The 42,624-nt window shown below is 41.8% G+C and carries 35 protein-coding genes and 1 pseudogene; 8 read left to right on the forward strand and 28 right to left on the reverse strand.

From position 1 onward, the window contains the following. Positions 1–79 precede the first annotated feature (79 nt). Positions 80–1,609 (reverse strand): annotated as a pseudogene (locus M2132_RS09445) (Clp protease N-terminal domain-containing protein); the annotation flags it as partial. 393 nt (positions 1,610–2,002) lie between these two features. On the opposite strand from M2132_RS09445, the gene M2132_RS09450 reads away from it, so the two are divergent. From M2132_RS09450 to M2132_RS09460, 3 genes are all read left to right on the forward strand, one after another. Continuing rightward, the gene (locus tag M2132_RS09450; protein WP_280673118.1) at positions 2,003–2,479 is read left to right on the forward strand and encodes a hypothetical protein; all 477 of its coding nucleotides are present in this window, start codon (positions 2,003–2,005) and stop codon (positions 2,477–2,479) included. 187 nt (positions 2,480–2,666) lie between these two features. After that, entirely contained in the window at positions 2,667–3,773 is a 1,107-nt protein-coding gene (locus M2132_RS09455) for a hypothetical protein (RefSeq protein ID WP_280673119.1), read from the forward strand. A gap of 170 nt (positions 3,774–3,943) precedes the next feature. Continuing rightward, positions 3,944–4,486 carry a hypothetical protein gene (locus M2132_RS09460; RefSeq protein ID WP_280673120.1) on the forward strand — a complete coding sequence of 181 codons (543 nt, stop codon included), beginning with the start codon at positions 3,944–3,946 and terminating at the stop codon, positions 4,484–4,486. A 506-nt stretch (positions 4,487–4,992) separates the two neighbouring features. Here M2132_RS09460 and M2132_RS09465 read toward each other — a convergent pair. From M2132_RS09465 to M2132_RS09545, 18 genes are all read right to left on the reverse strand, one after another. Further along, the gene (locus M2132_RS09465; protein ID WP_280673121.1) at positions 4,993–6,258 is read right to left on the reverse strand and encodes a peroxiredoxin; all 1,266 of its coding nucleotides are present in this window, start codon (positions 6,256–6,258) and stop codon (positions 4,993–4,995) included. A 237-nt stretch (positions 6,259–6,495) separates the two neighbouring features. Next, positions 6,496–8,199, reverse strand: coding sequence for a hypothetical protein (locus M2132_RS09470; protein WP_280673122.1), 1,704 nt, complete (start codon positions 8,197–8,199; stop codon positions 6,496–6,498). Between the two features lie 42 nt (positions 8,200–8,241). Next, positions 8,242–9,873, reverse strand: a complete 1,632-nt coding sequence (locus M2132_RS09475; protein WP_280673123.1) for a hypothetical protein — start codon at positions 9,871–9,873, stop codon at positions 8,242–8,244. A 29-nt stretch (positions 9,874–9,902) separates the two neighbouring features. Beyond that, on the reverse strand, positions 9,903–11,504 hold the full coding sequence (locus M2132_RS09480; RefSeq protein WP_280673124.1) for a hypothetical protein: 1,602 nt from the start codon (positions 11,502–11,504) through the stop codon (positions 9,903–9,905). Between the two features lie 901 nt (positions 11,505–12,405). Continuing rightward, positions 12,406–12,777 carry a transposase gene (locus M2132_RS12130; RefSeq protein WP_407932420.1) on the reverse strand — a complete coding sequence of 124 codons (372 nt, stop codon included), beginning with the start codon at positions 12,775–12,777 and terminating at the stop codon, positions 12,406–12,408. A gap of 285 nt (positions 12,778–13,062) precedes the next feature. Beyond that, complete coding sequence (locus M2132_RS09485; RefSeq protein ID WP_280673125.1) at positions 13,063–14,325, reverse strand: peptidase U32 family protein; 1,263 nt, start codon at positions 14,323–14,325, stop codon at positions 13,063–13,065. A 106-nt stretch (positions 14,326–14,431) separates the two neighbouring features. Further along, positions 14,432–14,764 (reverse strand): zinc ribbon domain-containing protein YjdM, encoded by a 333-nt coding sequence (locus tag M2132_RS09490; protein ID WP_280673126.1) that lies wholly within the window; start codon positions 14,762–14,764, stop codon positions 14,432–14,434. 70 nt (positions 14,765–14,834) lie between these two features. Then, positions 14,835–17,762, reverse strand: a complete 2,928-nt coding sequence (locus M2132_RS09495) for an ankyrin repeat domain-containing protein (RefSeq protein WP_280673127.1) — start codon at positions 17,760–17,762, stop codon at positions 14,835–14,837. Positions 17,763–18,027: 265 nt separating this feature from the next. Beyond that, entirely contained in the window at positions 18,028–18,909 is an 882-nt protein-coding gene (fabD, locus tag M2132_RS09500; RefSeq protein WP_280673128.1) for an ACP S-malonyltransferase, read from the reverse strand. Between the two features lie 83 nt (positions 18,910–18,992). Beyond that, entirely contained in the window at positions 18,993–19,478 is a 486-nt protein-coding gene (locus M2132_RS09505) for a pyridoxamine 5'-phosphate oxidase family protein (protein WP_280673129.1), read from the reverse strand. A 67-nt stretch (positions 19,479–19,545) separates the two neighbouring features. After that, on the reverse strand, positions 19,546–19,737 hold the full coding sequence (locus M2132_RS09510; protein ID WP_280673130.1) for an Arc family DNA-binding protein: 192 nt from the start codon (positions 19,735–19,737) through the stop codon (positions 19,546–19,548). 7 nt (positions 19,738–19,744) lie between these two features. Beyond that, positions 19,745–20,707 carry an SPFH domain-containing protein gene (locus M2132_RS09515; protein ID WP_280673131.1) on the reverse strand — a complete coding sequence of 321 codons (963 nt, stop codon included), beginning with the start codon at positions 20,705–20,707 and terminating at the stop codon, positions 19,745–19,747. Between the two features lie 142 nt (positions 20,708–20,849). Further along, positions 20,850–22,724 (reverse strand): transcription termination factor Rho, encoded by a 1,875-nt coding sequence (gene rho, locus M2132_RS09520; protein WP_280673132.1) that lies wholly within the window; start codon positions 22,722–22,724, stop codon positions 20,850–20,852. A 195-nt stretch (positions 22,725–22,919) separates the two neighbouring features. After that, complete coding sequence (gene tilS / locus M2132_RS09525) at positions 22,920–24,248, reverse strand: tRNA lysidine(34) synthetase TilS (RefSeq protein WP_280673133.1); 1,329 nt, start codon at positions 24,246–24,248, stop codon at positions 22,920–22,922. A 19-nt stretch (positions 24,249–24,267) separates the two neighbouring features. Next, positions 24,268–24,918, reverse strand: a complete 651-nt coding sequence (locus M2132_RS09530) for a trimeric intracellular cation channel family protein (RefSeq protein ID WP_280673134.1) — start codon at positions 24,916–24,918, stop codon at positions 24,268–24,270. 40 nt (positions 24,919–24,958) lie between these two features. Continuing rightward, complete coding sequence (gene mnmA / locus M2132_RS09535) at positions 24,959–26,038, reverse strand: tRNA 2-thiouridine(34) synthase MnmA (RefSeq protein WP_280673135.1); 1,080 nt, start codon at positions 26,036–26,038, stop codon at positions 24,959–24,961. Between the two features lie 93 nt (positions 26,039–26,131). Further along, positions 26,132–26,638, reverse strand: coding sequence for a hypothetical protein (locus M2132_RS09540; RefSeq protein WP_280673136.1), 507 nt, complete (start codon positions 26,636–26,638; stop codon positions 26,132–26,134). Between the two features lie 71 nt (positions 26,639–26,709). Beyond that, a complete protein-coding gene (locus M2132_RS09545; RefSeq protein ID WP_280673137.1) occupies positions 26,710–27,084 on the reverse strand; it encodes a YccF domain-containing protein in 375 nt (124 codons plus the stop codon). A gap of 101 nt (positions 27,085–27,185) precedes the next feature. Between M2132_RS09545 and M2132_RS09550 the strand changes: the two genes are divergently transcribed. Then, positions 27,186–27,626 (forward strand): GNAT family N-acetyltransferase, encoded by a 441-nt coding sequence (locus M2132_RS09550; protein WP_280673138.1) that lies wholly within the window; start codon positions 27,186–27,188, stop codon positions 27,624–27,626. Here M2132_RS09550 and M2132_RS09555 read toward each other — a convergent pair. Further along, positions 27,613–28,857 carry an ABC transporter permease gene (locus M2132_RS09555; RefSeq protein WP_280673139.1) on the reverse strand — a complete coding sequence of 415 codons (1,245 nt, stop codon included), beginning with the start codon at positions 28,855–28,857 and terminating at the stop codon, positions 27,613–27,615. The genes M2132_RS09550 and M2132_RS09555 overlap by 14 nt on opposite strands. A 185-nt stretch (positions 28,858–29,042) precedes the next feature. On the opposite strand from M2132_RS09555, the gene porQ reads away from it, so the two are divergent. From porQ to pfkA, 4 genes are all read left to right on the forward strand, one after another. Then, positions 29,043–30,062, forward strand: coding sequence for a type IX secretion system protein PorQ (porQ, locus tag M2132_RS09560; RefSeq protein ID WP_280673140.1), 1,020 nt, complete (start codon positions 29,043–29,045; stop codon positions 30,060–30,062). Positions 30,063–30,134: 72 nt separating this feature from the next. After that, positions 30,135–30,833: a (d)CMP kinase gene (gene cmk / locus M2132_RS09565; protein ID WP_280673141.1), complete on the forward strand. Its 699-nt coding sequence runs from the start codon at positions 30,135–30,137 to the stop codon at positions 30,831–30,833. Further along, a complete protein-coding gene (locus tag M2132_RS09570) occupies positions 30,823–31,698 on the forward strand; it encodes a 4-hydroxy-3-methylbut-2-enyl diphosphate reductase (RefSeq protein WP_280673142.1) in 876 nt (291 codons plus the stop codon). Before cmk ends, M2132_RS09570 begins: the two co-directional genes overlap by 11 nt. A 32-nt stretch (positions 31,699–31,730) precedes the next feature. Continuing rightward, positions 31,731–32,708 (forward strand): 6-phosphofructokinase, encoded by a 978-nt coding sequence (gene pfkA / locus M2132_RS09575; protein ID WP_280673143.1) that lies wholly within the window; start codon positions 31,731–31,733, stop codon positions 32,706–32,708. Positions 32,709–32,789: 81 nt separating this feature from the next. On the opposite strand, the gene glmM is transcribed toward pfkA, so the two are convergent. The 8 genes from glmM to M2132_RS09615 form a co-directional block, all read right to left on the reverse strand. Continuing rightward, positions 32,790–34,175, reverse strand: a complete 1,386-nt coding sequence (glmM, locus tag M2132_RS09580) for a phosphoglucosamine mutase (RefSeq protein WP_280673144.1) — start codon at positions 34,173–34,175, stop codon at positions 32,790–32,792. Positions 34,176–34,196: 21 nt separating this feature from the next. Continuing rightward, the gene (locus M2132_RS09585) at positions 34,197–34,769 is read right to left on the reverse strand and encodes a DUF4827 family protein (protein ID WP_280673145.1); all 573 of its coding nucleotides are present in this window, start codon (positions 34,767–34,769) and stop codon (positions 34,197–34,199) included. A gap of 35 nt (positions 34,770–34,804) precedes the next feature. After that, a complete protein-coding gene (locus tag M2132_RS09590) occupies positions 34,805–35,845 on the reverse strand; it encodes a bifunctional oligoribonuclease/PAP phosphatase NrnA (RefSeq protein WP_280673146.1) in 1,041 nt (346 codons plus the stop codon). A 58-nt stretch (positions 35,846–35,903) separates the two neighbouring features. Beyond that, positions 35,904–37,847 carry a ComEC/Rec2 family competence protein gene (locus tag M2132_RS09595; RefSeq protein WP_280673147.1) on the reverse strand — a complete coding sequence of 648 codons (1,944 nt, stop codon included), beginning with the start codon at positions 37,845–37,847 and terminating at the stop codon, positions 35,904–35,906. A 9-nt stretch (positions 37,848–37,856) separates the two neighbouring features. After that, positions 37,857–38,507 (reverse strand): ribulose-phosphate 3-epimerase, encoded by a 651-nt coding sequence (rpe, locus tag M2132_RS09600; protein WP_280673148.1) that lies wholly within the window; start codon positions 38,505–38,507, stop codon positions 37,857–37,859. Between the two features lie 86 nt (positions 38,508–38,593). Then, positions 38,594–39,406, reverse strand: coding sequence for a DUF4249 domain-containing protein (locus tag M2132_RS09605; protein WP_280673149.1), 813 nt, complete (start codon positions 39,404–39,406; stop codon positions 38,594–38,596). Between the two features lie 20 nt (positions 39,407–39,426). Continuing rightward, positions 39,427–41,754 carry a TonB-dependent receptor gene (locus M2132_RS09610; RefSeq protein ID WP_280673150.1) on the reverse strand — a complete coding sequence of 776 codons (2,328 nt, stop codon included), beginning with the start codon at positions 41,752–41,754 and terminating at the stop codon, positions 39,427–39,429. An 80-nt stretch (positions 41,755–41,834) separates the two neighbouring features. Beyond that, entirely contained in the window at positions 41,835–42,431 is a 597-nt protein-coding gene (locus M2132_RS09615; protein WP_280673151.1) for an acetate uptake transporter, read from the reverse strand. Positions 42,432–42,624: the final 193 nt, after the last annotated feature.

Consider the following 42,624-nt stretch of genomic DNA (forward strand, 5'->3'; position numbering starts at 1 on the left):
GATTGAGCAAATGTTCAACGCGCTTATTTCATTGATAATAAATAATTTAACTAAACAAATCAGCGAATTGTTTCAACTACTGATTCGCATTATTTTCCAATTCCTTTATTTTTCCATAACGTAACTCTGCCACTTTACCGTAATCGCCTTCGCGCTCAGCCTTGTCGGCTTGAAATTTGGCGTCTTCTATTTCTATTTTATATTGCTGTATTTGGTTAATGACATCTTTTTCCGATTGCCATTTGGCTTTCAAGTCTTTTTCTTCTTCTTTCAGTTCACTGATTTGTTTATTCAATGAGGCCTCCTTTTCTTTATCGTTATCCCGCTTGATGGCCTCGCGTTCTATTTCGAGTTGTTTTATACGCCGGCTTTTTTCGTCCAGCTCCTCAGGAACGGAATCCACCTCCATGCGCAGTTTAGCCGCGGCTTCGTCCATCAGGTCGATAGCTTTATCGGGCAAAAAACGGTCAGTTATATACCGGCTCGAAAGCTGAACAGCGGCAACAATAGCTTCGTCTTTGATATGTACCTTGTGGTGATTTTCGTATTTTTCTTTTAATCCTCGAAGGATGGAAATAGCATCCATCTCGCAGGGTTCATCTACCATAACAATCTGAAAACGACGTTCCAAGGCTTTGTCTTTCTCAAAATATTTTTGATATTCGTTGAGGGTTGTTGCTCCGATGGCTCTCAGCTCTCCACGGGCAAGGGCGGGTTTTAGGATATTTGCGGCATCCATAGCGCCTTCGCTTTTTCCGGCTCCTACAAGGGTATGAATTTCGTCAATGAAAAGAATTATATCTCCCTCCGATTTTATAACTTCGTTCACAACCGACTTCAGACGCTCTTCAAATTCGCCTTTATATTTAGCTCCGGCAATGAGAGCCCCCATATCGAGCGAATAAATTTGCTTACTTTTCAGATTTTCGGGCACATCACCCCTGACTATACGGTATGCCAACCCCTCGGCAATAGCAGTTTTTCCTGTTCCCGGTTCGCCGATAAGTATAGGGTTATTTTTAGTACGGCGGCTTAGTATCTGGAGCACACGCCTTATTTCTTCGTCACGCCCTATAACAGGGTCGAGCTTACCATCTCTGGCTCTTTGGGTAAGGTTGATTGCATATTTTTCGAGCGACTGGTAAGTGTCTTCCGCCGACTGGCTGTTCACTTTGCTACCTTTCCGTAATTCGGCAATAGCCGCTTCAAGTTCTTTTTGCGATACTCCGGCATCTTTCATTATCTGAGCAGCTGCGCTTTTGGCCGAAAGGATACCTAACAGCAGGTGTTCTATAGAAACATATTGGTCGCCCATATCTTTCGACAGATTAATGGCTTTTTCCAAAGCGTTATTACTCTCCCTACTTAAATATGGTTCTCCACCCGAAACTTTTGGATAAGACTCTATATCCTTACCTAATAATGAAGTAACATGCGCAGGATTAACTCCCAGTTTTTGGAAGAGAAAATTTACAATATTTTCGCCTGTCAAAATTACTCCCATCAGTAAGTGGGAAGGTTCAACAGACTGCTGATTGTTTTCTTTTACAACTTCAATAGCCTTTTGTACAGCTTCTTGCGATTTGATCGTAAAATTATTGAAATTCATATATATTTATTGTTTTTATTTATTTGATTAGACTTTATATTGACACAGTGTATATTTCAAATTCTTTGCCAATAAATTATTTAGTGTCAATCTGACAGAAACAGCAGATATTTAGGAGAGAGGGTGCAAAATAGGGTAATAAGAACTTAATCAACTGATTATAACAACGGTTCTTTTTGCATTTTGGGAATAAACGCATAAAGAAATGGGATATAGTGCCTGTTTGACAGATAAATAGTATTTTTGGGGGCAGGTAAATAGTGTGTCATCAAAAGTATACACTATTTCCTTACGATAGTATGATAGGCGTAACGGAGTTACATAGATAAGTGAGTTGTGCGTCAGCTGGCGAAGTGCGTTTTTGATAAGAATATTTACGAATGAAAAGATATTATGAATGAATATTCAGTAGAATTAAGGGATAATATTGAAAAAATATGTGACCATTATGCAAAAAATGAAACCTTTGATTTTTTGCAAAGAATAATCTATTTTATGATGGAATGTCTAACTTACCACATTCCTGAAAAGTATTTTTTGATTTCTAAGAAATATATAGCAGTATTTATCAAAGACGCATTGAAAATATGGAAAGAAGGCGGTCAGGAAAAAGAATTATCCAAAATAAGGACAATTTATATTAACAGAATGACCGAGACAAAACCATTGGGAAAAATACAGAAAAATAAAAAGGAAAATGCTGTAATGAATTGTATGCAATGGGTATTATATAACGGATTGAATGATTCTCAAAATCAATTTGCTTATGATTTTCTTGAATTATTTATCAATGAATTAAAAATTGTTGAAGTTAAAGAAGAGCACATAAAAAACTCTTTATGTAAATATTTTGAAGAAATAATAAATTGAGAACTAATAATAAGCGATATAAATCCGCCGAACAGCCAACAAGTGGTTTGGCGTCAGGCGGGGTTTAGATGGGACTTGACGTTTCGGTTGGACTTCGTCCCGCCCGAACGCCAAGCCACCGACCGTTGTGCGCAAGCCGGCGACAGCTTATGTGAAAATAGAAACAATGTAAATTTATAAAAACGAAATGGCAACAGACGGAGTAAAAATTATAGATGGCGACATGGCATTTGACATTTACAGTACTTTCTTTGAAAAGTATAACAATGGCGTAACTGTAGAAGAATTGAAACATATCTATGAAACAGACAGAAAGGTGTGGATGTCTTTTCCTATTGATTACGAAATCTTTGTTACGACATATGCGCTTGCATTTTGGGAAATCGGAGAACTGACTGACGAAATATTAACCGAAGTGAAGAGCGTTATTGACCGCAAGGCAGGTGTAACGGATTGGGCGGAACAATGTGGCACAGTAGCAGGAAAAGCGCGTCAGAAAGAATTAGAAAAATTCCTGATAAAAATAAGCCAACCCAAAACGAGACCAAAAAAACGCACCCTTCCTGCAAAACCCAAAATCGGAGAGGTTGAGCAACAAATTATCGAAGAAGCCGAAAAATATAGAGTTCTTGGCGAATTTGACAAGGCTAAAACCTTATACAAAAAACTGTTGACAGAGAAACCAGATTTACATGATGTACGTTTAAAGTATATCAAGTTGCTTTGCTATATACCGCAAACTCAAATAACGGCGAATAAAAGTCGCCTTGAAGAAATATATAATACAACTATTATGAGCGATTGTTTTATCGCTATTGCTTATTCCACTTCACTAAATGCACCCCACTTTGAAATTATCAAAACACATACCGGTTGGGCTGAAATAGAAGAACAATGCCAATACATGATTGCACACAGGGATGTAGATAAAATGGAAGCCTCGACAAGGAGAAAAAATAAAATACTTGATTGTTGGTATCTCAATGTTCATTTAAGGTTGTTCAGCGCATTGATGGCACAGGGAAAATATGCTGAAGCCATAAAAGTAAAGGAAGATTTCGTACAATTCGACTATTCGCGCCACAAAGAATTTTCAATGATAAGTAGTGACTTTGAAGATATTTACCAATGCTATCTGTTATTATATAACGATGAAGAAACGCAGAAATTCCGTAAAAAATGCGAAACAGAATGGACTCGTGATAAAATTGATCTTGGCGGTTGGTATTGGGATAGGGAGTTTATTTATTGGGAAGAAAATCTTACAAAAAACGGAATATATTTGAGGCTATAATACCAGCACCCAACACGCGGTTTGGCCTAATGCGGGGTGTATTCCCGCAGAAAATCCTGTCGGATTTTCAAGCGTTCACACCCGCGCAAACATTTGTGAAACCCCGCACTACAGCAAGCCGCCGGACGTTGGGTGCAATAAGCGAAGTGCGAAAATTTAACAGAAAATAAATGAAAAATTTAAAAGGAATATTAGTTGTATTAATAGGAGTTCCTCTTCTTATATGGGGGTTGAATATTCTGATTTTTCCGAAAAATGATGGAGAAAAATATGTAGATGAATATATTAATAATTCGGTTGTAATTAATGTAGAAGATTCTGATATAGATTTTGAATTTAAAATAAAGACAGTATATACAGGAATACAAACGGCGTTTTTAAGAGGGAAAATATCAGGAAGAAAAGTCAAGACAATGTCATTTTATGACAAAAACTATAAAAAGTATTTTATGTTATTCGATATTCTTTACAAACCAACCTCAGGAACAATAATAAAAGCCAATGTGAACAAATACGACTTAGATAGCCCTGATTATGGAACAAAAGAAAATCCGATACCTATTTTCATGTTGGATATACCAAAATACGCAGATAATCCAAGTTACATGAAAGCCAAAATAACAGATGAACAATATTGTAATACAGTAAAGTTCTATCTTTCGTATATGATGTCTAAAAGAGAATTTAAAAAACGATTTGAAAAAAATAATTAAAGCTTCTTGTAGGAGAAATTTATGAATAACAATAGAGTAATAAACTTGTTCAGACAAAAAATTGCAAGAATATAATACTGCACCCAACACGCGGTTTGGCCTAATGCGGGTGTACACCCGCAGAAACTTTCGTCTAAACTTGAAAGTTTCCCACCCGCAGGTAGTGTCTTTGCCTCCGTATACCTCCAGTCCTTTGTGTTCGTCTTTGTCGAAGCTGTTGGCAGTAGCCAGAGGGTTTAAGGATTCAGCCAGGTCTCCGGCCAGCGATTGCAGATCTACCTGCGGCAAGCCGAATCCTTTGGCTGAATTAACTAATGGGTAGTTCGAATATTTTGTTCCGTCTTCGAGCTGGAGCAATGTCCCATCATGAGGGTTCAGGTTCAGCCCTATAGTTACCTGAGCCGACAATGACCGGCTTGTACAGAATAGGGCTACCAACATGGTCAGGATGAGAAAAGTGGGGACTATTTTTTATTCATCGCATGCTAAGGTTTAAATGCTTTCCCTCAATCTTTCAACAACTCTTTCAACTGTGCGTATCGCCCTCTGACAATACCATCCTTATCCGTTAGAATGAATGTAGGTGTACCAACAATACCATAGTTGCGGAAGTTATCGCCTTCAAAACCCTTGAAATCGCACAACTTATCGGCCCAAGGTAGTTTTGCGGATGTCTCAGCGTGAACCTCCTCGCCCGTATCGGCAGCAATAGAGATCACCCGGATATTGTTATCGGTCAATAGTTTATATTTGCTCTTCAACTGTTCCAACTCATAATGGCAGTTACCGCAACCTGTCTCGTAAAACATTATTAGACTGAGGTGTGGTACAAACGAACTGTCGCCCACAACAATTTCCGGAGCAGGGTGCCCATTCAGCGGCAGGGTCAGATATTCGGTGCCCAATTCGGCCAACAAGTAATCTTTGCCATACTTGCTGAACATACGGATAAACGACTGTGTAAGTTCGCGACGCAGAGGAATATCGCTTATCTTGTCGAGCATATGTTTGCTATCGTTCAACAGGAGGCTGTCGTTACCCATCGCCGATTCGTACCAGAACTGTATCGTTGGTTCCCAGAAACCACTGGTATATAGATCGTGAAAATCCAGTTTCCGTGAAATAAAACGATGCTGTTCCACAATAATACTATCGGGATGGATATCCAAAGAACTACCCAGGCTTGTCAGGCAACCAAGGATCTCCACCATACGGGCGGCATACAGAGGACTCGCTGATATATCTTTCCTGAATTTTTTATATTCATCATTTATACTTTCCAACTGTTGAAGAGGACTGGCAAAAGGGGATATTGTTGTTCCAGAATTCATTACCTCATTGTAATTCCCGAGTATGCGCCCTTGACGGGCAAACGACTCCAACAAATAGGTATTCTCGGGAGAACCGGAGAAAATACCGCTGTCGGGCGAATCACCTTCCTTGACACAAATCTCCTTTTCTCCGTTGATTATCATATTGATAGAGGTATGGGTGGTTGGCACCGATAGGTTACCCACACCACGGTACGAAGCATAACCGGCAGGCAGTGTAAACGATGCCTTGCCTACCGAATCGAGCCTGCCCACAGCCACCGTATCGCGGGCGGTGCCCTGTTTCAGGGTGAAGACATATTGCAGGTAGTTGCACGAAGGCAGGTGCATCTCGATGGTTTGGGCGGAAACATCGACTCCTGTTCTCCCACAGAGGAGAAGGAACAATCCTACCCGGAGAGGAAAACAAAAAAATATGTGCTTTATTTTACTTATTATCATATGTTTAATCAAATTATTCTAAGTATAATGTTGGTAGGCTTCACTTGAGAAATCATCCAATCTTCGAATGCGAAGGGCGAAAAAGGTAACAAACTAAACAAATGTGACGTTTTCTTTGATGTTTTCTTTTTGAAAGTTACTTTTTCTTTATCCCAAAGACAGCCTGATAATTACAAGGGGGCAGTTACCCATTCGTAACTGCCCATATATAGATAATTTTAATATCCAATTATTAAACTAATTGGCACTGTCATCCTTTATACAACGCAATGCCAATCCTCGCGAACGTTCAAAATCAGCAGCAGCATTTATCGACCCGTTAAAGAAGGCAAGATAATATGCCCTCCCGGTACTATAGACGGTGGAACTCCAATAATAGCCATTTTGATCTTGACGATGAAGACCACCCCCATGATTACGGCCACCGGAGGCAGGCAAAACGAGTGTAGGCGTTTCCCAATCAGGCTTAATTTCGTAGCCTCCACTTCCTTCAACCTTATCATTTGAAATTGTTCCTCCATACCAAATCCATTTATTTGCTGTGGCTTGAGAAGGCCCTCCTGATGGACTACTTCCCCTGTAGATGCTACACCACTCATCCCGTGTAGGAGTACGCCATCCTGTACCTGCATCACTGCAAGCCTCCGCACCCCAGATATCCAGGAAGTTACCATCTTCCTTATAATGCGCACAAGGGTCGTTTGAGACAAAGCGCCCGGTACGCCAAAGCTGATCGGCATTTGCTTGTTGTATAGACAGCCAGTTTGTATTTGGTCCCCCGGTTATAAATTTCCCATAAGCGTCTGTTTCTTTTTTCACTTGCTGCCAGGGACGAGGCGCATCCGATTCAGATGCAGAACAAAGAATACCATCTGCAATTACTACACCTGAAGAGTAACCATGTGTAGCAGAATTGGGTTTTTCGTGCCCATCGGCTATACGTCCCCACTGAAAGTAGGAGCCATATAGTTTTTCTTCACCAGTCTTATAAGTATGCGAACCTCCAGTATTTGTAAAGGGGTAAATAAGGTCATAATCAGCATCACTATAATTCTTTTGACCTTCAATGGTGCTGTTGTTTTTCGCTCCCAAATTAAAGCACATAAAGGATAACCACTCTCCGTTAACAGTCTTTGCTCCACATCCTACAGCTACCTCGGCAATGTCAGAGGTGATTGTAACTGTTTTACCTTCCACTGTTTTAGTGGCCTCACAGTAGAATTTATAGATTCCTGTATTTTTAGCATTGCGGGTAGTACCTAATCCATGATCTTTTTTTATACCAGTGGGTGTAAACGTATGAGTTTGGGATTCTGAGCCCCCCACTGTATTTACGCCAGATTCGTCAATAGCTGTGCCAATCTTCACATGCAGATTGTTGCTAACTATCTGGTACCATTGATAAGTCCATGAGTCAGGATCTTTCAGGGAAAATTCCAGGGGATCAATATCTCCAACATTTACTATATTCTCGTAGAAAGTAAAGGCTTTAGGCTGCGTAATAATGTTTGCACTTGCCGACAGGTCTACTTTCGAGGTAGCCCATGTTATACCATTCCAGGTGTAAACACCGGGCGACAGACACTTTTTGTTCGGATCGGTAATTGATTCATTGCTACTATTATCGGTCAGATTATATACAGTAAGTCCAACAAGGCGTTGTTTCAACGAATTAGTATTGTTTATAAAATCAGTATTATTCGCCTCATAAAATGGTTCCAGAATCGTGATATCTTCGAGCCTGACACGAGGCAGCAGCAATCCGCCATGGCCGGCAGCTACAGTTGCATAGTTATCATTAACATCCGGCTCCTGTGCTTTCAGGTCGAGTAGTGCTGCTCGCATGGGTACTAAGTCGGATCCGATAGTTACCTGTCCGTGCAAAGCGCCTGCTATCGTTAGCAGCAGAAAGGGAAGTATTAGGGGTTTATATAATTTCATTATCTTTTATTTTAAGTTTTTAATTCCATTAATCTATGTCTGCTAGTTCTTTGTGCAACGCAAAGCTGCGCCATACGCACGGGCTTGCCCTTTAGCAGGATTAACATGTGCTTTATCAAAATATAATTGATATGCATTCATATTTATGACAGTTGTACTCCAGTAACTACCATTGGTCCCCTGATGGTAGAGTTTGCCATCGGCCGCCCGGTAACCATTAGCAGGTAAAAACAAAGTCGTCGTCTTCCCATCCGGCTTAATCTCGTACCCACTACTACCATTTGTACCATCAGTCCACACCCAAGTGTTGGCACTGGCTTCCTCTCTTGCTCCTGCCGAAGTTCCACCTCTGTAGATACTTGCCCATTCGTCTTGTGCAGGAGTGTGCCATGCTGTGCCAGAATCGCCACAATCGTCCCAAAATCCCAGATAAGCATCAGGTGTCAGATAGTGAGCGCAAGGGTCGTTCGATACAAAATTACCGGCACGCCAGAGCTGGTCGGCATCATTTTGTATTATAGGTGTCCAATTGTAAGGGGCAACATTATTTGTTATAAACATATTTTGTTTAGCAGGTGTTTTTATTTGCTGCCAGGGGCGAGGTATATCCCATCCCACACAGATGCTACTTCCATCGCCAATATCAGAGGCTATTACTGAGCTGGCAAGCTGTGTGGCTGAGTTGCGTAATTCATGACCATCTGCTATACGGCCCCACTGGAAAAGAGAGCCCCATACATTTTCTTCGCCCGATTTGTGAGAGTGTTCGCCTGTTGCGTCATTGGAAAATGATCCAATTCCATATCCTATCTGGTCCACTATTCCCTTTTTCTGAGCCCCGAGGTTAAAGCACATAAAGGATATCCATTCTCCATCGTTATTTTTAGCACCACAGCCTACAGCCACTTCGGCTATGTCGGAGGTAAGCACTGTACCCAGTGAACTTGTAGCCACACAATAGAACTTATAGAAGCCGGTAAAGTTGGAATTGTCCGTATCGCCTTTCAGTACGCCGGAGGTAATGGTAAATTCGTTTGATTTGTCACCTGTGCCGCTTACCGTACCGCTACTGCCGATAGGAGTGCCAACACGGACATACTTATTGCGGCCTACTATCTGGTACCACTGATAAGTCCAGTTTCCCAGTCCTTCTATTTCAAATTTGAATTTCAGTTTTGATCCTTCTGTTGCTTCATCTCCTGCTTCGCAGAATGTAAAAGGCGTAGGTTGCTCAATAATGGTAGCTACAGCTTCATTGGCATATGTAGTCACCCACTTTGCGCCATCCCAAACATAGACTCCCGGATATAACGAGGCATTTGCACCATTATTGGTCATATTGTACACCATCAGTCCTGCCAGCTTTTCTTTCAACTTATCGGTATTAGCCTTAAAGTCAGCATCATCAGCTGATATAAAAGGTTCGAGGGTGGTAATACTTATCAACTTTACACGCGGCAGCAACAGCCCTCCACCTTTTTTGTTGTCGGTAGTGATACCTGTAATATTCTCATCGTCGGTAGGCGACGGGAGCGTTTCACTTGTTTGCCGTACTTTCAGGTCGAGCAGCGCTGCCGGGGTAGTAGGAATATCGGCTCCAATGGTTACCTGTCCGCGCAGGTTGCTTGTTGCAATTAACAGTGCAGCCAGAATAAGAGGTTTGTATAGTTTCATATATTTTTTGTTTTCAGGAATTTATACTTTCATCGCTTGATACAACGGATGCCAAGTCCGTTCGATCGGTTAAAATTACCATTTGCCGGTTCAACAATATTATTGTTGATATGCATATTATAAGCATTACTACTTATAATATTATAACTCCAATAGTAAGCATCTGTACCTTTGTTTTCAAAAATCTTGCCGTCAGCTTTACTCCTATAGCCATTTGCTGGCAGAAAGAGTGTGGTGGTAGCTCCATCAGGTTTCACTTCCATACCTATATTTTCTGACCAAAACCAACTATTTGCTGTAGCAGCATCAGGAGTTCCGGAGATAGTACCTCCCCGGTAAATACTACCCCATTCTGCTTGGGAGGGTAGACGCCATCTGGTAGTTGCATTTTTGCAGCCATCCGCTTCTGTTTCTCCTATGGGATCATCGGAATCTGCATGTGGACCGTCAAACCAGAATTTCTGATAAGAACCATCTGTATTATAATGAGTGCAAGGGTCGTTTTGCACAAACGATCCACTTTTCCATAGGTTGTCGATATTTGCAGCTACAGGCGTCCAGTTTTCACCTCCGTAGATAAACATACCTTCTGCGTCAACTCCTTTGGCTACTTGATACCAAGGTCGTCCTTCTTCACCTGTCCTACAGCGGAAGCCAGAACCGATTTTGGCATCAGTCATATTCGCAAAATCGTACCCATCCGAACTACGCAGTTCATGGTCATCTGCGATGCGCCCCCACTGGAACAAACTTCCATATATTGCTTGATCGTCTTTACTGGTGTTCATCTGATCTTTTATACTTATGTCGTTTTCGGCTCCCAAGTTGAAGCACATAAAGGTTATCCATTCTCCATTGTTGTTTTTAGCTCCGCAGCCTACGGCAACTTCGGCAATGTTGGAGATCAGTTCTTTTCCATCCGATGTCCTTGTTGCCACACAGTAGAATCTATAGAAACCTGTGAAGTTGGCATTGAGAGTGGTTCCATTCAGAACTGTGGGTGTGAAGCTATTCTTTGTGGCTCCGGCAATAGCCGTACCAATGTTTACATGCGCATTATTACTTGTTGCCTGGTACCACTGATATTTCCACTCTCCTAACCCATCTATAGCAAAGGTTAGCGGTATGGCTGTCTCGGTGCCTTTTTCGTAGAAGGTAAATGGTTCAGGTTGTTTAACTATCGATGGACTTACCTCATTGATGGGCTTAACGCCCCATTTTTCTCCATCCCAGATATAAACTCCCGGCGTAAAACCATTTGTTTCATCATCTTTCACATTGTAGACCATTAAGCCAGTCAGGCGATATTTCAACAAATTAGACGAATCTAGCCAATCTGCATTAGTCTTTACAATAAAAGGTTCCATAGTGTTCAAGTCTATCAGGTTTACTCTTGGCAGTAGCAGTCCGCCGTCGCCCAGAGCGGAAGTAATGTTTTCGTCGGCGTTGGCCGAAGGAATGGTTGCTGTGGTCTGCCGGGCTTTCAGATCAAGTAGTGCTGTCCGTGTAGGAGGAATACTTGAGCCTACAGTCACCTGTGCCCTAAGCGACAGACTCAAAAGTAGAACTGTAAGGAGTAAAAAAGGCAGTAGCCTTCGTTTACATAGTTTTGTGCATCTGTTTGTTTTCATAAAATTAAATGTTACATGTCTGTTATATTTAGTTGCATTTTTTAATATTTGTTCGTTTTTCAGAAAAAAGAAGTACGGGGCTCTATGCCGGGCTTAATTAATAGAGAGACTACCTGCTATTTTCGCAAACGGCAGGACAATCGAATAAATTAAAAGGCAAAATAATAATGAGGCACAGAATGCCCCGTACTTAGTCTTGAATGACCACTTCTTCTTTTTCTTTTGGTTGAAGTAATGGCATAGAAAGGGCGGATAAACTTTTCTGAAAAAATTTATCCGGATATTTTTATTGATAAAATTATTTGGTATATGACGCGTACACGCACGCTGTTTACTACACAAAGAAAAAAAGATGTGCGTCTTTATTTTTTGTATAATAAAAGATGGTAAAGAATGTAGTTGTGTTAGTTGTGTATTATGTGAGGCTCTCTCTCTCTCTCTCTCTCTCTCTCTCTCTCTAATAAAATAACAACACTATCCAAATTTTGGATAGCAAAAATACGATTATAAATCGATATGTATTGGCCTTTCATTGTTTCAATTCGATGTATTCGGATGCAAAGATATAATTAAATATCAATAAAGAAACAACAATTTTAAAAAAAAGAATTGCTTGTATCGTAAACATCCCTTCAGATATTCGCTCCAATACAGGCTGTTTCTTGCATTGGAAAAGGGGTATAAACTGTTGCGAAATTATGGAGCGATGCCAAAAAAAAGGCCTACAAATGCTGGGTAATTTGTAGGCCTTGACATTACACAAAACCGTGAATTGCATCTCGCTGCTGGGTTCACTTATGCTTTCTGCATTTTTTCAATTTTTCATGTGTTCTACAATCCACGCTTGGTTGTCTCTACACAACGGATTTGTAATCCACTATAGTTAAATCAGAATAAATAGTCATAGATGAGAACACATAAAAAGTTCCTGAACAGAGTAGCCAAACTTACGTCTGATACTTTTAGCTTGTGTCCATTTTCTTTCTATTGGATTTAAGTCGGGGCTATAAGTCGGTAGGAATTCTAAGGTATGGCCATGTTGTTGTACGGCCAATAAAGCGTCGTTTCTTTTATGAAAAGTAGCATTATCAAGTACAATAACAGAATTATGAGGAACATTGGGAAGTAGCTCTCTGGTGATACATTGATAAAAGACATCGGCATCTATATTGCAATAGAATAAACAAACGCTAAATATATACCCTCTATCTCTGGGTGCGTCTACACAGAAGCCACTCCCATCCAAATAGACAATAGAGCGCTTGTCTATCAATTCGTATCGGATGAGCTTAAACTGAAATATAAGTCTGGATAATTCATCGGCTTTTCTTCTACATCTTTAAGTAAAGCTGCCATATCTATTTTGGTTGAAGGTTTGCTGCGTTTAGTTTTGGCCTCAATGCGTTGTTGCCATCGAAATAGCGTTCGGACCGATAACGATGCCAAAATAGTTGATGTTTCTTTGGCAGGAAACTATACACCAAGATACCAGTTATCAGATCGAAACTATTTCAAATTATCGAAGATACCCGCGTCAGCTAAAAAGAGGCTAATATCTTTATTCCACAAAACGTTTTTCGGTAACCTCTACCAACTTAAAGAGTTTGTCCGATGGGCGGATTTTATCGTTCAATTTTATTGAGAATTTCTCGCCTTTTACGGTTTCGGGTACAGATTTCAGGTCTACACGTATTTCGTCAACTATCTGTGTTAGGGCTCCTGTGGTTGGCCCTGTAATCAGAATTTCATCACCTACTTTCAACGATTGAGTTTCCATCAGGAACTCCCCTACCCCTATATTCGAGAAATACTTTATGCCTTTCCCGATATATACCTTACGTTTTGTGGCTTCCGACCCATAGTTCATAGACCACTCGCCCAACCGCTGACCGAGGTAATATCCATCCCAGAATCCCCGGTTGAATACCGTGGCCAAGCGGGTATTCCACCTGTCTACCTTTTCTTGCGAATAAGTACCAGTGCAGTATGCCTCTACGGCTTCTTTGTACGATTCGACCACCGTACGTACATATTCCGCCCCGCGGGCACGCCCTTCTATCTTAAAAACCCGTACGCCTGCATCCATCATTTTATTCATAAAGTGGATGGTTTTCAAATCTTTGGGCGACATGATATATTCATTATCAATTTCGAGTTCTATTTCGCTATCCTTATCCCTGACAATATATCCCCTGCGGCATATCTGGTTGCATGCCCCACGATTGGCCGAAAGGTGTTTTTCGTGCAAACTCAGATAACACTTGCCCGAAACTGCCATACACAAAGCACCATGACAGAACATTTCTATGCGGATAAGTTCGCCACCAGGGCCTTTTATTTGCTGTTCCTGTATATCGTTATAGATTGCCGCTACCTGATCCAGATTCAACTCGCGAGCCAACACAACCACATCGGCAAATTGAGCGTAAAATTTCAGAGCTTCGGTATTTGTGATGTTCAGTTGAGTTGACAGATGTACTTCTACCCCTATGCCGCGGGCATAAGTCATGACCGATACATCGGAGGCAATAATGGCCGATACTTCGGCTTCCTTGGCTGCGTCAACAATCTGGCGCATCAAAGCTATATCATTATTATAGATAATGGTATTGACCGTCAGATAGCTTTTCATTGAGTTTTCACGACAGATTTTCGCTATATTCTTCAAATCGTCTGTCGTAAAATTATTTGACGACTTGGCACGCATATTCAGCCCTTCTATACCGAAGTAAATTGAATCTGCTCCGCCCTGAATAGCTGCCGCAAGCGACTCGTACGAGCCCACAGGCGCCATTATCTCAAAGTCTTTTATATTCTTCATTAATATCCGATTGATGATTTCAGACTGCAAAGATACAACAAAAAAGAGCCGGAATATTCAAACTCCCGACTCTTATTGTCTATATAATGATAAACACGATTTATCTTTATTTTTTCAAGAAACAGGTTTTAAGCACGATGCTCGACCCATCTATCTTGCAGTCTACTTCTTCCGGCACATCCGTCAAGCGGATACTTTTTACTTTTGTGCCACGCTTAATAACCATTGACGAGCCTTTCACTTTCAGGTCTTTTATTACAGTTACCGAATCGCCATCCATGAGTTCTGCTCCATTACTATCGCGAGGAATATTATCTACTTCCGCATCCTGGTCTGCGCCATTAACCCACTCGTGACTGCAATCGGGACATACGTTAACTGTTCCGTCAAAATACGTGTTATCCATATCACATTGTGGACAATTTGGTGTTTCTGCCATTTCTTTTTCGTTTTTTATTTGTTTATAAATACAAAAGCAAAGATAAGGCAAATGCTTATTCACTACAAATTTATTCTTTTGCCCCAGCCTGCAAAAGCAAATCAATAATACTTTGCTTTCTTCTATCCTTAGCTATTACCAAAGCCGTTGTGCCATCGGCCGCTTTTTTGTTTACATTAGCGCCCATCTGCAACAATGCTTTCACACCGTCTTCCCTGCCATAGGCAACAAAGAACATAAGTGCCGTTACACCTTTTTGCTTCAGCATCGGTACATATTCCGATACAACGGCTGGCGTTTGCAAGTTGACACCGACTCCTTCTTTCACCAACTGGCGAAGCATTGGTATGGTTTTAGGATCATAGTAACGTTCTTTAATCAAATACCACCATTCAGACTGCCTGTCTCGTTTTGCACCATGTTTAAGAAGATATCCAGTAGTTTCTTTTTTATCTTCACAGATTGCAATTGTTAAGGCCGTAAACTGAGTCCGGCTTTTATAGTTGATATTTATTTTATTCTTTATCAGAAAATCGAGGTTTACAGGGGTTTTGTCGTTACTATACCGCTCTCTTTCTTCACTTTTTTTTATCAAAAGCATAGGCAAGGTATATCCATAATGGTTTTCCGCATTCAAGTCTATACCACCATCTATAAGCGCTTGGGCTATCTCAAATTTGTTATCACCATACATACGGTCGAAGGTGTACACCAGCGCATTCATGCTATCGCCCTGATACATCTTTGTATTTACGTCGGCTCCATAAGCGATCAACCGCTTCAGTTCCTCAACATCGTACCGGCTACGAGGGCGGTAATCTGTGAAGAACTTCCGGAAAGCCGTATTCAGCCTTTCTTTAGGCATATACTTCCACAGGCCGGCATCTTTAATGATTTGAAAAGATGGCTGGTCGTCCAGAAAGCTGAATAAATCTTTGTTGCCATTGTTTTTCACTTTAAAATCGGCTTCGGCTTTGAGCAGCATTTTCAGGACATCGTGGTTGCGGCTCATTGCAGCCAATATAAGCGGTGTATTACCGTTCCTATCCTTAACGTTCAGATCGGCTCCATGCCCGATAAGCAATGCGGCAATAGAGTCGTGATACTGAAGCGGTGGCGATGCCGGATCTCCATGCGCACCATGTTCACGGTCGCGGCGGTTCCCCATAGGGATAGGCCATATACCTACACGGCACCATTGGTTGCCTGCGGCATAATGCAGAGCCGTTTTGCCATTGGCATCAACAATATTGGGGTTGGCTCCGGCATTCAGCAATATTCTTGCAATATCCGCTGATACTTGCACCTTGCTGTTCTCATCCCTGTAATTACCATAGTTGCAAGAAGAATATCCCTGTATAGCATTTCTGATAAGTGGTGTTTGCTTATACACAGGCACATTGTTCGTTTGAGATTCTTTGGCTCTTTCCTTTTCTTCACTGCTTTCTTCATCATCTTCGTCTTCGTCCGAATCGGCGTATATTTCCCGTTCAAGCTCCCTTTCCTCTTCGGATGCGGTTTTCTGACTGTACGAATCTACATCGGCTCCCCTACGGAGCATATATTCCACAGTCCACTTGTCACCCAGATGTGCCGCTGTGGCCAAAGCCCCGTTCATATCGGTTTGCGATATAGGGGGAACAACTCCGGCATCGTCCAAAGCCCGTAATAGCAGGGGATTTTTCCACGCACCCTCAAGCATTATCTTGTTCCAGGTATCAGCTCCTTTTTCTATCAACAACTTTGCAACCGCACAGCTACGCGCCAGATGCAATAGATTGCTGCCTTCGGCATTCAGATATTTTACATTGGCTCCGGCAGCAAGCAGAAGCTCTACGCTCAAAGAATCGTTGTGTAACACGCTGCTTTCCAAAGCTTCGTTGTAGTACTCTTTGTTTACCCCCTCTTTTATCAAAAAATCTATTATTGCAGCCGAATTGTACATTCCATCGGCAAAGTAAACGATAAGGGGTTGACCTCTGAATGTATAATCTGTTGTTTTTTTAATAAGGTGGTTTGCTAAGGCAAAGTTACTGTTGTCGAGAGCCGTAGCCAAGGGTGTCCATCCCCTACCCGAAAGGAGTGTGGGCATAGGTATTGCATCTTGTTCTATCAGGTATTCAATCATGGGTTCGGTACAATTCCGCATTGCCCACTCAAACATATTGCTTTCGTTGATGTCCGACAGGCGAGCGCCTTTACTTACCAGATATTTCACAACCTCAAGCGAACGGGCATTTTTCTCGAAAACATATTTATCCTCAACCGCCCTATGGATAGGATATTCTTTCCACACCTGCGATTTCTTGTTTACATCCGCACCTTTTTCCTCCACAATATATTTTACAATATCCGGGTTTCCGCCTATCAGTCCGTAGAATAAAGCTTCTTGCCAGTTGTAAGCGGCAGGTTGTTTTTGGGCAAGCAACAGAAATATATCGTAATGGGCTTTGTATGCGGCCGACCGCAAGGGAGATGCCCCCGAATCTTTGTTTGTATAGTTTACATTTGCGCCTTTTTCTATCAAATATTTTACCACCTCAATATTTCCGCTTTCGGCAGCACAACACAGAGGGGAAAGCCCCCCATTGGCATTGTAAACGATATTCAAATCGGCGCCATATTCCACAAGCAATTTTACCATCGCCAAATCGCCCCTCCAAGCAGCACGGTGCAAGGCGGTTTCGTTGTTCGAACTGTGAGCCTTGAGGTCCGCTCCCTTGCCTACAAGGTATTTTACCAAATCCGTATTTCCGCTATAAGCCGCCGCATAAACTATTGGTGTGAAATGTTTATTATCGGTATCGTAACGCTTGAGGTCTATGTTTTGGTTTTCAAAAACGTACTTTACCGAATCGAGATTACCTTGTATAGACAGGCGATACAAATAATCGTAAAACTCTTTTTCTTGTTTTGTAGGGATATCTGTGTTGGTAGCTTTAATTTGGTTTGCCAAGCAAAATACGATTGCCAAGACAATGAAGTGTAGTTTGTTCATGTTTTTGTTTTATTATCAGCAAGTAAACATAGCATCAAATACGGAAAAATCCAAATTATTCGTTAAAAGTTGTATTGTAAATACAAAACAAAGAAAGTAGCTACTTCAAAAGTATTTTTCATTTTGTCATATTGAACATCAGTGAAACATCTCTTACATAAAATAGAGATTCTTCGTTATACTCAGAATGAGAGAATGGAAGCACTTTGACTGTGCCTTTTACTTTTGAGGTAGCTACCTTCAAGTATATCTCTATGATAATTAATTATTGCTTCCCGCTGGTAGCTACTTCTTTATTGATTTTTTTGACCAAACCCTGAAGCACAGCACCCGGACCTAACTCCACGAACTCGGTTGCTCCGTCGGCAACCATATGTTCAACCGATTGCGTCCACTTAACAGGAGCTGTTAGCTGAGCTATAAGATTTGCTTTTATTTTTGCCGGATCGGTTTCGGCAACAGTAGTCACATTCTGATAAACAGGACAGATAGGTGCAGAGAAAGTTGTTTCGTTAATAGCTTTTTCAAGCTTCTCTTTTGCAGGGTTCATCAACGGAGAATGGAACGCACCGCCAACGCTCAACTTCAGAGCACGCTTTGCTCCAGCTTCTTTCAGCAGTTCGCATGCCTTATCTATACCGGCATTAGAACCCGATATAACAATCTGCCCGGGGCAGTTGTAATTGGCAGGAACAACAACTTCGTCGGTTATCGAAGCACAAACTTCTTCCACCTTATCGTCGGCCAATCCCAAAACGGCAGCCATCGTAGATGGGTTCATTTCGCAAGCCTCTTGCATAGCCAAAGCACGTTTATATACAAGTTGTAAACCATCTTCGAACGAAAGCGCATTTGCAGCCACAAGAGCCGAAAATTCGCCCAGAGAATGACCTGCCACCATATCAGGATTAAACTCCCCACCCATGGTCTTAGCCAAAACTACCGAATGCAAAAATATGGCAGGTTGGGTAACTTTTGTTTGACGAAGATCTTCGTCCGTTCCGTTAAACATTAAATCTGTGATACGAAAGCCAAGAATATCGTTCGCTTTCTCGAACAATTCTTTAGCCACCTGAGATGTTTCGTACAGGTCTTTACCCATTCCTACGAATTGGGCACCTTGACCCGGAAATACAAATGCTTTCATATTTTTTGTTATGATAATTGATTAAGGCTGGCAAAATTAGTAATTTTTTCCTTTTCGTGAACGGTATAGTTTCAAATTAAACTTTATCCGTCTTTTTTCTGCTCTTTCCTTTTGGCGGTATATTCAGTGACATCTAAGCGCAAAACCGTTGTGCGGCGCATCGACCCTTCGGGATACTCAACAGGAGCACGATGTCCGTGGTGCATCATCAGCAAATTGAGTCCCTTTATCCGCTCGGCTTCATCCTCCACCGTTTTCAGATAACCCATACCTACGACGCTTGCATAGTTCATTGTACAATAAACAATATCTTCCCTGTGATACAGTTCGTGTTCTGTATCCAGTTGGAAACACACGTAATTGTTGCGCGCCATTTGCTCCAACTTTTTACCCTCGTGGGCACAATGAAAGTAAAGGACAGGGGTTTCGCCCTCCCATTCATATCCATAGTTCAGACAAACAATATAAGGAACATTATCTACGGAGAAAGCTATGCGGCAAGCATCAGCTTTTGAGAATATTTCAACGATTTCTTCTTTGGTGGTTACTTCTCTGTCTTTTCTTCTCATAAATTTTCGCAAAACTGTTTTTAGTCCTTACACAACGCGGAATTGCATAAGGACTAAAATTAAATAATTATTCTATGTTGGGAGTATCTTCTCCTTTTTTATTTTTACCTAAGCGTTTGTTCTTTTTGAGCATTTGGTCGAGCATCCATTGTATTTGCCCGTTAACACTTCTGAACTCGTCGGCCGCCCATTTTTCGATAGCATCCATCGTTTCGGGGTCTATCCGTAGAACAAAGCTCTTATTCTGTTTTTTAGCCATTTGCTTGTTATTGGTACAACGATCCGGTATTTAATACAGGTTGTGCAGCCTCATCGGCACAGAGAACAACCAACAAATTGCTTACCATGGCTGCTTTCTTATCTTCGTCCAATTCAACGATTCCATCCTCCGATATCTTTTTCAAAGCCAGTTCAACCATACCAACGGCACCTTCCACAATCTTTTCGCGAGCCGAAATTATTGCCGCGGCCTGTTGGCGGCGCAGCATCACAGCCGCTATTTCGGGGGCATAGGCAAGGTTATTTATACGGGCTTCAACAACTTCTATACCTGCCATCCGGAGGCGTTCGTTCAGTTCTTTTTCCAGATGCTGATTTATCCGATCGCCACCCGAACGGAGAGTATCCTCCTGATTATTGCGCACTTCATTGTCATCATAAGCATACTTCCCTGCTACTTCCCTCAAAGCGGCATCGCTCTGCGTGGCAACAAACATTTCCAGCGACTTCATCATTTTACTGATACCACTGTCTATCAGAGCCGCGGATGTAGTACCTCTCATATTGACAGATGTAAGTGACGATGAATCTATCTCAAATACAGACTTATAAGTATCGGCAACTTTCCATATCAGAACCATTCCTATCATAATAGGATTCCCGGCTTTGTCATTTACCTTGATGGGTGTAATATCCAAATTACGGGCACGGAGTGTTATTTTCTTTTTCACATAAAAAGGATTTACCCAAAAGAACCCGTTCGTACTAAATGTTCCTCTATATTTTCCGAAGAAAATCATCACCCGTGCATTATTAGGCTCATTTATAAAGAAACCCAAAAACATCAGTATTTCGATACAAACAATCACGATGGTACAAATCGGCGAATAAAGACCCAATAACATTTCTGCTGAAGTATATACAGCAAAAATAAAAAGTGCAATCATAATAACCGCAACAAGCAACCCAGACATTGCCAAGCCACTAAATTTTTGTTCTTTCTTTTCCATAGTCATAAATTTAAATAATGATACTATTTTGATATCACAAATATATCATATTTTTCCTGAAAACAAAACACTAAGAGCAAAAAAAACGGAAGATTATTTAAAATCTTCCGTTCATAAAAGAGAGTAACGTTACTATATATTGTTAGTCGTTCATCGAAATCAAAAACTCTTCGTTGTTGTAGGTACGCTTCATTTTGTTTTGCAGGAAGTCCATAGCTTCCACCGAGTTCATATCTGACAAGAAGTTACGCAACACCCACATACGGTTGAGTGTATCCTTGTCGAGCAATAAATCGTCGCGACGAGTACTTGACGCAATAATATCAACAGCGGGGAATACACGCTTGTTAGACAGTTTACGATCTAACTGAAGCTCCATATTACCCGTACCTTTAAATTCTTCAAAAATCACATCGTCCATCTTAGAGCCTGTTTCGGTCAGTGCTGTTGCTATAATCGTCAGCGAACCGCCAAACTCAATATTACGTGCCGCTCCGAAAAAGCGTTTCGGCTTATGCAAGGCATTAGCATCCACACCACCCGTCAAAACCTTACCCGAAGCCGGCTGCACGGTATTGTATGCGCGAGCCAAACGGGTTATGGAGTCTAAGAGGATAACAACATCATGTCCGCATTCAACCAAGCGTTTAGCCTTATTCAAAACAATTTCGGCTATCTTCACATGGCGTTCGGCAGGCTCATCGAATGTAGAGGCTATTACCTCAGCATTTACGCTACGTTCCATATCGGTAACCTCTTCGGGACGTTCGTCTATCAGTAAAACAATCATATAAACCTCCGGATGATTGTTAGCGATGGCATTGGCTACGTCTTTCAACAAGGTGGTTTTACCGGTTTTAGGCTGTGCCACAATCAAGCCACGCTGGCCTTTACCTATCGGAGAAAACAAATCTACCACACGGCACGACAAGTTATCGTTGCGCCCGTTTGTAAGTTTGAACTTTTCGTCAGGGAAAAGAGGTTTAAGATGATCGAAAGGTACACGGTCGCGAACCTCGTCGGGCGAGCGTCCGTTTATCTTATCAACCTTTACAAGCGGAAAAAACTTTTCGCCTTCCTTGGGAGGCCTGATAGGCCCTTCCACAACATCACCGGTTTTCAGTCCGAATAAACGAATCTGGGATTGCGATATATATATATCGTCGGGCGACGACATATAATTGTAATCGGACGAGCGCAGAAAACCATATCCTTCGGACATAATTTCCAATACCCCAGAAGCCGACAAGATTCCATCGAACTCAAAAAGTTTTTCCTGAGGTTGGTTATTATTATTCTTGTTATAATTATTTCCGTTGTTCTTTTGGTTGTTTTGTTGTCTGGGTTGTTGTTGATGTTGAGCAGCAGGTTTTGCCTCCACAACGCTCTCAACCACAGGATCGACCTCCATCGCTACAAGGGGAGGAAGCGGATCTATTTTATTTTTTTCGGGTTCGGGGTGTTCTTTTTTTGAACGAAACACCAATTGTGTGGGTTTATTTGAGGCTGGAGCAGTAGTGCCTTCTTTTTGTGCTGGATTCGTTTTTTCGTGTGGAGGTTGGAATTGCTTCACCTCATTAGTACCTTGCTTTTTTGTAAAAACTTTTCCTTTAGCTTTTTCAACCGGCTCACCTGATGGCTGAGTAGGTGCTGCCTGAGTTTCTTTCGGTTTGGCATCCTTATTAGAGTCTACAACCGGATTTTGGGGTTGTGCCTCCGGATTGTCTGTTCCGGTTGGTTTTACATTTTTATTGTCGGGCTTTGCTTCAGCTTCTTTTTTTACGGGTTTCTTTTTTGCCGAGCCTTCCTTTTTATTTGCCGAAGGTTTTGGTTTAACCTCAACCTCCTCTTGGGCATCCTTGTTGCGGGCTTCTGTAATAGCCTGTTCGTCAAGAATTTTATAAATAAGGTCTTCTTTTTTATAGGCATCAGGACGTTTAATACCAAGCTCCTTGGCTAAGGTTCTCAGTTCTGTTATGAGCTTTTCATTCAGCTCAAGGATATTGTATATACGCATGTATATTTATAAATGAAATTTGTTAATATGGTTTTTCAATAGAAGATTTGAAATCTTTATGCTCTGAAAAATTTGTTTTGATTTTTGAAAAAGAGAAAGAATAGAAGTGTATCTCTCTTTGTTCGATGACACAAAGATATAAAAAAATTGACAACAGCAAATTATTATTCTACAATTTAGTGAACGCAAGAATGTTTATTGCAGCAACGATATTTTCAAAACCGTGCGGGTTTTGTCCGTCACCCGACACCTGTTGTCTGCTCTATCTCCTACAATCCACAGCACCTCATCGTTATTGCCATTACACAGCAGCCATACATTCTCTTTATCGGCCAAGCTGTATTTTTTGTCTGTGAAATAATCGCTCAGCTTTTTTCTGCCCTTCATCCCGAAAGGGACAAACCAATCGCCTTGCCTCCATCGTCTGACAACAAGAGGAAATTTTAACATATCCCTATCGAGGTAAAGTATAGATGCGTTTTTTTCCAGAAAAAAGTCTTCGTTATTCTCAATATTTTCTATTTTCAACTGTACAGGGGCATACAACCTCAAATCTGTTTCTGCTAAACAATAACGGATATCATCCTGTTTATCAATAATTTCTTCAACAATAAGGCTGTTGCGGTCTTTTATCAAACGATGGGTTTCGGAAAAAAACATTTTTCCGGACGAACCTTGCAAAGAACTCCAAATATTATCAACCGTTGCACTATTGAAGCCTAACGGAAACAACAACTCAAACAGTATGGCTTTAGGCTCTTCCTCTTTCAGCAAAAGAGGAATGGATATTTTATTCTCCGCAAATATTCTATTTTTTGAATTCTTTATATGTGTTAAATATACACACTCCACTTGTTTCAGATTCGAAGCCATACGGCTTATTGTTTGCCTTACCGAAGGGTTTATTTCTTCCATAAGCGGAAGGATAGACAAACGGATTTTATTCCGTGTATAAATATCTTCACGGTTAGTGCTGTCTTCTACAAACCGCAGACCTTTTTGCTCCAGATAGTCCAATACTTCGTGGCGCGACACACAAAGCAGGGGGCGCACAATATACCCGTTTCGGGGAGGTATCCCGGTCAGTCCCCGAATACCTGTACCTCTGATCATATTCAACAAAACGGTTTCGACCGAATCGTCCATCTGATGGGCAATAGCTATGCGATGGGCATCATACTGTTTTCTGATGTCTTCAAACCAATCGTAACGTAGTTCGCGTGCCGCCATTTCGATAGATATGGATTTACGAGCAGCATATTCTTCCGTATCGAAATGTACAGATGCGTACTCAAGACCGTAGTGCGACACCAACTCTTTCACAAAACGCTCATCCCTATCCGATTCTTCACCCCGGAGATGGAAATTGCAATGAGCCACAATACACCTATATCCTAAACCGCATAATATATCGAGCAAAGCCACCGAATCGGCTCCTCCGCTAACGCCTACAACAATCTTTGCTTCTTTTTCAAAAAACTCGTTATCGGCTATATATTTTTCTATTCTTTGTATTGTGTTCATTATAGGCTCAATGATTATGCTAATCGTCTTTTTCGCCCTTCAGTACAGGCAATTTGATTCCGAAGCGGTTTGCCACGAACCGTACCACAAAAACCGTAACGGCCGTTGCTACTTCGTTCACATTCAGGGGTACGTTATACGAACTGAGTATGCAAAACAATCCGGCGCCAATGATACAAGCCACAGCATAAAGTTCTTGTGTGAAAACAATAGGAATCTCGTTGATAAGTATGTCGCGGATTACTCCCCCCATAATACCTGTTATAGTGCCCATAGCTATCACAACCCAAGGATCGAAGCCCATGGCCATTGTTTTTTCGGCACCTACCACAACAAAAAGTCCCAGTCCGATGCTATCGAACCAAAAGAATGTATTATTGAGATGTACCAAATATTTTTTGAAGTAAATAACAATACCCATCGCCAATATTGTGGCAAAAAGATATACGATAGATTGCATCCAGAAAGGGGTTACCCCGATAAGCAAATCGCGCACGGTTCCGCCCCCGATAGCAGTAACAAACCCAACTACCAACGCCCCAAACCAATCTATTTTTTTTGCCGAAGCCAACCGTATACCACTAATAGCAAAAGCAAAAGTACCAATAAACTCAATAATATCTACAAGCTTTATTTCAGTCCAAAAGCCCAGAAAATTTGAATAATCCATCTAATAAAAAAACAATATTTTAAAGTAATTCTCTTTTTTCTTATCCTTCCGTATCATCTACAATCATGCCACTACCCAAACACAACTTCGACTCGCTGTCATAAACAACACCAAACTGCCCGGCGGCAATACCTTGTATTTTTTCTTCCGACTGTATACGATATATATCTCCTATTTTTTCGATGGTTCCCCGTGTAAATTCGGGTGTATGGCGAATCTTGAATGTTATGTCCTTTTTATCTTCAAAGTCGCCCCAGATATCCTCCGTTATAAAAGAAAAACCGCTCATGTTCACCGTTTTTCCATACTGTGTTTCGGGGTCGTATCCGTTCGAAACATATATAATGTTGCGTTTTATGTCTTTTTTAATCACAAACCAAGGCCCTCCGCTCAAGCCTAAACCTTTGCGCTGACCTATGGTATGAAACCAATAACCTTTATGCTTGCCAACCACCTGTCCGGTTTCCAATTCAATAATCTTTCCGGGGCGTTCGCCCAAGTAACGACCTATAAAATCGTTATAGTTTATCTTACCCAAAAAGCAAATTCCTTGACTGTCTTTCCGCGAAGCCGAGGGCAAACCCTGTTGGGCAGCTATGGCACGGACTTCCGACTTCAGCAAGTCGCCTATCGGAAACATAAGCTTCGATACCTGCCTGTTGTTTATCTGCGCAAGAAAATCGGTTTGATCTTTCACTAAATCTTTAGCCGTCGAAAGCCATATTTTTCCGTCCCGCTCGGTTGTTGTTGCATAATGTCCTGTTGCAATCTTGTCGAACTCATGCCCCCATTTTTCTTCAAAGAATCCGAACTTAATCATTTTATTGCACATTATATCGGGATTAGGCGTGAGCCCACGCTTCACAGCATCGATGGTATATTTCACCACATTATCCCAATATTCTTCGTGCAGGGATACAACCTCCATCCGGCATCCATATTTACGTGCTATGTAGGTTGTTATTTCAATATCTTCTTCGGCGGGGCAGTCTATGTAGCCGTCTTTATCTTCCATTCCTATACGGATATAAAAGATAGTGGGGTCGTACCCCTGTTCCTTCAGCCGGTGTACTACTACCGAACTGTCGACCCCTCCCGAAACTAATGCTGCTATTTTCATTTACCTAAAAATTGATTGCGGCTGCCTTTTACCATCTTGTTTGCCAGTAAAAAACAAGAGCGTATATCTAAAAAATATGTACGAAAAAAATTATTACCAAATCTTGGTATTTGGGAACATTTTTATCGTTCCCATGCCAAAGCAAAAACCAGCTCGTACAAAAAACTGATTATTACCGTTCGTCACATCAAAGTCGTACCCTGCTTTCAAAAACAAAAACTTATAGTCAAAATATATATTGGGGGTAATAACTATTCCGTTTTTTCGCCCGTGACGGAAATCGAAATTATACCCTCCGTCAACACCAAGCAATAGTGTATAAGGCGTTGAGTTGAATAATTTTTCGCTAAAAAAAGTGTTCAACTGTATCGGTTTCACATTCAATCCGCTTATCTTAGCACCTCCCGATGTTGTAAAATCCAAACCGCTTGATATAAACGAATTCAACTTATTTTTAGGATGAAAAGTAGGATAAGAAAACGATGCGAAAAACTGCCCGTCGCTTTTCTGGGTATATTGCCCCCCAAGGCCAAAAAATTGCGCGCTACACAACATAGGCAACAATGTAAACAACAGCAGTATAGGTAATTTTTTCATCATGGGGCGGTATTATTAAACTTTTCGCTACAAAAGTAATGCTTTCTTTCTAAAACTCGGATTTATTTTTTCAGTTATGCCTGTTCAATTTGCTTTCCGAAAGGAAGAAAAGCAAGCTTCATGAACTTGAAGTGTTGTAAACCGAAAGGAATACATACAATAGTCAGGCAGAATAAAACGCCCAAAGCCAAGTGTGTAAGGGCAATCCAAAACCCGCCTATAAAAATCCAGATGATATTCATCGCCAAATTCAAACACCCCGACGATTCTTCGACGGTAGACACCCTGCTGCCAAAAGGCCACAGAGCCAGTACTCCCAACTTTATAGACTGCAAGCCGAAAGGTATGCCCACAATGGTTACCATCAACCCCACACTCGCAAAAAAATATTCGAGAGCGATGAGCCATCCGCCAAACACCAGCCAAATTATGTTACCTATCGTTTTCATCTTGTTTTTCTTAGGGGCTTCAAAATTAATAAAAATCAAACACTCTGACGCATATTATTGTTTGTAAATAGTTGTAATTTTAATATCTTCGCCTCCTGCCTATGGTACTGAAAACAATAGAATACAACAGCCCTGAATATAAGCAAATGGTGAGCCTGCGTCAAAAGATACTGCGTACACCGTTGGGGTTACGTTTTTCGGAAGAAGATCTTATGAAAGACAAAGGAGATATTCTTTGCGCTTGCTTCGACCATGCGGGGACGATAACGGGTTGCTGCATCCTTACACCTATCAACAGCGAAACCGCCCGGCTCCGTCAAATGGCAATAGACAGCAACCTGCAAAACGCGGGCGTAGGCTCAAAACTTCTTGCTTTTGCCGAAGATACCGCTTCGAGAAAAGGTTTCCACACGATCACACTTCATGCGCGAATGACCGCCGTCAATTTTTACAGGAAAAACGGATACTCTGCATATGGAGAGGTTTTCACCGAAGTGGGTATTTCCCATATCGGGATGCGGAAGGATATCATTCAAATTTAATTGACTTGGCAGGCGATATACGGGCTATCAGGTACGAAGGGCCTACCATCATCAGCATAGAAACAAGCAATGTACCGATATTTATGAGCAGTATATAAACGATATTCATATCTATCGGCACAACCGACACATAATAGGTAGAAGGGTCTAACTTAATGATGCCAAAGTATTTCTGCACAAAACAAATAGCCAACGCCACCACGTTGCCCCAGAGCAAACCTTTCAGTATGAGGAAAGACGACACATAAAGAAAAGTTTTACGGATAACAAAGTTTTTCGCACCCAACGCTTTCAGTATCCCTATCATATTGGTACGCTCCAATATCAGAATAAGTAAACCCGAAATCATGGTGAACCCCGATACCGCCAGCATCAGTATCATCATTATCCATACGTTCATATCCAAAAGGTTGAGCCACTCGAAAATAATGGGGTTTATATCTTTTATCGACATCGCTTTGAAGCTGTTACCTTCCCTATCGCGATAGGTAGCCATATCGAAAAACATATTCCGTGCCGTATCGTCCAAGCGGTCGTAATCGTCCACCAGAACCTCTATTCCGCTTGCTTGGTCTTTTTCCCAACCGTTCAATTTACGGATTACCTCGATATCGGTAACCATAAATATCTTATCGTAGTTCTCAAAATTGGTATTGTATATGCCCGTTATGGTGAACTTACGGGGCTTGGGTTGCTCCTGAATAAAATAGGTTATAAAACTGTCGCCCATTTTCAGGTTAAGCTTGTCGGCTATATATTTCGATATTATGACCTGATTCACACCATCGCTTTTGGTGGGGTCTAGAACATTGCCCTCAACCATGTTTTGTTCAAAAAAAGTCCAGTCAAAATCAGCGCCTATCCCCTTCAGAACAACTCCCATAAAGTCGGTATTTGTTTTTATTATACCCGGTTTGGTGCTAAAAACTTCAACATGACGGATATTTTCTTTTGCTTTCAACTCTTTGAGCAAAGAATCGGATACACATATCGGGTGGCTTTCGTACGACGAGTTGGTATCGAAATTCGTTATCTGTATGTGCGAGCCAAAACCTACAACTTTTTCGCGAACCTGTTTTTTGAACCCCACAATTATGCAAACCGAAAGAATCATAGCCGCCAGCCCCAAAGCTATCCCCGCTATGGCAATCTTAATGGCCGGGCGGGATGCCTTGTTCTTGTAATTCCCACCGAAATAAATTTTCCGAGCAATAAACAGTTCTAAGTTCAAAACATTTTTGTTTTAGCAATATTAGTGGCAAAGGTATATAAAATAGGGTATTGATATAATCTTTTACAAAAAAATACGTTAATAAGGTAATTACCGAATCTGTATAAACCAAAAGAATAACATATCTTTGTTTTTGGTTTTATTTAACAGATAAAGACAAAAAAACAGAGATCATCTTGTTATTCATGAAGAAAACCCTGACATATACTGTATTATGCACCCTATGCTTTATCGGATTAATGAGTGTATCGCCGGAAGCAAAAGCCCAAGAGGGTGAAAAAATATTCCGTTTCCTTAACCTGCCCTCGTCTACTCGTGTTAACGCAATGGGGGGAAACAACGTTTCGCTGGTCGAAAACGACCTTTCGCTCGTATTTCACAACCCCGCCTTGCTGGGCTATGAGATGAATATGAATGTCAATGTCAATTATATGTCGTACATTGACGATATTGCCGTAGGGAGCGCAATTTTCGGAAAGAAACTGGACGAAATAAGTTCCTTTTCGGTAGGTGCAAACTATTTCGATTATGGCAAATACGACCGTGCTTCCGACCTTGGCGAGCGTGATGGTACTTTCGGGGCAAAAGATATCGCCCTGAACGGCTCGTACGCACGCGATTTGACATCCAAACTGCGTGGAGGGGTTACCCTTAAATTTATTTACTCGGCCTACGAAGATTTCTCGTCCACAGCCGTTGGCTTTGATGTTGGGCTGAGTTATTACGACAAACCCAGTGAGTTTTCGTGGGGGGTAGCAATAAAAAACATAGGGGCGCAAATATCGTCGTACAACGACGAGCGCGAAAGCATGCCATGGGACGTTCAGATAGGCATCAGCAAAAAACTAAGCCATGCACCGGTACGCCTCTCACTTACAGGAATGTACCTCACACAATGGAAATTTGAACATATAAACGCAGCCAATGGCATTGAAGACAAAGACGATAATTTCTTCAAGACTTTGTTTAAGCATATGGTTATCGGGGTCGATATCATCCCTAACGACAACTTTTGGATTGGCGTGGGATATAATCCCAAAATGGCATCCGATATGAAAATAAAAGATGGTAATAAATGGGGCGGATGGAGTGCCGGAGCCGGAATACGTGTAAAGAAATTCAATGTAGGTTTTTCAATGGCGCAATACCACCTAAAAGCCATGTCATACCACTTTAGCGTAGGTATGGATATCTCAAAATATTAGATAAAATTTAACTCAACGCACAAGAACATTCTTCTTACACTTGTTGTTCTTACCAAATATTGAATCACATTCATGAAAAAAATAACGATAGCCATCGACGGTTTCTCATCGTGCGGAAAAAGTACAATGGCAAAAGACCTTGCCAAAGCCGTAGGCTATATTTACATAGACAGCGGGGCTATGTATCGGGCTGTAACCCTCTATTGTTTGCAAAACAATCTGTTTGACGAAAACAATAAACTCGACACTAAACGGCTGGATGAAGCAATCGACGGCTTGGAAATCAGTTTCAAACTCAACAGCGCAGGCCTCCCCGACACTTATCTAAACGGAGTGAATGTAGAAACAGAAATCAGAAAGATGGCTGTTTCGGCCAAAGTCAGCACAGTCAGCGCGGTCAGTTCCGTGCGCAGGGCAATGGTACACCAGCAGCAACAGATGGGCAAAACCAAAGGCATTGTTATGGACGGAAGAGACGTAGGAACGGTGGTCTTTCCAAATGCCGAATTGAAAATATTTGTCACCGCCTCGCCTCAAATCAGAGCCCAACGACGATTGGACGAGTTGCGTAGCAAAGGCGATACCGGCACTACACTAAAAGAAGTGCTCGAAAACCTGAAAGATCGCGACCATAAAGACCAAACCCGTGCCGAAGGTCCTCTTCTGAAAGCAGCCGATGCTCTTGAATTAGATAACTCAGACTTGACCGTTGAACAGCAAATGCAATGGTTGTTGGATAAGTTTAACGAAGTAACCGGAAATGAGAAATAAAATTGAGATAGACGAAAAATCGGGATTTTGCTTTGGCGTAGTCAATGCCATAGAAAAAGCCGAAGAAGAACTCAAGAAAGGAGGAATACTCTATTGCTTGGGCGACATAGTTCACAATAGTCTTGAAGTAGAACGCCTTGCCAAACTTGGTTTACGCACCATCAATCACGAGGAATTCGCAAAACTAAAAAACGTAAAAGTACTGCTCCGGGCGCATGGCGAACCCCCCTCAACCTATCGCATTGCGAAAGAAAATAATATAGAAATCATAGATGCTTCGTGCCCTGTGGTGTTACGTCTGCAAAAAAAGATACATAACAGATACAACAAAGAGATAGAGAAGCAAACACAGATAGTCATTTACGGAAAAAACGGACATGCCGAAGTAAATGGATTGATAGGGCAAACCAACTCGAATGCTATTGTTATCGAAAAAAAGGAAGACCTCGACCTTCTCGACTATAATAAAAACATCTGCTTGTTTTCGCAAACAACAAAATCGCTCGAAGGGTTCAGGGAGATAATAGAGCTAATAAAAAAACGGATCTCGGATGACGCCACGTTTGAGTATCACGATACTATTTGCCGGCAGGTGTCGAACCGGATACCCAACATCAAAGAGTTTGCCCAGAAACACGACCTTATATTCTTTGTTGCCGGTAAAAAAAGCTCGAACGGAAAGGTGCTTTTTGCCGAGTGTAAAAAATATAACAGTAATTCATTTTTTGTATCCTCACCCTCCGAGGTAGATGTTTCGGTTATCAAAGAAAACATGTCGATAGGCATCTGTGGGGCAACCTCCACCCCCCGTTGGCAAATGGAAGAAATTGAAAAACTGATTGCCGACCTCAACAAAAAAAGCTAAACAACTGTTTAAGCTATAAAAGCATAAAGACAATGAAAATAAAATGTATCGGTATCCTGACATCCGGCGGCGATGCTCCGGGCATGAATGCCGCAATACGCGCCGTAACCCGTGCCGCAATATATAGTGGCATAGAGGTTAAAGGCATAACGCGTGGATATAAAGGTTTAGTTTTTGATGAAGTTGTTCCTTTTTCAAGCAGTAGCGTCAGCAATATTATACAACAAGGAGGAACAATATTAAAAACAGCCCGTTGCAATGAATTCACAACCGCCGAAGGACGTCAACAGGCTTTCGAAACCCTACAAAAACACGCTATTGACGCCCTTGTTGTTATCGGTGGAGACGGTTCGCTGACAGGCGCAAAGGCATTTGCACAGGAATTTAACTTCCCGATAGTGGGCCTGCCCGGAACAATAGACAGCGACCTGCAAGGCACTGACACTACCATAGGCTACGATACGGCACTGAACACAATCATGGAAGCTGTCGATAAGATACGCGATACGGCCAGCTCGCACGAACGGCTGTTCTTTATAGAAGTAATGGGTAGGGAATGTGGTTTTCTCGCCCTGAATGGGGCAATAGCAACAGGAGCCGAAGCGGCCATCGTTCCCGAAGTATCCCTCCGGAAAGACCAGTTGGAAGAATTAATTTCTCATGGTTTCCGCAAAAGTAAGAATAGTAGCTTGGTTATTGTTACCGAAGGTAATATCACGGGGGGAGCAATGGCTTTGGCCGAACGTGTGAAAAATGAATACCCCCAATACGATGTCCGTGTGTCTATACTGGGGCATGTGCAGCGCGGAGGCTCGCCCACAGCAAGCGATCGCATCCTTGCCAGCCGCATGGGTGCTGCCGCAATAGATGCCTTGAACGACGGTCAACGCAATGTAATGATAGGCATTCAGAACGACGAAATTGTTTACGTACCCTTCTCAAAAGCCATCAAAAAGAACAAACCTCTGAACGAGGATTTAATGAACACCCTGAAAATACTCTCTATTTAAACCGAAAGATATGATAAAGGGCATCACTCTACTGAAGCGATACCCTTTAATATTTTTTCTTGACAAGAAAGAGAAGATTCGTTATTTTGCCAATTGTTTTATTATTTCCATTATTTCAGCACCTATTTCTTCTGCTTCCTGCATGGTTGATGCTTCGGAATAAACACGGATGATAGGCTCTGTATTCGATTTACGCAGATGCACCCATTTTTCGGGGAAGTCAATCTTTACCCCGTCAATGTCTGTAACATCATAGCCGGCAAATTTCTGTTTTACGGCTTTCAGTATTCCGTCAACATCAGTTTCGGGCGTAAGTTCAACTTTCTGCTTAGCTATATAATATTGAGGCAGTTCGGCACGAATCTGGCTAACCGTCTTTTTCTGGTGAGCCAAGTGCGATAGGAACAAGGCAATACCCACCAACGAATCGCGCCCGTAATGGCTTTCGGGATAAATAACCCCGCCATTGCCTTCACCGCCAATCACGGCTCCTACTTCTTTCATTTTGGTTGTAACATTGACTTCGCCAACCGCCGCCGCATAGTATTTTTTTCCATATTTATTGGTTACATCACGCAAAGCCCTACTCGAACTCAAATTAGAGACAGTATTACCGGGTGTATGTTTAAGCACATAATCGGCAACCGATACCAAAGTATATTCTTCGCCAAACATTTCTCCGTTTTCGCAGATAATAGCCAAACGGTCTACATCGGGGTCTACCACAAAGCCTACATCGGCACTACCTTTCTTCATCAAAGACGAGATATCGGTCAAGTGCTCGGGCAACGGTTCCGGATTGTGAGGGAAATCGCCATGTGGTTCGCAATACAATTCAAAAACCTCTTTCACGCCCAATGCTTTCAATAGCTTAGGCAGAACGATGCCACCCACAGAATTTACACAGTCGATAGCTACCTTAAAGTCAGCGGCAGCAATGGCCTGCACATCCACCAAATTCAAATCAAGCACGGCCTGTATATGCCTGTCGGTATAATCTTTGTTCGTACATTTACCCAAGTGATCTACATCGGAATAAACAAAGGCCTCATCTTCTGCAATCTGTAATACTTCAGCACCTTCGGCTGCATTCAGAAATTCACCTTTGTTGTTCAACAGTTTCAAGGCATTCCATTGGCGTGGGTTATGGCTGGCTGTCAGAATTATTCCGCCACAAGCTTCTTCCATAGCAACCGCCAATTCTGTTGTTGGAGTGGTTGCAAGCCCAATGTTAACAACATCGAAACCCATCCCCATTAATGTACCAACAACAACATGCTCCATCATCGTTCCCGATATACGGGCATCGCGCCCCACAACAATTTTTCCGGATTTTGCGCTTGAGTTATTGCGAATAAAAGTAGCATAAGCCGATACAAACTTTACGGTATCGAGCGGGTTCAATCCCTCACCAATACAACCGCCAATAGTACCTCTGATACCTGATATTGATTTTATTAATGACATAATGAATATTCTTTTTATTTATTACCAAAATTTGGTGTATCGTAATTTCTGAACAAATAAGGTTGTATAATATGATTGCTGGTTAGTAGAGCCTTCGTCGAAAGGAACAATCAAATTAACAACGGCTCCTTCGCCCACATAGTCCAACGGGAAAGCATAAGCCGGAGTAAGATAGTAATTAGCAACCTCCGGATCGGATGCTCTATAAGTATCTTTTATTCCATACATAAAGCTCATAGGCTGACTTGCCGGATAACCATAATTTGTAGTATCACCTAACACTCTAACCCTATCGAACCGGCAATGAACTTTCGTATTGCTACCTGTTTCCTTAGAGGCTCTTAGCGTTAAATCGCCACGGTCTTCTATGTTGAAATATATATCGGTTTCTTTATCGTGATAATATACGTTCTCTGCAAAGATAGTATCGGCAGGAATTTCATTTACAATAACGAATCCTTTTTCGCTAATAAGTTGTTTTACGAGTTTTCTTTCCCTTTTCAGCTTATCGGCATACGATTCCGAATCGTCGCACGACATAAAAACCAAAGATACAGCCATCACGGCCAACAGTAACCCAATACTTTTTTTCATATGAATAATGATTCTATATTTAATACAGTTTTTCTTTACTTATTTTTATTTGAATTATATTCTGCCGCAAATTCGGGCAGGGCTTTTTCAAAAATAGCAATCGCATCGTTCAGCGAGCCGTAATATTCACCTCCGGCAGCATTCAGATGGCCTCCACCATTAAAGTAACGAGCCGAAAAAGCATTAGCCGGAAAATCACCCTGCGAACGGAACGATATTTTTACCATATCTTCGTCTTCGCGAATAAATGCGGCAAAAACTATCCCGCCGATATTCAAAGGGAGGTTGGCAAAGCCTTCGGTATCGCCTTTGCGAGCATTAAAACGGCGTTGCTCTTCTATTGTCAAGGAAATCAGCGAAGCCCCGTATTCATTATATATCTTCATTTTCTCGGACAAGGTGTAGCCCAACATCCTATAACGGTCTTCGGTATAGCTATGGTACACATTCGAATAAATTTGATCCTTGTCTATACCCTTTTTCAGCAGTTCGCCAATAATATAATATATCTCCGGATTGTTAGAGTTATAGGTAAAGGCTCCCGTATCGGTCATCATACCTGTATAAATGGCATCTGCCGATAGTTTCGACATGGCTTCGAAATCGCCCATACGGCAAATCAAGCGAAAAACAAGTTCGCTGGTCGACGATATTTCGGGATATGAAATCGTAACGTCACAAAAATCGCCCGGCTCAGGGTGATGGTCTATCATCACCTTCTTTGCCTTAGCCTCCGCTACAACAGGCCCCATGGTGTGGATGCGTTTCAAAACATTGAAGTCCAGACAAAAAATAAGATCGGCCTCCGATATTAACTTATTGGCAAACTCCGGATATTTTTCGTACAGAAGAATATCTTTAGCACCTTTCAACCACCTCAAAAAACCGGGAAAGGCATTCGGAACTATTACCGTAACATCGTTTCCGGCATCCGACAGATAATGATACAACGCCAAAGACGAACCCACGGCATCACCATCGGGCGATACGTGCGACACGATAATTATTTTGTCGTACCTGTTCAGGAAATCCTCTACTTTGTGTATCTTATCTTGTGATATTACTTTGGAAATCATTATTTTCTGAAACTACCGTCAATATATGAATTTATGAATATATACGCTGCCAAAAGTACTAAAAATTTATTTTAAATGCACCGCTTTCCTTTATGTCAAAACAGGGAATATTTAAAATACAACATTCCTTAACTAATCTTTTTGTCGTTTTTGCAGAGAAGCTACCATCCAAAATTACTGTATCAGGGCGAATTATATCATTAAGAGCCGTTAAAGATATGGCATCGTTGCCATACAGATGTAAATATGTGACTGCAAACCGTTCATCGCCCAACAAGCCTTCCCATTTGTTGCCCGTTACTGATAAGAACCGTTTGCCGCCTAAACCCAACAGTTTATACGCATCAAGCGAATCGCCTGTAAGGGTGTGTTCTTTGTTTTCATATACCAACCTGATTTCAGTTGATGCACGCCTGTTATAAACTATCAGGCTGTTACCCTCCGTTTTCAGTTTATCGGGTAAAGAGGTTAATATCAGTAAAGCCACTGCCGATAAACCTACTATCAGCAATTTTGCCCTTTTGTAAACAAAAAATCCGGTGAAGCCTATAATCAAAACAAACAGCAAGACCACGGTCAATAAAGATACATCCGCAACTTCGAGCTTGGCGAAAGGTAATGTCTCAAAAAAACGGATGCCCGAAGTAAGCAGTTCTATTATAAAGTTCAATATTCTCGCTAAAAGAGTAACAGGTATGAACAGCCCCATAACGGCCGTCACCAATGTTGTATAAACAATCACTTCGACCAAAGGAACAACAAACAAGTTGCAAACAAAAAAGTACGTAGGGAAATAGCCAAAGTGATACAAACACACAGGCAATGTACCCACCTGCGCTGCCACCGACATTGCCGCTACATTTCGGAAATAAAGCGCAGCTTTGTTTTCCGCAGCCCATAATCCTATTAGCTTCGGATACAGATACCGGATAGAAAGAACAGCCGTAAAGCTCAACTGAAAACCAACATCAAACAAATTAAGGGGATTATAAATCAGCATAAAAAATGCCGTAAGCAAAATTGTGTTGTACGAAAATCCTTTCCGATGGATAACCTCCCCCACACAAAACACGCTCAGCATCAAACAGGCACGTATCACCGAAGGCGGCAATCCTGTTACGAAAGCATACATCCATAACAGGAGAATAGTAAGCACAGGTTTTATCCAATAAAAGCGTGAACCACGACTAATAAAACTGAGCAGGAAGCGTATAACGGCAAACACAATCAGAACGTGCATTCCACTGACAGCCAATACATGGGCCGTTCCTGTGGCACGGAACGATTCTTTCAAATCGTTGGGCAAGGTATCCCGATAACCCACCGTAAGAGCCGAAACCACAGCCAAGCTCAAACTATCTAAACCCAATGAGCCATAAAACCGCATTATCTGTGAGCGACAACTCAAAGCATACGTCCCGATTGTATGATGGGTTTCGAACATCGGCTCCCATCTATCCACAGGCAGATACAAACTACCTACATAACCCTGATTGCGCATATAAGCCGCATAATCGAAATCATCGGGGTTACCCATATTCCTGAACGGCTCAATTAACCCATAAAAACGGATAGCATCGCCCGGCTGCAAGCTTTCGCTCACACCATCGGGTTCCAGATAACAAATCACACGTTTATCAACGTCCTTCAATTGAACCCTACAAGCCAGCGAATTGGGTTTATGTTGCGGGAGGTCAAGAACAATGCCGTAGTGTGATTGCGGCTTTGGACTGTACAAAAAATCTATTTTTTGTTGCCGCTCGTAAGTAAAAAACACTCCCACCACCACGATAAAAAGGCTCACCCCGCAGCCAAACAGCCATCGTGTAGGGTATTTGTGTTTTTCGGGTATAAAAAAAGAAAAGAGCATAAGCCCCACCCCAAAGGTGAAAAGGATTATGCTCCATTGTTTTATATTCAAATAGTACTGCAATAATATACCTGCCAGCAAAGGTAACAATAACCTTGCGAAAGGCGCTTGCAGTATGTCATCGCGCTTCATTGCAAAACCTTACAAGCTCTTTAGCTGTCGGATAACGCTTTCCGGATCGGGGTTGGCAAAAACAAAGTTTCCGGCAACCAACACATCTGCTCCTGCATCGAGCAAAGCTTTTCCGGTTTCAAGGTTCACCCCTCCGTCCACTTCTATTAAGGTATTCAATCCCTTCTGGCGGATCATTTCTTTCAGCCTGCGGGTTTTACTGAGGGTATGCTCTATGAATCGCTGTCCACCGAATCCGGGATTTACCGACATCAGCAAAACCATATCCACATCGCCTATTATATCCTCGAGCAACGAAACCGGTGTATGCGGATTGAGGGTTACGCCCGCTTTCATCCCCGCGTCACGGATAGCCGACACGGTGCGGTGCAAGTGCGTACAAGCCTCGTAATGCACATTCATCAGATATGCGCCCGCATCTTTTACCTGAGCGATATATTTATCGGGTTCAACAATCATCAGATGCACATCCAACGGTTTTTGGGCATACTTAGCAACCTGTTTAATGACAGGGAAACCAAAAGAAATGTTAGGAACAAAAACGCCATCCATCACATCGCAATGAATCCAATCGGCCTCACTGCGGTTCAACATTTCTATCTCCGATTGCAGGTTCATGAAATCGGCCGACAATATGGATGGTGCTATTTTATGGTTCATTTTTCAGTCTATTTTTAGCGTTTTCTATGTAGATGCAAAGATACATATATCATTCATTAAAAACCACCTTAATCAGAACATAATCTTCAATCTTTCCAATCGGCAATAATCTCTTTCTTCATTGAAGAGTAAGCCGAAAAGTACCCCAAAGCCCCGCCTACGATATTTGTGGTAGGGTTGGTTAGGTTTTCGTCTATATTATAGAGTGTTTCGAAATATTTATGCGCACCCTTATCTATACATTGCATCTCGACCGTAACCCGGTCGCCTTTTTTTAGGGGATCAACATCATCTTTGTTCGAACGGATAAATATAGGCATATGGAAAGGGGTGCCATCGGTATGCTCGGCCGAACAAGCATCATCGCTCTTGTCGGGGCGTTCGCCGTTTACATAAACCCGAAACCTGTAATAATGGTTCTCCTCGCCAAATGGGTCGGTAAAGTGTACCTGTGGCATCGCATAATCCATTGCCGGCACTTTATACATGGTTACAGAGTCGAGCATTACCAAAGGCGGCATTTTTGAGGTTGCCTCATAACTCTCTCCTTCGCTTTCTACTTTCAACCTATATGTTCTGCCCACAACACCACGCAGCGTTGGTGCAACGTAATAGCCTGAGACAGCATCAAAAAGCAGGGTTTCAGAGTATCCTGTATCCTCATCTGTCACGGTAACAGTGGCATCGGCTATTGGTTGGTATGGAGTGTTATCGTCAAAATCTTTGGTTTTGGTAAGCCTCACCGTTGCCAGCGAATCTTCCGGAACAACGCCTTCTATAACCAAACGAGGCTCAACAGACCGCAGGTCGACATCTACTTCTTTCTCGCACGAGGAAACAACCAAGGCACTAATAACGACTACAAATATCGGTACATACCGGCTTATTATCTTTTTCATAACGTTCTTCGTTTTAAGCTTTAAAATTTGAAATTCCACGAAACGGAAGGTACAAAACGAAACAAAGAGTATTGATAGGCTGTTGTTTTGGACTTATCGTCGTTGTCGGTTCTGAAATCAATCATATAAGCATTTTCGCGCCCGTATGCGTTATAGAGGCTGAAAGCCAATTCCGATTCATATTTTTTCGTCTTTTTCAGTAAGCAGGTTGCTCCTAAATCTAACCGATGGTATGCAGGAGCACGGTATCCGTTACGCTCGGCATAATACATCACATCTTTTCCGTCTATCTGGTACTTTCCGCTGGGGTAAGTCAGGGCATTGCCTGTATAATATACCCACGCCGCCGAAAGCGTCCACTTCTTGTTCAACTCATAGATACCAACTATCGAGATATCGTGTGTCCGGTCTTGAAAAGCGTCATACCAACGATTTTCGTTTATCCCGTCAATTTTTCTCTCAGACTTTGCCAAGGTATAGCCAATCCACCCCGTGAAGCGACCTAAACGCTTACGCAACAAAAACTCTATTCCATAGGCACGTCCTCTGCCCGAGAGTATTTCAGTCTCAATCACATTATCGCCATAAATATTGGCATTATCTTTAAAATCCAGTTGGTTGCGCATATCCTTATAATATGCTTCTACACTGAATTCGAACATATTGTCCGAAAAATTACGGAAATATCCCAAAGAAAACTGGTCGGCTATCTGCGGTTTCACGTTGTTCGAACTCGATGTCCAACGGTCGTAAGGTGTTCCTTGCGCCGAAAACGAAAGAAGGTGCATATTTTGCGTTGTGCGGGCATAAGCCGCTTTTATGGACGAAACGTCATTCAACTTATATGCGGCCGAAAAGCGAGGTTCCAGATTTACATATGTTTTTACAAACTTGCCCGAACCATACCAAACGCTGTCCAGTATATTCTTATTCTCGTCGAGCGTATAATATTCGCCCTTGCCCAAAGCCGAGAACACCGAGAGGCGCAAACCATAAACAACCTCCAGTTGCTTATTAATCTTTATTTGGTTTGTGGCATACAATCCGTTTTCGAGCGAATAACGGTGGTGCAGGTAAACATTATTTTTTGTATCGTCAGAATTCAAATCAAAATCGCCGGGACCGATATCGTGACGTGTTGAATGCAAACCAAACTTCCAGATATTATCGGGATTCCGTTGGTAAACAAACTCTTGTTTGAGGCCAAAGTCTTTTATATCGGCTTCGCCTTTTAGGTCCATCCCCATTTCCATTTCGGCATGATAGCCATACTTGTTATAAAAAACGGAAGTAGCTGACAACCACTTATGGTTAAAGATATGTGTCCACTTGAGGCTCCCGAATATATTTCCCCAGTCTGTTTCGGCAGCATCCTTCAGGGCAAGCTTGTCTTTACCCATATACCCCGAAAAAGACAGTTGGTTCTTATCGCCCAACGAGAAATGAAGTTTTGCATTCAAATCGTAGAAATAAAGGTAAGCATTCGATGCTTCTTCTACTCCTGCTGCACGGGCAATAGCATCGGCATAGGTGCGGCGGGCACCGATAAGGAACGATGATTTTCCTTTCTGTATAGGCCCTTCGGCATTTATCTTTGACGAAATAAGCCCTATCCCTCCCGAAACATGATATTCGTTCATATCGCCGGTGCGCTGTTGTACATCAAGTATGGCAGCCAGACGCTCGCCATACTGCGAGGGCATGGCTCCTTTATAAAGAGTAACATCGCGGATAACATCCGAATTGAATGTCGAGAAAAATCCCATCAGGTGAGAGGCATTGTAGAGCGACACATTATCGAGCATAACAAGGTTTTGGTCGGACGACCCTCCACGTACAAAGAATCCGGCGCCTCCTTCACCCGCGGCTTTCACCCCGGGTGTCAGTTGCATTGCTTTTATAACATCCCTTTCGCCAAGTAATACCGGCAGCTTATTAATCTGTGTCACCTCCATTTTTTCCACACCTGTTTGCGGAGCCGATATATTCGCGTCCATCCGCTGTGCAGAAATTATGACTTCATCCAGATTTACCGAACTCGAACTAAGTTCCAAATCCCGCGTAATATTTTTATTAAGAACAATCTTTACCTGTGTTTTTTCGTACCCCATATACTCCACCAGTAAGGTGTACTCTCCCTTAGGCAAAGTCAGTGAATACTTTCCATCGGTATCTGACGGAGTTCCTGTTCCCGAACGCTCCTTCACCATAATAGGGACTCCTATAAGCGCCTCCTTGGTTTTAGCGTCTGTTACAGTTCCTTTTACTGTAAACATCTGAGCATAAATTGCCGATGGGAACAAAACAAAGGAAAGCAACAAGAAATACAATCTTGTAATTTTTTTCATTCTTAAACTTATAAATCGGTTTTCTTGATTAGTCGCGGATGTTAAATAAAAATCACTTTTTCAAAATTTTATTTTCTTTATCACTTCAAGAACGGCGCTCCCACAGGAAGAATATTTTTCCCGAAGAAACTGTTCAGATATTTGGCCGACAATACATAGAACGTAAGCAGCGATATTGCCAACTCGGAATATGCCGCTAAGCTATGCCAAAAGTGTCCAAATCCAAATGAATCTAAAGCAAGTCCTAAAAACAACAAAACAATAAGAAATAGTAATACAAACATGGCTTTAGACATCTTCAATCCCGAAACGGTAAGGGCAATAGTCAGTATCATATAGCCAAGAAAAACAAAACCCAACTGTTTTGTATCGGCTGTCGAGGCAAGTGTTTCGCCAAGGCAACCCAATTTTATGAGCCAACTCATGGCCATACCTACCCAAAACAATCCGTAGGCCGAAAAAGCTGTTGCGCCAAAAAGGTTATTGTGCTTAAAATCGAATATAGCAGCTATAATCTGAGCCATACCTCCCAAAAACAGAGCCCAAGGCAACACAAATGCCAAACCGTCTGTTAATCCTAATTTTTGCGATGACGCCACTAATGTTACAATAGCCAAACCAAACAGGCCAAGGGTGGTAGGATCTGCTACCTGAATTTTTACGTTTTTTGTTTCCATTTTTTTAATTGTTAATCTTTTTTTAGGGTTAAACAGCCGCAAAAGTAGCAAATAAACTGATGTAAAAAATTCGAATACAGAATAATCCCTGTCATATTTCAGGGCAACCGCATCAAAATTTCATCATAATTTGTAGAAATGTTATCTTCGTCTCATGAATACATTAATCTCTCCCTATTTTGCTGAAGTTACA

The sequence above is a fragment of the Dysgonomonas sp. PH5-45 genome, assembly GCF_029893235.1.
Taxonomy (GTDB): Bacteria; Bacteroidota; Bacteroidia; order Bacteroidales; family Dysgonomonadaceae; genus UBA1309.

What these genes read in the sequence shown, in the direction of transcription:
- M2132_RS09470 (WP_280673122.1), bottom strand. Translation starts at nt 8,199, where the DNA reads ATGAAATTATATAAACCCCTAATACTTCCCTTTCTGCTGCTAACGATA.
- M2132_RS09475 (WP_280673123.1), bottom strand. Translation starts at nt 9,873, where the DNA reads ATGAAACTATACAAACCTCTTATTCTGGCTGCACTGTTAATTGCAACA.
- M2132_RS09455 (WP_280673119.1), top strand. Translation starts at nt 2,667, where the DNA reads ATGGCAACAGACGGAGTAAAAATTATAGATGGCGACATGGCATTTGAC.
- M2132_RS09510 (WP_280673130.1), bottom strand. Translation starts at nt 19,737, where the DNA reads ATGGCTAAAAAACAGAATAAGAGCTTTGTTCTACGGATAGACCCCGAA.
- M2132_RS09585 (WP_280673145.1), bottom strand. Translation starts at nt 34,769, where the DNA reads ATGAAAAAAAGTATTGGGTTACTGTTGGCCGTGATGGCTGTATCTTTG.
- fabD (WP_280673128.1), bottom strand. Translation starts at nt 18,909, where the DNA reads ATGAAAGCATTTGTATTTCCGGGTCAAGGTGCCCAATTCGTAGGAATG.
- M2132_RS09460 (WP_280673120.1), top strand. Translation starts at nt 3,944, where the DNA reads ATGAAAAATTTAAAAGGAATATTAGTTGTATTAATAGGAGTTCCTCTT.
- M2132_RS09590 (WP_280673146.1), bottom strand. Translation starts at nt 35,845, where the DNA reads ATGATTTCCAAAGTAATATCACAAGATAAGATACACAAAGTAGAGGAT.
- M2132_RS09485 (WP_280673125.1), bottom strand. Translation starts at nt 14,325, where the DNA reads ATGAAGAATATAAAAGACTTTGAGATAATGGCGCCTGTGGGCTCGTAC.
- M2132_RS09540 (WP_280673136.1), bottom strand. Translation starts at nt 26,638, where the DNA reads ATGATGAAAAAATTACCTATACTGCTGTTGTTTACATTGTTGCCTATG.
- M2132_RS09480 (WP_280673124.1), bottom strand. Translation starts at nt 11,504, where the DNA reads ATGAAAACAAACAGATGCACAAAACTATGTAAACGAAGGCTACTGCCT.
- tilS (WP_280673133.1), bottom strand. Translation starts at nt 24,248, where the DNA reads ATGAACACAATACAAAGAATAGAAAAATATATAGCCGATAACGAGTTT.
- cmk (WP_280673141.1), top strand. Translation starts at nt 30,135, where the DNA reads ATGAAAAAAATAACGATAGCCATCGACGGTTTCTCATCGTGCGGAAAA.
- rpe (WP_280673148.1), bottom strand. Translation starts at nt 38,507, where the DNA reads ATGAACCATAAAATAGCACCATCCATATTGTCGGCCGATTTCATGAAC.
- M2132_RS09530 (WP_280673134.1), bottom strand. Translation starts at nt 24,918, where the DNA reads ATGGATTATTCAAATTTTCTGGGCTTTTGGACTGAAATAAAGCTTGTA.
- M2132_RS09495 (WP_280673127.1), bottom strand. Translation starts at nt 17,762, where the DNA reads ATGAACAAACTACACTTCATTGTCTTGGCAATCGTATTTTGCTTGGCA.
- M2132_RS09450 (WP_280673118.1), top strand. Translation starts at nt 2,003, where the DNA reads ATGAATGAATATTCAGTAGAATTAAGGGATAATATTGAAAAAATATGT.
- mnmA (WP_280673135.1), bottom strand. Translation starts at nt 26,038, where the DNA reads ATGAAAATAGCAGCATTAGTTTCGGGAGGGGTCGACAGTTCGGTAGTA.
- M2132_RS09610 (WP_280673150.1), bottom strand. Translation starts at nt 41,754, where the DNA reads ATGAAAAAAATTACAAGATTGTATTTCTTGTTGCTTTCCTTTGTTTTG.
- M2132_RS09615 (WP_280673151.1), bottom strand. Translation starts at nt 42,431, where the DNA reads ATGGAAACAAAAAACGTAAAAATTCAGGTAGCAGATCCTACCACCCTT.
- M2132_RS09465 (WP_280673121.1), bottom strand. Translation starts at nt 6,258, where the DNA reads ATGATAATAAGTAAAATAAAGCACATATTTTTTTGTTTTCCTCTCCGG.
- M2132_RS09550 (WP_280673138.1), top strand. Translation starts at nt 27,186, where the DNA reads ATGGTACTGAAAACAATAGAATACAACAGCCCTGAATATAAGCAAATG.
- M2132_RS09595 (WP_280673147.1), bottom strand. Translation starts at nt 37,847, where the DNA reads ATGAAGCGCGATGACATACTGCAAGCGCCTTTCGCAAGGTTATTGTTA.
- M2132_RS09505 (WP_280673129.1), bottom strand. Translation starts at nt 19,478, where the DNA reads ATGAGAAGAAAAGACAGAGAAGTAACCACCAAAGAAGAAATCGTTGAA.
- glmM (WP_280673144.1), bottom strand. Translation starts at nt 34,175, where the DNA reads ATGTCATTAATAAAATCAATATCAGGTATCAGAGGTACTATTGGCGGT.
- pfkA (WP_280673143.1), top strand. Translation starts at nt 31,731, where the DNA reads ATGAAAATAAAATGTATCGGTATCCTGACATCCGGCGGCGATGCTCCG.
- M2132_RS09545 (WP_280673137.1), bottom strand. Translation starts at nt 27,084, where the DNA reads ATGAAAACGATAGGTAACATAATTTGGCTGGTGTTTGGCGGATGGCTC.
- M2132_RS09605 (WP_280673149.1), bottom strand. Translation starts at nt 39,406, where the DNA reads ATGAAAAAGATAATAAGCCGGTATGTACCGATATTTGTAGTCGTTATT.
- M2132_RS09570 (WP_280673142.1), top strand. Translation starts at nt 30,823, where the DNA reads ATGAGAAATAAAATTGAGATAGACGAAAAATCGGGATTTTGCTTTGGC.
- rho (WP_280673132.1), bottom strand. Translation starts at nt 22,724, where the DNA reads ATGCGTATATACAATATCCTTGAGCTGAATGAAAAGCTCATAACAGAA.
- M2132_RS09490 (WP_280673126.1), bottom strand. Translation starts at nt 14,764, where the DNA reads ATGGCAGAAACACCAAATTGTCCACAATGTGATATGGATAACACGTAT.
- M2132_RS09515 (WP_280673131.1), bottom strand. Translation starts at nt 20,707, where the DNA reads ATGGAAAAGAAAGAACAAAAATTTAGTGGCTTGGCAATGTCTGGGTTG.
- porQ (WP_280673140.1), top strand. Translation starts at nt 29,043, where the DNA reads ATGAAGAAAACCCTGACATATACTGTATTATGCACCCTATGCTTTATC.